The following is a 52,133-nucleotide window of genomic DNA, read 5'->3' as shown; positions in this document are numbered from 1 at the left end:
GCGGATCAAATCATTGTCCTTGAAGACGGGAAAATAACGGAACATGGTACGCATGAAGAATTGATGCTGATGAGAGGCTGGTATTATCATCAGTTCATGATCCAGCAGATGGAAGGAGGTCTGGAATAATGAAAAAAGTGTCGACAGAAAAGCGGTTATTTCAATATGCACTGAACTATAGAAAGACGATTATTATTGGGCTTGTTTGTTTAATGTTTGCGGTAGCTCTCGAATTGAGCGGGCCTTTTATTGCGAAAAGACTAATTGATCAGCATATCGTGGGTGTGGCTAATCATTATGTAGTAACAGATAACGGGTCAGGCATTGCGTTTGAAGGGGAAAATTATGTAAGAGTTGACCGTGCAGATGAAGCGGAAGGTCAGGTTGTTACCTTATTTCAAGATGGGCTCGACTTTTATTTGTTAAGGGATGAAGTATCATTACAAGCAACATTCACGGAATACAGTAATGGAGAAGTCATGCTTGAAAATGATGGAAGTCCAATTGCGGTAGAGGGTGAAAAGCTTTCCACAAGTGAAGTCTTTACCTTTTTCCAACAGGAAGTAAAGTCGATTATCTGGCTGCTTGTACTCTATATTAGTCTAATTCTTATTTCATCGGTGTTTGTTTATTACAAAACTTACTTGCTGCAATATGCTTCCAACCGCATCATTCAGAAAATGCGCCATGATGTGTTTCATCATATTCAGCGTATTCCGATCAAGTATTTTGTCGACCAGCCGGCAGGAAAAATACTGGCACGGGTAACGAACGATACGGAAGCAATCAGAGAGCTTTATGTTAAAGTCCTTGAAGTCTTTGCATCTGGAATTATTTATATGTTCGGTATCTTTATCGCCCTGTTTATTTTAGATGTAAAATTAGCATTGATTTCATTATTGCTTGTTCCAATTTTATTTATCTGGATGAATGTCTATAAAAAAATTGGCGGCAGATATAACCGGATCATCCGGGAAACGAACAGTAACATTAATGCGAATATTAATGAATCGATTCAGGGAATGACAGTGATACAGGCATATAATCAAACGGAAAGAATGGCTGGGGAATTCGAAGTTTTAAATGAGAAGCAGCGCCATTTCCAGACAAAAATGAACACATTTAACGCATTTTCCTCTTTTAATCTTGTTGATCTTTTGCGTAATGTGGCTTTCGTTGTAGTTATTCTCTATTTTGGCGGAGGAGCACTTGATGGTACTACGCTTGCCTCTGCAGGTTTGCTTTATGCCTTGGTTGACTTATTAACCCGTTTGTTTGAGCCAGTTAATCAAATCGTCAGCCAACTTGAACAATTGGAATTAGCAAGAGCATCTGGTCAAAGGGTGTTTCATTTATTGGATGAAAAAGCAGAGGATATGAGTGATACACCAATTAACCGCTATAAGGGAAATGTCAGCTTTGATCACGTTTCTTTTGCCTATAATAAAGAAGACTATGTATTAAAAGACTTAAGCTTCGAGATTAAAGCAGGTCAGACAGCGGCATTTGTCGGTCATACTGGTTCCGGGAAAAGTACGATTATGAATTTGCTGTTCCGTTTTTATGATCCGACAAAAGGCAAGATTCTGATTGATGGAATCGATACAGGTGATTTTGCGAAGCAGCAGATCAGACAGCATATCGGTATTGTTTTGCAGGATCCGTTTATTTTTACTGGGACGATCCTGTCCAATATCACGATGAATGATCCATCTGTCAGCAGAGAAACGGCGATTCAGGCATTAAAGGCAGTTGGAGCCGATCGTTTTATTGAAAAACTGCCTAACCAGTATGATGAACCTGTGAAAGAAAAAGGGAATGAATTTTCCACAGGACAGCGTCAATTACTGTCTTTCGCGCGTGCATTGGCATTTGATCCGGCAATTCTGATTCTGGATGAAGCAACAGCTAATATTGATACAGAAACAGAAGGCATGATCCAAAAAGCTCTAAATGTACTAAAAAAGGGTCGTACAACACTTGTCATTGCCCACAGGTTATCCACAATCCAGCAGGCGGATCAGATTTTTGTTCTAAGTCATGGTGAAATAATTGAAGAAGGCAATCACGAAACACTGCTAGCCGACCATGGGGAATACTTCAAAATGTATGAGATGCAGCTAGGGAAGAAAGGTGTTCAGGCCTCTTAGCTATATATGTTATACTTAATGAAGTATCTTTAGAAAGTAGGTAACTTCATGCAGCGTGGCAGTTTTCAATGGATGAAATCATTAAATAAAGCAATCATTTTAAATAAAATTCGTACATCTGAGCCAATATCACGAGCTCAAATTGCAAAAGAAACGAAATTGACACCGCCGACAGTCGGATCGATCGTCAAGGAGCTCTTAGAACAGAGGTTGATACTGGAAAGTACATTAGGCGAATCACAAGGTGGAAGGAAGCCGACGATGTTGATTTTGAATACATCTGGCTTCCATGTGATTGGCAGTGATGTTGGTTTAAGTAAGATCCAATTCATTATTTCTGATTTATCTGGTAAGGTGATGGATGAATCGGAAGAACTTTTAGATGAAAATGTGACGGAGGAGTCATTTCTTTCCATTTTAACAAAAGGTGTTCAGCATTTGATGCAGCAGCACAGTGATCTTGAGTTCATTGGCATCGGAGTGGCAATGCACGGGATTGTTGATGCTGAATCAGGTGTTTCGATTTTTGCTCCGAACTTGCAATTGAGAGATATTCCGATAAAAAAAGATCTGGAAGAAAAATTTCAAATGGATGTAAAAGTCGAGAATGATGCCAAAGCTTTTGCGCTGGGAGAAGCCTGGTTCCAGGATCGGGTCAGTCACAAAAGTATGGTTGCAATTAATATCGGACTCGGTGTCGGTGCAGGGATTGTGATTGATGGGAAATTATATAATGGGGAGCATGGTATTGCCGGTGAAATCGGCCATATGATGATTGATATTAATGGGAAAAAATGTTCCTGCGGCAATTATGGCTGTCTGCAAACTTTAGTTTCAGGCCCGGCGATTGCGGAGCGGATCTTGGAGCAACTAAACTATGGAAACGAAAGTATATTAATCAATTGGATAGAAGAAGAGCAAGCAATAACAGCAGAACTCGTGTACAAAGCAGCAATGAATAATGATTCCTTAGCGATAGAAATACTTCATGATACGGGTGTATATATTGGTATTGCACTAACTAACCTTGTCCATGTATGGAATCCAAGCAAAATCATTATAGGTGGCGGGGTCTCTAAAGCGGGAGATTTTATTTTAACAGCGATAAAAGAAACGTTAATGGAAAGAGTGATTACGGAGAAAGCTCAAACCACAGCAATTTTGATATCAAAATTAGGTAGTTACGGATCCTCCTTAGGTTCGGTAGCATTGATATTAAGTGAATTGTTTGAACCAAATATTGGGTAAAATATATTCTTAAGAAGTTTGCTTTAAATGTGTACTTATTTCTCATATAATAGAATAATAGATACCCTTTATGAAAAGAGTTGTTGCCAATGAATGTGAAAAAAAGATTTACTTTTTCTAATTCTGAGAATCCTTTACCACTATATATTGAAAGTATCGGTTATAATCCACAAGAATTAGACTTTCACCGTCCTGAAGGCTATCCTTATTATCATTGGTTACAAACAATCAAGGGAGAAGGTTTGATCGAGTTACAAAATCAAACTTTCTCTCTTCCTGTAGGTAAAGGGATTTTATTGACTCCTTATACACCGCATGCCTACTATTCAGATCATCAGGCAGGGGGACTATGGCAAACCTATTATATAACATTTACAGGAGCAGCAATTGATCCAATATTGAACTCCCTGGATATGAATTATTCTGCTTTTTATGAAGAAACGAATCAGATAGCTTTTTCTGACCATGTAGAGAAAATGTTACTAAAATTGGAACAAAATGCAGCGCCGCATCATATTGCCCACGAAATTTCATCTGATTTATATCAATTTTTAGTCTATTTAAAAAAATATGGACAGATGAATGATAAGCTATCCATTTTACAATCATATGAGAAAATCCGTTCAATCGTTGAATGGCTCGAACAAGTTTATCATGAAGATATTGGGTTGTTGGAAATTTCTGATAAGGCGCAGGTGAGTGCCCAACATTTAAACACAATGTTCCATGATACTTTCGGTATAAGCCCATACTCATTCCTTGTGCAATTAAGAATTAGAGAAGCCAAACGAATTCTTATTACAAATCCAGACTTATCTTTAAAACAAATAGCGAAACAAGTTGGATTTAATGGTCTCAGTCATTTCGTTACAACATTCAAAAAGCGTGAGGGAATAACACCAACCACTTATCGAAACCTGCATCAGTAAAATGATGCAGGTTTCGTTATTTGAAAGTAAGTTAGAAGAATTTGATATATCCACCATTTTGTAAACGCTTTATAATAATGAGTGTAGAGATAATAAAATTAATTTATTAAGGAGGTCATGAATTTGTTTAAAAACAAAACTTTATGGGATTTATTATTAATTGTGTCACTTCTATTCGTGCTCGCGGCATGCGCGCCTGAACGTGAAGAAGTAGGACAAACATCACAAAACAGTGGAGAAGGAGATTCAGAAGAAAAAGAATCTGAAGAAGCAGAAAAGCCGGAGCAACTTAAAGTTTGGATGAACGATGAAGAAGAAGCAATTGCTGCAGCAGAGGAAATGTTTGCTGCCTATAAAGAGGAGACTGGAATTGAAGTTGTTTATGAAAAAGTGCCGATGCCTGATCAACTGCAAAAACTTAGCTTAGCAGGCCCAACGGGAGATGGGCCAGACCTATTCTTCCAACCTCAAGATCGTCTTGGTGATGTGGTGGCGCAAGGGCTTGCTGTTCCAATGGAATACACGGATGAGGACCTTAGTGGTTTTAGTGATGTAGCAATTGATGCCTTTACCTACGAAAGTGAAATCTATGGGGCACCGGTAACAATTGATACTTACTTTATTTATTATAACAAGAGTTTAGTTGATGCTCCTCCAGAGACTATTGAAGAAGTATATGACCTAGCAAAAGAATTGACAGATGCTAGCAAAGATCAATTTGGATTTTTAATTTCGCCTGAGTTTTATTACTTATATTCTTTTATGAATAGTTACGGTGGTTACGTTTTTGGTGAGGAAAATGGAGTATATGATCCATCAGATATTGGCTTAAATAATGATGGTTCTATCAAAGGGTTACAAGAATTCAAAAAGTTTATTGATGAAGGGCTTATACCTAAAAGTTTAACAGTAGACGTAATAGATGGATTATTTACTGAAGGTAAAGTAGGGATGGTTGTAAGTGGTCCATGGAACATTCCAATCTACCAAGAAGCACTTGGTGATGATTTAGCAACTGCACCGTTACCTAAGATTAATGGTAAAACAGCTCCATCATTTGTAGGTGTTAAATCTTGGTTGGTGTCTTCATATAGTGAACATCCTAAATGGGCAATGGACTTAGCAAAATTCATGACAAATAGTGAAAATTCTCAACTAAATTATGATTCTACTGGTGAAATGCCACCGAGACCAGAAATATTAAAACAAATTGATGACCCAATTTATGAGGGGTATACTAAACAAATTCCTAATGGCACACCAATGCCAAATATTCCTGAAATGTCAATTGTATGGGATATTGATGATGCTATTGAACTGATAGTAAATGGTGGGGACGTAGAAGAAGTGTTAAACGATGTAGTTAGTAATATAAAGCAGAAAATAGATATGTCAGCACAGTAATTTCCAGAGTGAAAAGGTCTCCTTTTCACTCTAGGTATATAAAGGATGATAACAATGCTTGAAAGAGAAAGGGTAATAGATAATCCTCTTAATGAAAAGGGAAATAATAATAAACCTAAATCTGTAAAACATAATGCTGTCCTTGCGACAATTTTATCCATAATCTTTGCTGGTTGTGGACAGATCTATAATAGAAGGTTTTTCAAAGGGATAGTTTTTATTATTCTTGAGATTGCTTTCATTATGACATGTGGTGATTTTATCAATTTAGGAATTTGGGGAATCAGAACATTAGGTACAATCCAGGGAGTAGATCATTCTATTTTCTTACTTGTCTATGGGTTAATTTCTATCATCATGTTAGTGTTTGTTGTTGCATTCTATATTTTAAATGTTAAGGATGCAAGAAAGCAAGCTAAATTAATTGCTCAAGGTTGGGAGCCTCCAGGATTAAGAGAATCTATAAGAATAGGGTATGATCGTTCTTTTGTATACTGGTTAACTGTTCCAGGATTCACTCTACTTATTTTTACAGTTTTATTACCATTGTTATTTGCTATTTCATTAGCGTTCACTAACTATGATTTATATAATTCCCCTCCAAGAAATTTGCTAGACTGGGTTGGTATTGAAAATTTTACTCAACTGATAAGTGTACCAATATGGAAGGATACGTTCTTCAGTGTGTTTTCATGGACAATTATTTGGACATTGGTTGCTACAAGTTTACAAATAATTTTAGGTTTATTTTTAGCATTGCTTGCTAATGACAGTCGAATTAAATTTAAAAAGTTAATTCGTACTATATTGATACTGCCATGGGCTGTTCCGGGGTTTGTATCTATTTTGATATTTGCTGCAATGTTTAATAATGATTTTGGGACGATAAATCGAGATATAATTATCCCTCTATTTGGTGGAGATGGAATACCTTGGTTATCAGATCCATTTTATACAAGAATAGTTCTAATTTTAATTCAGACATGGTTAGGCTATCCATTTATTTTTGCTTTATTTTCAGGTGTGTTGCAAAGCGTCTCAAAAGATTGGTATGAAGCAGCAGAAGTTGATGGTGCAACAAGATGGCAGAAATTCAGAAATATTACTTTACCTCATGTATTATTTGCAACTGCGCCTTTATTGATTATTCAATACACAACTAATTTTAATAATTTTAATGTTATTTATCTTTTTAATGAAGGTGGTCCAGCAGTCCAGGGGCAAAATGCAGGAGGAACAGACATATTAATTTCATGGGTCTATAAATTAACATTTGAGACAAATAATTATAGTATGGCTGCAGCAATTTCATTAATCATTGGATTATTAGTTTCCGTATTTGCTATATTCCAATTCCGTCGGACAAGTTCATTTAAACAGGAGGGGAAAATTTGATGAATTCAAAAATGAAATCAAATTTAGAAGTAGTAGGGATTTATCTAATTTTCACTTTTATGGCTGTTATTATCATCTATCCTATAGTTTGGGCAATAGGTATGTCATTAAATTCAAGTACAAGTTTTTACTCATCGACTATTATTCCTGAAAAATGGTCTTTAGTACACTATAAATGGCTTTTTACAGATCCAAATAGTGATTATTTACTTTGGTATAAAAATAGTATGATCGTTTCTGGTTGTTCGGCTGTATTCTCAGTGATTATGACTTCACTCGTAGCTTATGCATTTTCAAGATATAACTTTGTAGGGAAGAAAACTGGATTATATACATTTCTAATCCTACAAATGTTTCCGGCAATGATGGCGATGGTGGCGCTATATATATTGTTAAATCTTGTAGGACTATTAGATACGTTAACGGGCTTAATTTTGATTTATGTAGGTGGACAAATCCCCTTTAATGCATGGCTAGTAAAAGGATACTTGGATACAATTCCAAGAGAATTAGATGAATCAGCTAAAATTGATGGTGCTGGTCATATGACGATCTTTTTAAGAATTATCATACCTCTAGCAAAGCCAATATTAGCAGTAGTAGCATTATTCAATTTTATGACACCTTTATTTGACTTTTTATTACCATCAATTATTTTACAGAGTTCAGATAATTACACGCTAGCATTAGGATTATTTAATTTTATTAATGATCAATTTTCAAACAACTTTACTAGATTTGCCGCGGGAGCAATATTAATCGCAGCACCTGTGTCAATACTTTATTTGTTTTTACAAAGATATTTGATAACAGGGCTTACAGCTGGTGGGACAAAAGGATAAAAATAGAAATTCGCAAAATTTACTGAATTAAGAAGGGCATGATTTATTTTGACACAGCATTTTATAAAAGGTGTAGATATATCTATCTTAAATGAAATAGAAAGATTCGGAGGTGAATATTTCTTAGATGACAAAAAAGAAGATTTAATAGAGATATTGAGAACTAAGGGGATCAATCTAGTAAGATTACGATTATGGGTAGATCCATATGATGCTATGGGTAATCCTTACATGGGTGGAACGAATGATTTAGCTACAACAATAAGCTTAGCGAAAAGAATTAAAGAAAAGGGCATGAAATTCATGCTGGATCTTCATTATAGCGACTTTTGGACAGATCCAAAAAAGCAACAGAAACCAAAGAGTTGGGAAAATTTAAGTGGAAAGGAGTTAGAAGATAAAGTATATCAATATACAAAAGATGTACTCATAACTTGTAAGCAAAATCGGGTAACTCCCGAATATATACAAATAGGAAATGAGATTACAAATGGAATGTTATGGCCATATGGAAAAACACCAACATTTCTGTGGAAAGAAAAAGAATTTGAGGAATGGAGGGGAGAGGAGAGAAGGAAATCATATGATCAGTTAGCAAATTTATTAAATGCGGGTACTAAGGCAGTTAGAGAGATAAGTTCTGAATTAAAGATAATTCTTCACTTAGATTTTGGGGGGGCGAATAATTTATATAGAATTTGGTTTGATGAGATAAGTGACAGAAATGTAGATTATGATATTATCGGTCTCTCCTATTACCCTTATTGGCATGGAAGTCTAGAAGAATTAGAATTTAATTTATTAGATATCGGAAAACGCTATGAAAAGGATTTAATGGTTGTAGAGACTGCCTATGCCTTCACAGATAAAGTTCCAGAAGGGGAAGACAGTATTTTTAGTAAGGAATTAGCGGATATTGCCGGATATCCACCCACCGTTGATGGGCAAGTACAATTTCTAACAGACTTAATGGATATATTAAAAAAAATTGATAACCAAACCCATAAAGGTCTAGGGATTGTTTATTGGGAACCAGCATGGTTACCGGTGAAAAATACAAGTTGGGCAAGCCTAGAAGGGATGAAATATGGAAATGATATAGGAAATCCTGGTAATCATTGGGCAAATCAGAGTTTGTTTGATTTTAAGGGAAATGCACTAAAGTCATTAAATGTTTTTAAATTATTTTAAAAAAAGGAGAATTAATAATGATAAGGAAAATAGTAATTAGTTTTTTTATGTGTTTATTGTTTATAGCTTTTAATCTAAATGATAGTGAATTATTAGCGAATGAATTCATTATGGGAGGAGACATATCGATGTTAGAAGAAGTAGAGGATTTAGGTGGAAAATTTTATGAAGATGGCATAGAGCAAGATGCAATGGAGATATTAAGTTCTAATGGTATGAACTATGTGCGCTTAAGATTGTGGGTAGATCCATATGACAGTGAAGGGAATCCTTACGGTGGAGGTACCAATGACTTAGATACAACTATTTCATTAGCTAAGCGAGCTAAAGCCCTTGGAATGAATATTTTATTAGATATCCATTACAGTGATTTTTGGGCAGACCCAGGAACTCAAACTAAACCTAAAGCATGGCAAGAGCTGTCCTACCCTGAGTTAAAAACTCAAGTTTATCAATATTCTAAAAATGTTATTGAGCGCATGGAGCAGCAAAATATACTTCCAGATATGGTTCAAATCGGTAATGAAACGACTGCAGGGGTATTATGGGCTGATGGTAAAGTAGGTGAAGGTAATAATAACTTCACTCAGTTAGCGGAACTATTTTCAGCCGGAATATCAGGTATAAAGGATGCTCTAACCAGTGAAGAAGATATAGAAATAGTTTTACATCTTGATCATGGAGGGGATAATAGCTTATATCAATGGTGGTTTGATAATATAACTGCATTAGGAGTAGATTTCGATATAATTGGTTTGTCTTATTATCCATTCTGGCATGGTACGATGGGTGAGTTACATTACAATCTAAATAATATTAGTAAACGGTATAATAAAGATGTTATGATAGTAGAGACTGCATACGGATTTACTTTAGACGATGGGGATGGATTGGGTAATTCATTTTTTGAAACAGAAGAGAGTGTTGGGGGTTACCCAGCTACCCCAGAAGGGCAAATTCAATATATGAATGATTTAAAAGAAATTGTAAAAGACATTCCTAACAATCGAGGACGAGGTATTTTCTGGTGGGAACCAACATGGATACCAGTAGAGGGTGCTAATTGGGGAACTGAAGCAGGTAAGTTATATAATAATGACACTGGATTACTATCCAATCCATGGGATAATCAAACACTATTCGATTTCAATGGAAATGTATTAGAGAGTGTGTCAATATTTAGAAATAAAACCACTAAAAATAACTTCGTGAAAAATAATGACTTTGAAAATGACGGGTGGACGAATACACCTTCAGATTGGGGAGTATGGGCAGAAGATAGCGCAGATACAAATGCTGTATTTGTTGAAGACCCGGGTATTAATGGGGACTATAAGCTAACCCATTGGAGTAACAATGATTATACTGTCTCTACATATCAAACAATAACTGATCTTGAGGATGGCAATTATACATTTTCAGCGTGGGTATTAAATAGTGGTGGACAAGATGATGCATATATTTACGCAAAGAATTATGGTGGCCAAGAACTTCAGACGAAATTACCTGTAAGCCCGTCTAAGTGGGTTAAAATAGAGATAAAAGATATAAATGTGACTAACGGTCAATGTGATATAGGTATTATATCGTATGCACATGCTAACAATTGGATTAACGTGGATAATGTCAAGTTCTTTAAAAGTAACTAATGCAAAAGGAGAATAATATGAAATTCAAACCAGTGAGCGAAAAAATACCAAAAATGCTGCATGGAGCAGATTATAATCCGGAACAGTGGGAGAAATACCCTGAAGTACTGAAAGAAGATATTCGTTTGATGAAGCTAGCTAATTGCAATGTGATGTCTGTCGGGATTTTCTCATGGGCGAAGTTAGAGCCCGAAGAAGGAACGTTTAACTTTGAATGGATGGATAATATTTTAGATACCTTCTCAGAAAATGGGATATACGCTTTTTTAGCAACACCAACAGGGGCTAGACCTGCATGGATGTCGGAAAAATATCCGGAGGTCTTGAGAGTAGCAGCAAATCGTGTACGGAACCTGCATGGCAGAAGACATAATCATTGTTACACTTCACCCGTTTACCTTGAGAAGACAGAGATCATAAATACAAAAATAGCGGAGCGTTATTCCGATCATCCTGCTGTGATTGGCTGGCATATTTCGAATGAATATGGCGGAGATTGCCATTGTTCTTATTGTCAGGATGCTTTCCGAAACTGGCTCAAGGAAAAATATAAAACATTGGATGCTTTGAATGATGCGTGGTGGACAACTTTTTGGAGTCATACGTATACAAACTGGTCCCAAGTCGAATCACCTGCACCCCACGGGGAAACAATGGTGCATGGGCAGAATCTGGATTGGCGGCGCTTTGTTACAGATCAAACGTTAGACTTTTATCGTCATGAAGTAAAACCATTCAAGCAGGTGAATCCGGATATTCCTGTAACAGCGAATTTTATGGAAGCGTTCTCTGGACTCAATTATGCAAAGTTCGCTGATGATTTAGATGTTGTGTCATGGGATTCTTATCCGAAATGGCATGGGGAAGAAGATGCGACAGCATTAGCCGCATGGACGGCGATGAATCATGACTGGTTCCGTTCCATTAAAGACGGGAAACCATTCTTGTTAATGGAAAGCACACCAAGTATGACAAACTGGCAGCCGATCAGTAAGCTGAAAAAGCCGGGAATGCATAAGCTGTCATCCTTGCAGGCAGTGGCTCATGGTGCTGATTCGGTGCAGTATTTCCAATGGCGGAAAAGCAGGGGATCAAGTGAGAAGTTTCATGGTGCAGTAGTAGATCATGTCGGGCATGAAAATACACGCGTTTTCCAGGATGTGAAGGAACTTGGTGCAAATCTTGACAAATTAGATGAAATAGCAGGAACAACAGTAAATGCTGAAGTTGCGGTCATTTTTGATACCGAAAACCGCTGGGCTGTTAAAGATGCACAAGGTCCAAGAAACAGCGGGATTCACTATGAAAAAACGGTGAGAGAACATTACCAGGCATTCTGGGAACAGGGCATTAGTGTAGATGTCATTGACATGGAGAAGGATATTTCGAAATACAAACTGGTAATTGCTCCAATGTTGTATATGGTGAGACAAGGTGTTGGTGAGAAGATCGAGCAATTTGTTCAAAATGGGGGTACCTTTGTTGCAACATACTGGTCAGGGGTTGTAAATGAAACAGACTTAACTTTTCTAAATGGATTTCCAGGTCCTTTACGTAAAACACTGGGAATCTGGTCAGAAGAAATTGACAGTTTATATGAAGGTGAAATAAACATAATGGAAGCTGCATCCAATAATTCGTTCGGTTTAGAAGGAGAATATGAGGCAAGAGAGCTATGTGATCTTATCCATCTGGAAGGTGCTGAGGCATTAGCTTATTATAAAGACGATTTTTATGCAGGCAGACCGGCACTTACGGTGAATAACTTTGGTGAAGGAAAAGCATATTACATTGCTTCAAGAAATGATCATGCCTTTCATCAGGATTTTTACAGTGAGTTAGCGGATCAGTTGCAACTTGAAAAAGCAATAGATGGAGTATTGCCAAAAGAAGTGAGCGCACAGATAAGAACAGATGGAAAAAATGATTTTCTATTTTTAATGAATTTTTCTAATGAAACAAAAGAAGTCTTTCTTCCTGATCAGTCATATGTGGATATGTTAACTGGAAGTGAAGTGTCACAGCCGTTGTTGCTGGAAGGCTATGGAGTGGAAGTTCTGAAAAAATAAGAACACAAATACGTTTCATAGAAAGGTGTGGTGAGATGAAAATAACTAAAATAGAAACATATTTAGTTGAACCACGATGGTGTTTTGTAAAAATTGAAACAGATGAAGGAATAGTTGGCTGGGGAGAGCCTGTTGTCGAAGGTCGCGCTGCAACGGTTGAGGCAGCTGTACATGAGTTAGCGGATTACTTAAGAGGCAAAGATCCAATGCGAATTGAAGATCATTGGAACGTCATGTACCGTGCAGGCTTTTATCGTGGCGGACCAATTTTAATGAGTGCGATTGCAGGGATTGACCAGGCATTATGGGATATAAAAGGGAAGTACTTTGACGCACCTGTTTATCAATTACTTGGCGGTGCATGTCGGGAATCGATCCGCGTCTATTCCTGGATAGGCGGAGACCGGCCAAGTGATGTCGGAAAAGCAGCTAAAGCTGTTGTTGATGCAGGTTTTACAGCTGTGAAGATGAACGGGACAGAAGAATTACAGTACATTGATTCATATGAAAAAATTGATCAGACAATTGAACGAATTGCTGCAATAAGGGAGGCTGTAGGCGATTATATTGGGATAGGCGTCGACTTCCATGGCCGGGTGCATAAGCCAATGGCAAAAATTTTAGCGAAAGAATTGGAAGCATTTCGCCCAATGTTTATCGAAGAGCCGGTTTTATCCGAGAACAATGAAGCATTGCGGGAAATTGCCAATCATACAAGCATTCCGATAGCAACAGGGGAAAGAATGTATTCCAGGTGGGATTTTAAACATTTGTTAGCAGATGGCTATGTCGATATCATTCAACCTGATTTATCACACGCAGGTGGAATTACAGAAGTGAAGAAAATTGCTTCAATGGCTGAAGCGTATGATGTAGCTATTGCACCACACTGTCCTTTAGGCCCAATTGCACTGGCTGCCTGTTTGCAAGTGGATGCGACAACGCATAATGCATTTATTCAAGAACAAAGTCTGGGTATTCACTACAACCAGGGAAGTGATTTATTGGACTATATTTTAGATCGATCAGTTTTTGATTATAAGGATGGGCATGTCAAGATCCCGCAAGGTCCGGGACTGGGAATCGAAATAAATGAAGAAAAAGTGAAGGCAATGGCAGAGAAACGTCATAATTGGAGAAACCCGATTTGGCGTCATGAAGATGGAACGGTTGCTGAATGGTAGAAAGGAGGAGGGAATAATGGATGTCGTCACATTAGGGGAATCCATGATATTATTCACACCAGAATCGAATGGCCTGATGCGATATGCGCCAGTTTTTTCGAGGAAGATTGGTGGGGCTGAATCAAACGTTGCGATTGGACTGGCAAGACTGGGATATCGAACAGGCTGGATTAGCAAAGTTGGTGATGATGAGTTTGGACGTGCGATGATTTCCTTTATCAGAGGGGAAGGAGTGGATGTATCACAAGTAAAATCCGCCCCTAGTGCTCCAACAGGAATTTATTTCAAGGAATTGCGTAAGAGTTCTGATGTAAGGGTGCAATATTACCGTAAAGGATCAGCGGCCAGCACGATGGCGAAATCAGATGTTTCAGAGGAATACATCGCACAGGCAAGCTATTTACACATAACAGGGATTACTCCTGCACTGAGTGAAAGTTGTTATGAGACAATGTTGGAAGCAATTAGAATCGCGAAAAGGAATAATGTGAAAGTTATTTTTGACCCGAATTTAAGAGAAAAACTGTGGGTAAGCAAAGAAAAAGCACAACAAGTTTTGCTCGAGATTGCCTCTCAATCAGATATTATTTTGCCGGGAATGAGTGAAGCAGCCTATCTTTTCGGTGAGAAAGAGCCTGCTGACTATGCCGAAAGCTTTTTCAAACTTGGTGCAGAGTTTGTGATTTTAAAAGCTGGCAAGGAAGGAACCTATTATTATTCAGAAGCACAATCAGGATTTGCTGCAAGTTTTCCTGTTGAGCAGGTTGTAGATCCAGTCGGTGCAGGGGACGGTTTTGCTGCTGGTTTTATTTCTGGATTACTAGACGGCATGACGCTTGAGGAATCGGTACAACGCGGAAATGCGATTGGTGCAATGGTAACAATGGTGAATGGAGACGTCGAGGGGTTACCGGAAAAGGCGGAAATTGATCGTTTTATTAAACCAGCGAAAGACGATGTCAGTCGCTAAAAGAGGTGGACAAATGGACATTCTACAAACAATTTATCAAAATAGATTAGTAGGGATTATTCGCGGGATAAAGCCTGACGATATTTTACCTGTTGCGAAGGCTCTGCATGCTGGCGGGATCCACACATTGGAAGTAACAGTTGATACACCTCAGGTTTTACAAATAATTGAAAAGTTAAGAAGGGAATTACCAGAACAAGTGATTGTCGGAGCTGGTACAGTGCTGGATGCCGAAACAGCACGAGCAGCCATTATGGCAGGGTCACAGTTTATTTTTTCGCCTACAGTAAACATCGATACCATTCAAATGACGAAACGTTATGGTGTTGTAAGTATTCCGGGGGCGTTGACACCGACAGAAATACTTACAGCATATGAAGCTGGCGGAGATGTTATAAAAGTGTTTCCGGCAAGAGCAGCAGGTCCCGCATATATGAAAGATGTGAATGGTCCCCTGCCTCATATTCCATTAATGCCTACTGGCGGTGTAAGCCTTGATAATGTAAATGACTATTTTAAATCAGGAGCAGTAGCGGCAGGACTGGGCAGCTCACTTGTGAAAGCAAAGGATAGTTATCGTGAAGAGGATTTAACCGAATTGACGAACAGGGCAAAAATGTATGTGGAAAAATTAACAGGAATAAGCAGGGAAGAATAATCGTGAGTTGATGCACTTCGTTTGATGATAACTTCTGATCACAAGCACCGCTTCTCCTCTAATAAGGAGAAGTGGTGAGAATTCAGGACCTAACGAAATGGACCAAAAATAACATAACAAAAGAGATCCCAACCATACAAGCAACCCATAGCCATGCCATTTGCATATCACCGGAATCGATTGCGATATAAATGGCTGTCGGGGTTGTTTGTGTCTTTCCTGGAATGTTTCCGGCAAACATCAGAGTAGCACCAAATTCTCCTAATGCACGGGCAAAACTTAAAATCCCGCCAGAGATCAGTGATTTGCTTGCAAGCGGGATAGAGACGAACAAGAATAATTTCCATTCTCCAGCACCATCGACACGTGCGGCATTTTCAATATCTTGATCAACAGCTTCCAGTCCTGTCTTAAACGATTGATACATCAATGGAAAAGCAACGACAGTAGAGGCAATCACGGCAGCCCAATAGGTAAACATCACAGGCTGCTGAAAGAGTGTCTCAATCATCTGGCCAATCAGGCTGTTTCTTCCGAAAATGATAATTAATAAAAAACCGACAACAGTTGGCGGCAATACTAATGGCAATAGGAAAATTGTTTCCAGCAGCGATTTCCCTTTGAACTTCTTGTTTGCCATAAATCTTCCGATAATCAATGCTAATACAACTACAATCAGAATCGACAGGGAAGCTACTTCTAATGACAGTTTGACAGGTGACCAGAAATTGGCGGGCAGTGTATTATTTCAGTCCTTTAAATCCGTAATTTTCAAAAATCTCTAGAGCGTGCTCTGATTGAAGGTATTCGTAAAATTGTTCTGCTTCTTCAGGATAAGGTGTATTTTTTATGATACCAACAGGATAAACAATTGGTGTGTGTAAGTCTGCTTCAGCAGTTGCGACGACCTCTACCTCCTGGGAAACAAGTGCATCTGTTTGATAGACAATGCCTGCATCGACATTGCCTGTATCCACATATGCAAGGACTTGCCGAACATCTTTGGCATAAACCATTTTTTCTTCAACCGTATTCCATATTTTTAAGTTCTCTAATGTTTCTTTTGCATATTTCCCGGCAGGTACTGATGCTGGTGTTCCAATTGAAATTTTAGCAGCTTTACTAAGTTCTGCAAAACTGCTGATCTCAGAATCTTTTGGTGTGATTAACACTAACTGATTTTGCAGGAGAGCAGTGCTGTTCGCTTCATCAATCAGCTCTTCTTCCAATAGTAGAGCAAATTTATCTTCAGCTGCTGAAAAATATAAATCAACTGGGGCACCTTGTGTGATTTGCTGCTGCAGGGAACCCGAACCACCAAAATTGTAATTTACTTGAATGTCCGGGTATTCTTGTGAAAAATCAGCCCCAATTTCGGTTAAGGCATCTTGTAAACTTGCAGCAGCAGAAACGGTAAGTTCCACTTCTTCTGATGTAGCCTGATTCTTGGCACAGCCGGCTAAATTTATCATTAATATAATGCATATCATTAAGATGGATATATTTTTGATCATAGTTATGCTCCTGTTGTTGTATTAATTATCCTAATTATAATGAGATATAGCGAATGATACAATGAAAAAAGTCACGAGACGAAGAAGCAGAAAGCCTTGAATACAAAAAAAGAGCCCCCTCTCTTTAAAAAAAGGGGATTCCAAAACATCAACTAAACCGTTAAATACCGATACACTTCCTCATCTTCCACATTCGCTATCGGACTGCTGTAAACTATCGATCCATGATCAATAACATAAAGGTGGTCCGCCACATTTTTCACAAAATCCAGATTTTGTTCAACTAAAATCATCGATGTTTGGGAGGATTGTTTAATATCCATAATTACCGCTTGAATTTCTTCAACGATATTTGGCTGAATTCCTTCTGTTGGTTCATCCAGTAATAAAAACGAAGGATTAGAGACAAGTGCCCGGGCGATTGCCAGCTGTTGCTGCTGCCCGCCACTCAAATCACCGCCATTTCTTTTGGCAAAATCTTTCAGGATAGGGAAGTATTCATAGACTTGCTCATTAATTGTCTTTACATTACCAGCTTCTAAACCTAATTGGAGATTTTCAAGCACCGTTAATTTCGGGAAAATTTCTCTTCCTTGTGGTACATATCCACTGCCATTCCGGGCACGCTGTGAGGGCCGGTCTTTCGTAATATCTCCTGATTTGTATTGAATTTTGCCATTCTTCGGCTGGATCAGACCGATTATCGTTTTCAGCAGTGTTGTTTTTCCAACACCATTTCTGCCCATCACGCAAATAACCTGATTTTCTTCCACATTCATATTGATTGACCGAATGACCATACTGTCTTCATAACCAGCTTCAAGATCCTGTATTGACAACATCTGACTCAACCTTTCTTCCCAGATAAACTTCACGCACTTTACTGTTATTTTGAACTTGCTCCATACTTCCTTCAAATAATAATTGACCTTCATGCATTACGGTGACAACGTCCGCATATTCTTTGACAAAATCCATATCATGCTCAACGATCAATACTGCACGTTCTTTCGCAATCTGTGTTATCAGTTCCCCGGTTTTATCTCGTTCTTTCTTTGACATACCGGCAATTGGCTCGTCAAGCAGAATAATATCAGGCTCCTGGATGAGAACCATGGCAATTTCCAGCCATTGCTTTTGCCCATGTGCCAGTGAACCGGCTAATTCGTTTCGGACTTTTTCCAAACCGATCAGGTTCAGCATTTCCTCTATTTTATCCTTCTCCTGTTTGGTCCATTTCGCCCTTAGTATGGAGAACAAGCCTTTCTTTTGTTTCATCGCGATTTCCAGATTTTCGATTACTTTTAGCTGCGGGAAGATCGATGGTGCCTGAAACTTTCTCGCAATACCTTGATGAACAATCTGATTTTCACTCATTTTTGATAATTCGCGCTTTCCGTGTAATTGAATGTTCCCCTGCGTTGCCCTTGTTTTTCCGCAAATAACATCCAATAAGGTTGTTTTCCCTGCACCATTTGGACCGATAACAAAATGGACACGATTAGGTTGTACAGAGAAATCAAGCTGATTGATGGCCTTAAAACCACTAAAGTCTACTATAACTTTTGCTAACTTCAATACTGGCTGTGTCATTTTGTTTTTGTCTCCTTTCCTTCCATTTCGTGAAAAGTCCTGTTATGCCTTTTGGTAAAAAGACGACAACTAATACGAACATTAGGCCTAAGAAATATGTCCAGAATTCCGGATAGGATTCACTAAAGCCTGTTTTCGCTGCATTGACAAACACAGCTCCGATTACTGGTCCGATCAATGTCCCGCGTCCGCCTAATGCAACCCAAAGCACCATTTCAATCGAAGGGATAATGCCGATCATTGTTGGTGAGATAATCCCGACTTGTAAGACAAACAGCATTCCGGCAATTCCGGCAATAGCTGCAGACAGTGTGTAAACAAATGTTTTATAAGTTGATGGATTGTAGCCCAAGAACCGCATCCGGTTTTCTCCATCACGTATACCAACTAATACCTTGCCAAATCTACCTTTGACAAGAATGCGGCAACTAATGAAAATAATGGCAAGTACTCCAACTGTAATGAAGTAAAAGACCATTTGTGAAGCAGGGGAGTTAACAGAATATCCGAAAAGTGTCTTAAAATTGGTTAATCCGCTTGTACCGCCTGTTAAATTCTGTGCACCAACAAATAGTGTGACAAGCACAAGGACAAGTGCCTGTGACAAAATCGTAAAATAAACACCACTAATCCGATTGCGGAAGGTTAAGTAACCTAAGAAAAAGGCGATGGCCGCAGGAATCAATATACCGAGGGCGATAGCGACAATGGGATATTGAAAAGGAATCCAGATCAATGGCAATTCCGACATGCCGCTCCATGCCATAAAGTCAGGCAACTGTCCGCCTGTTGCTTCGAGTTTCAAGTACATTGCCATTGCATATGCACCAAGCCCGAAGAAGATTCCATGACCTAAACTCAACACACCCGTGTATCCCCACAGTAAATCCAGCCCGATCGCCAAGATAGCAAATGCCAGAAACTTTCCTAGTAGATTCAAACGAAAATCTGTTAAAAATAATGGGGCAAATAATAAAAGTATCAAAATGACACTGAATATAATTCTATTATTAAAGAGTTTTTGACTAATCATATTTTAACTCTCCTAATCTAATGATCTTGATCGATTGATAACAATTCCTGAAGGGCGCCATTGCAAGAAGGCAATAATCAGGATGAAAATCAATACTTTTCCTAAAGTTGCATTTGTTAAAAATTCAAATATCGTATTAAAAATTCCGATACCAAATGCTCCGGCAACTGCGCCAAACAGAGCACCGACACCTCCGACAACAACGACCATGAATGCATCAATAATATAACTTGTTCCGATGGTTGGACCAATTGCTCCTAATAATGTCAGGGCACATCCAGCAACTCCAGCTAATCCGGAACCAATCGCGAATGTAAGCATATCTACTTTCCGTGTTGAGACACCCAGACATTCAGCCATCTGGCGGTTTTGCATTACTGCACGGACACGTCTTCCGCTTGCTGTACGATAGAAATAATAGAAAATACAGGCTAAACAAATAAGGGATAATAGCAGGATAAATATTCTGGAGTAGGGGAAGGTGATCGAACCTAACTCCAAACCTCCGTTTAAAAAGCTCGGACTTTGTACCCCAACATTGGGCGCACCAAAGATCGTTCGAGCCAGCTGCTGCAAGATAAGTCCAACACCCCATGTTGCCAGCAAACTGTCCAATGGCCGTTTATACAAATGGCGGATTAAGGAAACTTCCAGTAACACACCAACCCCGGCAGCGACAATTAATGCTAGAGGGATAGACAAGATAAAATATAAATCGAAATACTTTTCAGGTGCATACTGCATAAAAATATTCTGGACCAGATAGGTAATATAGGCACCAACCATGATCAGTTCCCCGTGCGCCATGTTGATTACATTCATTAATCCGAATGTAATGGCAAGGCCTAATGCGATAAGCAGAAGGATGGAACCTAAGCTGATTCCGTTAAACAATGTTAATATCATCTCAGTCATAGAAAAGTTCCTCTCTGTTTCATTCGAATCGTTTTTTCTTTACTAATGAGAGAGAGAATGAAGATTAGTTTTTCTTCATTCTCTGTTCAATTGGTTATTCTAAAGATTCGCTTAACTCACTTGCCCATTCATATTCTTCTAGATATGGATCCGGCTTAATTGGTTCATCAGAGCTCCAGACTTCATTAATCAAACCATCACTCTGTACCTCTCCGATTCGGACAGTCTTGTAAACATGCTGATTATCTCCGTCAATCGTAACTGTACCATTTGGTGCATCGAATGTAATTCCTTTTGCCGCTTCTCTCACTGCATCAACATCTGTTGTGCCAGCCGCTTCTACCGCTTGTGCCCATAGATAGACTCCAAAGTAACCAGCTTCGATCGGGTCAGCTGTTACTGCATCTTCGCCATATTCTGCTTTATAATTTGCTACAAACTCTTCATTTTCAGGCGTATCTGTTGTCTGATAGTAATTCCAGCTTGTTAAATGTCCTGCAATGACATCTGCGCCGATACCTTTAATTTCTTCTTCTGCTACACTTACTGAAAGGACAGTGATGTCATCAGAGGAAATTCCTGCATCGTTTAATTGTTTGAAGAAAGCAACATTGCTGTCCCCATTTAATGTATTAAAAATCACATCTGGATTCTCGCTTTTAATTTTTGCAATGATCGTATTGTAATCGGTATGGCCTAATGGTGTGTATTCCTCACCAGTCAATTCGCCGCCTTCTGCTTCTAATTGTGCTTTAATTGCTGCATTGGCAGTTCTTGGGAAGACATAATCAGAACCTAATAAGAAAAATGATGATCCTTTGTTTTCCAATAACCAATTCACTGCTGGTACAATCTGCTGGTTTGGTGCTGCACCTGTATAGAAGATATTTGGTGATGCTTCCATTCCTTCATATTGAACAGGATAGAATAACAGCCCATTGTTTTCTTCGACAACTGGCAGCATTGCTTTTCGGCTGGCTGATGTCCAACCACCAAAAATAGTGGCAACCTGATCTTGCTGTAATAGTTTGTTAGCTTTCTCAGCAAATGTCGGCCAATCGGATGCACCATCTTCAATCACTGGCTCAATTTGTTTCCCAAGCACACCGCCATTTTCATTAATTTCTTTAATTGCCAGTAATTCAGCTTGATGTACGGAAGTTTCACTGATTGCCATTGTTCCGCTTAAAGAATGTAAGATTCCGACTTTAATTGTGTCACTTTCTTCTGTAGCAGTTTCTGTCTCGCTTCCTGTTTCTGTTGGTTTTGCTTCATTTGTTTCTTCCGCTTTATCGGCATTTGCTGCGTTGTCCGCTGCCGAACATGCTGCCATTACTAATGTGAACAATAACATTAGCATGAATAATGTAAGTTTCTTTTTCATCGTTCCTGCCCCCATATCGTTAAATTAATTTACAAATATAAGATTATCAATGAAGCGACTTTAACTCTATTGTTATGTTAGATTAGTTAACATGGAATATACAAATACCTTACATAGGATGCGAGAAGATTAACAAGTAGGGCATGATTATATACAGGCAATGTAGTTAATAATGGTGATAAGCGAATTGTTTTTCTAGCAGCTAACCCTCTCAAACAAGGAAAAGAAATGAGGACGCTAAGGATTTTGATACATCTCACTTTATGATATTATGGAGCTGTATGGTGAAATATAGGGGGATTAGAAAGAGATGGAAATAATTATTTTACTCATAGTGATAGCCATCATACTAGTAGTTGCATACTTCTGGATCGGCAATTATTTTTATAATTTTGCCCTTAATGCGAAAAAAGAAAAGGAATTCATCACAGATAATCCTCACTTGGCAAAAAGTGAAGCAATACTGGAAGAGGTGGCAGAAGCAGCAAAACATAGTGATAAAAGGTTTAGAGAGCAGGTGCCCATATCCAGTTTGTCGGTCATTTCGCATGATAAGCTGAAACTGAAGTTACATGCGAATCTCTATCATCAGGAAGAGCAAAATCAAAAATGGGCCATTGTTGTACATGGATATGGATCAAAAGCGGCCGATATGGTCAGATGGGTGCGCGGCTTTTATGAAAAGGGATATAATGTACTTGTCCCAGATCTTCGCGGGCATGGAAAAAGTGAAGGCAATTATATTGGAATGGGCTGGCATGATCGTCTGGATCTTTTATTATGGATTGATGAAGTGCTGGCTATCAATCCAGATGCGGATATTGCGTTATACGGGATTTCAATGGGGGGAGCTACTGTTATGATGACATCAGGGGAAGACTTGCCCCCGAATGTAAAGGTGATTGTGGAGGATTGCGGTTATTCTTCCGTTGATGAAATTTTTGCTTATCAGCTAAAAGACTTATTTAAATTGCCGAAGTTTCCTGTGATCAATGCTGCCAGTACAGTTGCCAAACGAAAGGCAGGATTTGATTTGTATAAAGCTTCAGCTATAGAGAAGGTAAGCCAATGTAAAGTTCCGATGCTTTTTATTCATGGGAAAGAAGACAGTTTTGTACCATTTGAAATGCTGGATAAAGTGTATAATGCTGCAAATGTGGAAAAAGAAAGATTAATCATTCCAAATGCGGGGCACGGGGAGAGTGTTCAAGTTGATCCAGAGTTATATTGGACAACGATTTGGAGGTTTGTTGATCGATATATTGATTAGATGATTGGAATTTAATAGAAAACGCTATTTTAGTCAATGGTTTTTATGCCATTGGCTTTTTTAAAATGAGAGTTATATGATTGTATCGGCTTTAAGAGGAATATTTTAGTTAAAATAAATTAAACTGGAAAAGTGAGGGAAGAAAATGAGAGATTTCCCTTTAATATGGAGATAAAGCGGAAATGAAGGTGAAGGAGAGCGGAGATTTCCAGTTAATATGGAGATAAAGCGGAAATGAAGGTGAAGGAGAGCGGAGATTTCCGGTTAATATGGAGATAAAGCGGAAATGAAGGTGAAGGAGAGTGGAGATTTCCGGTTAATAAGAGGATAAAGCGGAAATGAAGGTGAAGGAGAGCGGGGATTTCCCGTTAATATGGAGATAAAGCGGAAATGAAGGTGGAGGAGAGTGGAGATTTCCGGTTAATATGAAAATAAACTGGAAATGTAAGTTAGGAAGCCCCGTGATTCAACTTTTATAAAAAAGACCGCCTGACAGTTTTATGCCAAGCGGTTCATTCCATTAGTGCTTAATTATTCTATTACACCAAACACAAAAGTAGTTTTAGCAGAATACTTTTCATCTTTATCCAGCCATACAGAAGGGAATCCGTCATGGTGAATTGATGCTGGGGAGGCTTGCGTTTCTAAACATAAACCTAAATATCTTACTGATTCACGTTCACGCAGTTTTAATCCTTCAGGCAAGTTATTGGAAGTATACATTACAACACCTGGCTGATCTGTGATAACTTTCAGCTCACGGCCGCTTGCTGTATCACGTACTGTTGCACTCACATCTTGTGAATGATCAAATAGGAAGTAATGATCATACCCATGATTCGCGACAAGATTTTGCTTGAATTCAGAGCTAACTCCGTCTTTCATTGGACGGCCTTGACGAAAATCAAAGGCAGTATTATCAACATCTACTATCTTACCTGTTGGAATTAAGGCTTCATCTAATTCCACAAATTTGCTGCTGTCGAGCTTGATTTCATGATCCTGAATATCTGTTTTTAAATTTCCACTTAAGTTAAAATACGAATGGTTCGTTGCAGTCAGAACAGTTTTCTGGTCTGCTATTCCTTCATATGCAATGGATAATTCATTTTGATTGTTTAACGTGTAGTTCACTGTCATACGAAGGTTGCCAGGATAGCCATTTTCCCCATCCGCACTTCTTAAAGTCAACGTTAAGCCAACTTCCTCATCCTTTTCAAAAGGTTCTGCTGACCAGATTGATTTATGGAAGCCAGGCTCACCGCCGTGCAGGTGATTTTCGCCTTCATTCTTTGGTACAGTGTAGGATTTACCATCAATCTCAAATTGACCGTTTTCAATTCGACCTGCTACACGTCCGATTAGTGCACCAAAATATCCGGGATTATCTAAATAGTCCGCATAATTATCAAATCCGATTACGACATTTTCTAATTTACCGTCACGATCTGGTGCGAGAATTTTTGTAATGATCCCGCCGAAATCCAGGATAGACACAGCCATGCCGTTATTATTCACTAAAGTGAATTCTTTCCATTGTTGGTCATTAACCGTAATTGCTTCTGCTTTCATTTCCATATCGTCATTCCTCCTGCTTGAGTGTAGGTTAAGCTGCTAAAGATGGTTTAGGAAACGTTTAAATTTACTTCTGCCATCTGCTGTTGTTTTAAATACACCAGCATCTTCTAATACTCTAGCAAACTTAAGACCTAATTCTTGTTCTACTATTAGGTTAACATTTTCTGTTGTGAAATTTGAATGCCTTTTCTTAATCGATTGTACCCAATCCTGATGGTATTCTGCAATGTTTACACTTGGATTAAGTAAATGTTTTTTAATTTCAACTAATTCATCTTTCAAACGTGGAGGAAGAACAGCAAGACCCATTACCTCAATCAGGCCGATATTTTCTTTTTTAATATGATGAACATCTTCGTGCGGATGAAATAATCCCATCGGATGTTCTTCTGTTTGTCTGTTGTTGCGCAGAACTAAGTCGATTTCAAACTGATTATCCCTCATCCTGACAATAGGGGTAATCGTATTATGTGGTGTTTCATTTGTAAAAGCATGAATCTCTGCAGCTTCATCACTGTATGTTCGCCATTTCTGCAAAATATAGTCAGCAGTATCAATAAGAAGGTGGCGGTCATTGTGACGCAAACGGATTACAGACATTGGCCATTGAATAACAGAGGCCTCTATATCTGGAAATTTTTCGATTTGAAAAGAAAATTCATCTTCTGCTTTTGTCATTGCGAATGTGTAATGACCGCCTTGATAGTGATCATGTGATAAGATGCTCCCGCCGACAATCGGCAAGTCCGCATTCGATCCAATAAAATAGTGGGGAAATTTCTCCACAAATTCGGTTAGTCTTGTAAATGAATCACGATTGATTTTCATTGGGCGATGCTCTTCTGCTAACACAATACAATGCTCATTATAATAGACATAGGGAGAATATTGCAGGAACCACTTTTCACCTTCTAATGGCACTTCAATAATACGGTGATTGGATCTTGCAGGGTGTCCGATTCTCCCGACATATCCTTCGTTCTCCACACTTAGGAGATTTTTCGGATAAGCAAGATCCTGTTTCATTTCCCGTTCGCGCCGGATCTGTTCAGGATCTTTTTCAGGCTTTGACAGATTTATCGTAATATCCAGCTCCCCATAATCAGATTCTGTTTTAAAGTGAATGTTTTTGGCAATCCTTTTTGTTTGAATGTAGTTGCTGTCTTTACTTAACTGATAAAAGTAATTGGTTGCCTGCTCTGGTGATTCCTTATATTTCTCGTAGAATAGGTGATTTATTTCAGAAGGCTTTGATAAAAAGACATTCATCACAAGTGCCTGCAGTTTTTCTTTTTCATCAAGCAGGTTTTCGATAATTCCCCTGTTCACAGCATCATCTGTAAGGAGTTCTAATAAATCAGGAATCGATTGATCAGAATCAGGACTACCTTTTTCCTCATAGTTATCTATTTTCACTATGCCCAATAGTTGGTTTCGGGCATAGATGGCATCACAAGGCTGAATGAGTTGTTTATCGATTGCTTTTTTTACAAGTGATTCAACGATTTGGGAAATGTCCGCCATATTTATGCCTCCTCATTGTAACCATTTGGCCTGCTCTGGTGCCAATTCCATGCATCTTTAATAATTCGTTTAATGTCTGTTCTTGTGGGATTCCAGCCAAGGAAGTCTTTCGCTTTATCTGAAGATGCAATCAGGGTACTGGGATCACCGGCACGTCTTGGCGCCACTTTTGCCGGGATTTCGTGGCCTGTAACTTCGCGTGCTGCATCAATAATTTCTTTGACAGTGAACCCTTGGCTGCTTCCAAGGTTGAAGATATTGCTTTCCCCGCCATTTTTTAAATAGTTGAGTGCAAGAATATGGGCATCAATTAAGTCTTCCACATGGATATAGTCACGGATACATGTACCATCAGGCGTGTTATAATCATCCCCAAAAATCGAAATATGTTCTCTCTGATCAAGTGCCACTTGCAGGACGATTGGAATAAGATGTGTCTCAGGGGTATGATCTTCCCCGATTTCACCTGTGCTTCTTGCTCCGGCAACATTAAAATAACGTAAGGAAACAAAACGGATATCATGAGCTTTTTCACACCAGTGCATCATTTTTTCCATTGTCAGCTTTGTTTCACCATAAGTGCTTGCAGGTACTGTTGGCATTGTTTCTGTTATAGGGATTTGTTCAGGCTCTCCATATGTTGCTGCAGTGGAGGAGAAGACAATATGCTTAATATTAAATTCGGTCATTGCCTGTAATAAAACTTGGGTGCCGTAAACATTATTGTCAAAGTATTTCAAAGGATTTTCCATCGATTCGCCAACTAATGAATTTGCCGAAAAGTGAAGGACACCATCGATTTGTTCATGAGAAAATACCTTACGCAAAAATTCAATATCACGTATATCGCCTTGATAGAAGCTGACATCTGGATGAACCGCTCCCTTATTGCCTGTTTCCAGATTATCAATTACAATCACTTCATGTCCTTGATCGTGCAGCTGGTAAACTGCGTGCGACCCAATGTAGCCAGCACCGCCCAGTACTAAAATTCTCATGTAAAATCCTCCTCAATATTTAATTCCTTCGCTCCATCACCGATTGCCGCAACATAGAATGTTGGTTCATAACCTATTTTCGTTTTATAGTCTTCCAGAATGTTATGTTTGAAAGTCTCTGTTTCTGATTTTTCCACAATAGCGATCGCGCATCCGCCAAATCCGGCACCTGTCATTCGTGAACCAAGCACCCCTTTTTGCTGCCAAGCAGTTTCGGCAATTGTATCCAATTCCACTCCGGTTACTTCATAATCATCACGTAAAGAGATGTGTGACTGGTTAACTAATTCGCCGAATGCTTCCAGTTCCCCTGCTTTTAATTTCTGTAAGGCTTCCAATGTCCGGGCATTTTCATAGACGGCATGTTTTGCTCTTCTCTGGTGAATTGGATCATTGATCAGTGTTTTATGCTGTTCAAACTGGTCTGGTGTAAGCTCACCAAGACTTCTAATTGACAATTCATTTTGTAAGTCTGCTAAAGCCTGCTCACATTCGCTTCTGCGTTCATTATATTTTGATGCGGCAAGTTCCCTGCGCTTATTGGTATTGATAATGATAATATCATGATTTTCCAGAATAATTGGGGCATACTCGAATTGTAAAGTATCACAATCCAGCAACATCGCATGATCTGTTTTCCCCATCCCGATGGCAAACTGATCCATAATACCGCTGTTCACGCCAATATAATGATTTTCTACCATTTGACCAATCTGGATCATTCTTACTCTGTCCAGATTAATAGAATACAAACCTTCTAATAAAACACCTGTCGCAAGCTCAATCGAAGCAGAAGAGGAGAGACCGGCACCGTTAGGGATATTGCCAGAGAAAAGCACATCAAAACCATGCTCAATCGCAAAGCCCTCTTTCAAAAAATAGTAAACCATTCCCTTTGGATAATTGGTCCAGTCATCTTCCTTTTTATAATCTAATTCGTCTAAAGAAACTTCTATTATTCCTTTGTCGGGGAAATTATCTGAGTAAAAGCGCAATTTCTTATCATGTCTCGGCAGGGCAAGTGCATATGTGCCAAAAGAGATGGCAGCAGGGAAGACATGCCCGCCGTTATAATCTGTATGTTCTCCAATCAGATTAATTCGGCCTGGTGCAAAAAAGACCCGTGGAGTGGCGCTTGTATGAAAAATATCATGAAATTTATTAACTAGTGTGGTAAGTTCCATTGTCCAAATCCTCCTTTATATAGTATAGGTTGTGACTTAATTAATTTAATTAACTAACTATATTGTAGCTGATATTGGAGTAAATGACAATAATATTTTGAGCGGGAAATGTGAAGGGAAACTTACAGATTGTTTACATTAAATTAATAAATTTACAATTATTAACTGATAAGATAGAAATGTGTCAATAATATAAAAAATAAGGAGGATTTTGATGAAAAAGAAGCTGAATTCTGTTAGTTTCCTGCTCGTTGCAATTGTCTTATTCTTTACACAGGTCTCAAGTGCTTTTATCCCTTTCGTCAGTGTTAAAGCAGCGAGTCCTGCTCAAGAGTTGATTATCTCAGAATATATTGAGGGCAGCAGCTATAACAAAGCCATTGAAATTTATAATGGGACAGGCTCTGAGGTGGATTTATCAGAGTACAGCATCGCATTATATTCCAATGGGAGTGCGGAGATTTCTCAATCAGCAGATCTGAGTGGCAGTCTGTCAGATGGTGAATTGTTCGTTATAGCGCATAATAGTGCAGATCAAGCTATATTAAATGTTGCAGATGAAACAAATAATTCAGTAATTAACTTTAATGGTGATGATGCATTTGCACTGTTTCATGGTGATACACTCATTGATGTTTTAGGTGAAATCGGTGTCCGAGCGAAATTTGGAACTGATAAAACACTGATTAGAAACAGTGATATTACTAATCCCAGCTCGACATATGACGCAGCAGAATGGAATGATCTCGGCAGAAATGTGTTTGATAATTTGGGCGAGCATTTGACAGAAGAAAACGATGATCCTCCTGAAGAAAGCTATCCATCCATTAGTGAGGTTAGAGCAATGGATGGTGAGACCATAACAGTCGAAGGTGTTGTTACAACAACGCCAGGAAGCTGGGGTGGCAATGGATTCTATATGCAGGATGAAACTGCAGGGATTTATGTCTTTGGGGATGATGAAGTTAAACCTGGAGATCTTATTAGAATCACCGCTAGTGTCGGAGAACATAATGGGGAAGTTCAATTAAGCTCGGTTAATTCATTGGATGTTATTGTGCAATCCGAACTTCCTGAAGTACGAGAAATAACACCAAGTCAAGTGAATGACAGCAGCCAGGGTCAGTTAGTGGCAATTCAAGATGCGACAATCTCAAATTTAGACGAAGTAAACAGTTATGGAACATTTGAATTTACTGCATCTAAAGACGGTGAATCTGTGCTTATAAGAGTAGATAACCGCACAGGTTTAGCATATGATGACTTTACTTATCAGTCAGGAGACATAGTAGATATCACAGGGATTTCCAGTGTTTTTAACGGTACTTATCAATTAAAGCCGACAAAAGCAGAGGATATCAAATCAGCTGACAGCAATCCTGGAGAACCAGATCCAGAACCAAACCCTGATGAGGTGACTGCAATTGCGGATGCCCGTCAACTGGCACAAGGAAGCCAAGTGACAATCGAAGGGGTTATTACGACGAATAATCTGGCGAATACAGCGAGCAATCAATTATCTGTATATATTCAGGACGAATCGGCAGGAATGAACATCTTTTCATTTGACAGAACAGGTTATCCTGAACTGCAGCAAGGCGATCGTGTGAAGCTGACTGGTGAGATCGATGTATATAATGGATTGACAGAAATTATTCCAAACAGTGCAAGTGATATGGAAATTTTAGCAAATAACGAATCAATTCCAGAACCAGCAACGTTAACACTGGCAGATTTAAATAATGAAGAAATAGCAGAACCGTTAGAAGGCCAATTGGTCACTGTAAATGGTTATGTCCAGAATATCCCGTCCAGTCCTGCTGGCGGCGGCTACAATGTCTCATTAATGGATTCTGACTTCAATGGGACAACATTAAGAATAATGGAAGGTACAATGGATATAAGCAGCTTGGAAGCAGGCAAATGGTATGATATTACAGCAGTACTAAGCCAATATAACAGCTATCAATTGTTACCAAGAAATGCTGAGGATATTACACTGGCAGCTGAGCAGCCTGAAGCGCCAGATGCTAGCGGAGAATACACCTCTACAGTGGAGTATGTAACAGATGGGGATACCATTCGCATCACTTCACCTGTTTTAGGTGCAGATCGTGTCCGTTTTGTTAATATGGATACCCCTGAAACAAATGTTGCAGGCAGAAATGGTGTAGATGAAGCCAATCAGAAAGAACACGGTGAATATGCTACAGCAAGGTTGAAGGAACTATTACCTGATGGATCTCAAGTTACCTTAAAGCTTGGTCAAGAACCTACTGATGATTATGGCAGGTTACTGGCAGAGGTAATTAATGAAGATGGAATCAATACAAACCTGCAAATGGTTAAAGAAGGCTACGCAAGTTCATATTTTATTTGGCCTATTGGGGATGAAGAAAATTACCAGACATATCAAAATGCTGTAAAAGAAGCGATTGATGCAGAGAGAGGTATTTGGAATCCGGAGAACCCATTAAAAGAACTGCCTTTTGAGTATCGTGCAATAAGTGAAGGCGGCGATTTCCATCGTTACGTCGGTAATTCTGATACGAAAGAATATGTTATGCCGACAGAATATGATGAGGTACCAGTGGAAAAACGAATTTTCTTTGCAAGTGCACAAGAAGCAGAAAACCAAGGTTACACACCAGCAACTGATGAGCCAATTGAAGGTTTACTAGATTTACAGTTGCTTAGCATGAATGATCTTCATGGAAAAATTGATCAGCAATATGAGTTAGATATTAATGGCGACGGTGAAAATGATGGTGTTTACGGCAGAATGGATTATGCTGCCAGTTATTTAAAGGATCGTGATCAGGCGCATCCAAATTCTCTTATTGTTCATGCTGGTGATATGATTGGCGGAAGTTCACCTGTGTCTGGACTGTTTCAGGATGAACCAACTGTAGAAATTATGGAAGCAATTGGCTTTGACTTTGGTACAGTAGGAAATCATGAATTTGATGAAGGAACTGCCGAGTTATTAAGAATGGTAAATGGCGGGGAGCATCCGGAAGGTTTAGGAACAGAAAATTATGACGGGATGAACTTTGCAAATCTTTGTGCAAACTGTGTATACAAAGACTCTGGAGAACCGATTCTGCCACCACATACTGTAACTGAAATTGAGGGAGTTAAGGTTGGATTCATTGGAATTAATACACAGGCTTCTGCAGGGATGGTTATGCCGGCAGGAATCCAGGATATTGAATTTACTGATGAAGCAGCAGCAGTAAACGAATCAGTAGAAGCATTGCAGTCAGAAGGCGTAGAAGCTATTGTTGTTTTAGCACACTTGCCTGCAGAACAGAATGGTGATAGTGTGACTGGTGACACGGCTGATCTTGCTAGAAGTGTAAATGATGCAGTAGATATAATTTTTGCCGGACATAATCATCAGGTTGTGAATGGTGTTGTCGATAATAAACTAATTGTTCAAGCTAGTGAATATGGCAAAGCCTTTGCTGATGTAAATATTCAAATTGACCGTGAAACTGGTGACATTGTAACGAAAGAAGCAGAAATAGTCTGGGTTGATCAAAGCCAAGTGGAACCAGATGCTGAAGTGAGCGCAATCCTTGAGAAATACCAGACAATGATTGAACCTAATGCACAAGACTTAACAGGTGATTATACAAATGACGGAGATCATGGTTTAGGAAACCTGATTGCTGACGGAATGCTTTGGGCAATGGATACAGACTTTGCTATGATGAATGGTGGGGGAATCCGTGATGCCTTATTAGCAGGTGAAGTAACTTGGGGAGATTTATATAACATCATGCCATTTGGTAACACTTTGATGAAATTTGATGTAAAAGGTGAAGACTTATACACCATTTTAAATGCTCAGCTTTCACCAGTCTATGGTCCTGACTATAGTGTTGCAGGCTTGCATTATACATGGGATGAAGCAACAACGAAAGTAGTGGAGATTACATTGCCTGATGGAACACCAATTGATCCTGAAGAGACATATACATTAGTCGTCAACAATTATATGGGTACTTCTTCAGGTGACAAATATCGTCCAATTGGTGAACTTGGTACAAATGAGGAAATGGGTCCTGTCGATTTAGATGCTTTTGTAGAGTATGTGAAACATTTAAATACAACGGAAGTAAATCCGATTGTCATTGGCTCAGAAGGCCGGATTGAAACAGTGGAAGCAGAACCTGGTACGGATTTAGGAGAAGTAACGATTTCAGAAGCAAGAAATGCTGAAATTGGAGCACAGGTAACGGTTGAAGGTATTGTGACATCAACTCCAGGAATCTTTGGCGGGAATGGGTTCTATATACAAGATAAAAAAGCAGGAATCTATGTATTTGGGGATGATAATGTATCTCCAGGTGATAAAGTTAAGATTACTGCAAAAGTGGGAGAGTATAATGGAGAGTTGCAGTTAAGCAGCATTTCAAACCTTGAAGTAGTTGGACAAGATAATCTCCCTAAACCGAAAAACGTTAATCCTGGAACACTGGGAGACAAGCATCAGGGACGATTAGTTCAAATGAAGAATGTTACTATTTCAGAATTAACAGAAGTGAACGATTATGGAACATTTGAATTTACTGCAACAAAAGGCAGTCAATCATTGCTAGTACGTGTTGATAATCGAATTGGAGTGGCATTTGCTGATTTTGAATTTGAAAATGGTGACAAGGTTGATATCACTGGGGTTGCAAGTGAATACGAAGGCACGTACCAACTGAAGCCAATTGATCCATCTGGTATTGTTGCAGCAAAGAAGGACAATGGACCAGGTAATGGTAACCCAGGTAGTGGTGATGATTCGAACGATGATGAAGATTCCGGCAAAGATAAGGATTCGGACAAAGACAAAGACAAAGATTCGAATAAAGATAAAGATCCAAAAAAGGATAAAATCGACAAAATCGTGACAGGTATGACGAATTACATCTTTGATTTGTTCCGTTGGTCCAATATTTTTTGGTTCAGTATCTATAGTAAATAGTAAAGAAAGCACATTTCCTGACGAAATGTGCTTCTTTCATTTATCAAGGCTTATCTTATCCAATCACTTTCGCTGTCACTTCTTCACGCACTTGCTTAGCCGCTTCAATCATATTACGCAATGCTGCGACGGTTTCTTCTTTTCCTCTTGTTTTCAATCCACAGTCAGGATTAATCCAGAATTGTTTCACATCAATGGTGCGTAGCGCTCTGTCAATATTGGCTTTAATCTCTTCAACACTTGGCACTCTTGGACTGTGAATATCATATACACCAAGACCGATCTCTTTGTCATAGTCATTTACTTCAAATGTGTCAATTAATTCACCATGACTTCTTGATGTCTCAATGGAGATGACATCAGCATCCAATGCATCAATGACTTCAAAAATTTCACTGAATTCGGAATAGCACATATGTGTATGAATCTGAGTCGAAGGTTTGACTGATGCAGTCGAAATTCTAAAAGATCTTGTTGCTGCATCGAAATATGCCGGCCATTTCAGACGATCAAGTGGCAGTCCTTCGCGTAACGCCGGCTCATCAACCTGAATAATGTTTACCCCTGCAGTTTCAAGTGCTAATACTTCTTTTTCTAAAGCTAAACCAATCTGATCCTGAATCGTGAATCGCGGCAATTCCTCATGTACAAATGACCAGTTCAGGATGGTAACAGGACCTGTAAGCATCCCTTTGACATGTTTATCTGTAAGGGATTGGGCATAAACGATTTCTTTCACAGTCATTGGGCCTGCCCAGGAAACATCTCCGACAATTAAAGGTGGCTTCACACAACGAGATCCGTAAGATTGAACCCAGCCGAATTCTGTTACAGCAAATCCATCTAGTTTCTCACCGAAAAATTCGACCATATCTGTCCGTTCAAATTCGCCATGAACCAGTACATCGATTTCCAGTTCTTCCTGAATTTCAATCCATTTTTTTGTTTCTGATTCAATGAAATTTTGATATTCCTGGTCATTTATTTCCCCTTTACGCCATTTAGTCCGCGTTCCTTTTACTTCACTAGTTTGCGGAAGACTTCCGATTGTCGTCGTAGGCAATAGTGGTAATTTCAATTCTTCTTGCTGTATTTTGATTCGATCAGCAAATGCCAGTGCACGTTTTACCTCATCATGGCCAATTTGAGCCAGTTCTTCTGCTACTTGGCGATTTTGGCGGTAAGGGGATGCTGCAAGCGTTTCTCTGGCGTTTTTACTTTCATTCAGCTCATTCTCAATCACTGATTTCCCTTTGTTGGCACCTTGAACTAATGTATCAATCTCGACAAGTTTCTCGTCAGCAAAACTTAACCCATCTAATATGACACGGTCAATCTGGCTTTCTGTTTTTTTCGTAACAGGTACATGTAATAAAGAACAGGATGGCTGGATAATGATCGTTTCTGCCTCAATAATAGACTGAATTTCATTTATTAGCGCCAATTTGCTGTCTAAATCTGACCGCCAGACATTTCGGCCATTGATAATACCGGCAGCAAGGATCTTATCTTTCGGGAAGCCCCACTTTTGAATTGCTTCTAAATGATTGCCATGAACAAAATCTAAACCTATAGCTGCAACAGGCAACTGGATGACTCTGTCGTATTGCTGTACTGTTTCGAAATATGTTTGTAAGATAATCTTGGCATTTGGTACTTCTGCAGCCAATTTTTGATAGACATACTGAAGCAGGGCAATTTCACTTTCGGACAGGTTTGTGCCAAGGACAGGTTCGTCGATTTGAATCCAGTCAGCTCCAGCATCTGCAAGCTCTTGTAATACTTGCACATACAGTGGTAAGAATGATTCCACAATTGATTCGAACTGACTCTGTTCATAACCTTTTGATAATTTCACAAAAGTTACCGGACCGACAAGCACAGGCTTGCCGTTAATACCTAGCTCTTCTTTTGCTTCCTTGTAGTAAGACAGGGCACGATTCTCTACTAATCTGGGTTTGATGTCATTTAGTTCCGGTACAATATAATGATAATTTGTATTAAACCATTTGGTCATTTCTGCAGCAACGGCTTCTTTATTTCCTCGTGCGACTGCGAAGTACGTATCAATCGATTGATCATCTAAATGCTGAAATCTATTTGGTATCACACCGAATGAAAATGCTGTGTCAAGCACATGATCATAAAAAGAAAAGTCACCTACAGGGATTAAATCAATATTAAGCTCTTGCTGCTTTTTCAAATTCGCCAAACGCAGGCGCTTTGTTTCTGTTTTTAATTCCTCTTCTGTAATCTCATTTCTCCAATAAGATTCTAATGCCTTTTTCCATTCTCTGTCTTCACCTATCCGTGGATATCCCAAGCTTGAACTAATATATGTTGTCATTATTGTCACTCTCCTGTATAAAATTTATCAATGTAATATTTTCTTCTTATTACTCACTTTTATAATATATTTGGTTAATTCTGTCGTAATTTGATAGCGCATAAATGGCGTAATTAAATAAATTCCGTTAAAATAGTTAATAGCTGTGTCGATCAATTCTTTAGCAATCTGAATTCCTTCTTGTACTGCGTCATGCCGGTTAGTCTGTGCCTGCATTCTTGCGCGAACCTCATCAGAAAGTTTCATGCCGGGAACTTCATGATGGAGGAATTCGGCATTTTTATGTGACACTAATGGCATAATGCCAAGGAAAATTGGTGTACTTAAATGTTTTGTTTCACGGTGTAAAGCGATAATTTGTTCATGGTTGAATACTGGTTGGGTTAAAAAGTAATCAGCACCATGGTCAATCTTCTTTTCCATTCGTTTGACAGCTTTTTCAAGGTTGGCAACATTCGGGTTAAATGCTGCTGCAACTTTGAAATTTGTCTTTTTCCGTAATGGAGCACCTGAGAAAGATAATCCTTGGTTACACTGTTTGATCAGGCGGATTAACTCAAATGAGGTGACATCAAAAACGGAAGATGCACCGGGAAAACCGCCTATTCTCGTTGGGTCACCTGTTATCGCTAAGATTTCATGGAAACCTATGGTATGTAATCCCATGAGATGTGCTTGTAATCCAATCAAATTACGATCACGACAGGTTAAGTGAATAAGTGGTTGGGCATTTAAGTTTAATTCTTTCATTTTCATTGCCATTGCAAAATTACTAATTCGGGGTGTTGCAAGTGAATTGTCTGCTAAAGTAATTGCATCGGCACCAGCATCATTTAATTGCTTTACCCCTTCCATAAATTCATCAATTTCCAGATGTTTGGGTGCATCCAATTCAACAATAACGGTATGTCTTTCGTTTACTTTCTCAAGTATTCCAGGCTGTTGGGTTTCTTGTTGAGGCTCTGATTGTGTAACAATTAGCGGATTTTCTTTTACAGTTTTTTCGGTAATAGGTTCAAGCCCGTTGATTCCTTCCTTCAATGCCTGAATGTGTTCGGGCGTTGTGCCACAGCATCCTCCCATAAGACGGACACCCTGATCGCGAAACTTTATAGCACATTGTTTGAAGTATTCCGTTTTGTCACTGTAAACAAGTTTGCCATTTTCATATGCTGGTAAGCTGGCATTCGGAAAAGCGGATAAATAAGCGTATTTAAGCAATGGTACTGCTTCTAATGCTTTTATCATGTGATGTGGTCCCAGACGGCAATTTACTCCGACAACATCTGCTCCTGAATCCTCCAATTGATAAAACGCATCTGTCAGCAATGTTCCGTTTTCCAAAATGCCTGGTTCATGCATGGATACATTTGTGATAACAGGCAGATCTGTTTCTTTTCTGACAATCTCTAAGACTGTTTGCAATTCTTCAAGATCATAATACGTTTCTAATAAGATTCCATCGACGCCTTCTAACAGCAATGGAAATAACTGTTCTTTAAAACTGCGGATAATCTCTTTCTTTGATGTGATTAACTTCTGGATACCCCTGATGCCGCCAATTGTTCCAAGTACAAAAGTGTCGGGATTTGCTGCCTTTTTTGCAATCTTAACTGCTTCTGCATTAATCTCGTGCACTTGATCTTCCAGGCCGTATCGAGCTAGTTTAATATAGTTGGCGCCATATGTGTTTGTCTGGATAATATCTGCACCTGCCTCGATATAGGAACGATGAACCTGAAGGACTTCCTCTTGTTTCGAAAGGTTAAATGCTTCGAAGCATTGTTCTAATCCATGCGCATAAAGCAATGTGCCGATTGCTCCATCAGCTATTAGAATTTTTTCTTGTAATTCTTTCCTCAGTGTTGACATTCTACTCACCTCATTTCTATAAAAATAATCGTACTATCAGCGAATGATAGTATAAAAAAGGGCCTTCATCTTGATTGATGAAGGCCCTTAATGGGAATAAATCGTTTCCTCATCGTTCAAGCATGGTCGCTTGCTGGAATTAGCACCTTGTCTATTGTAAGACGGTTGCTGAGGTATCACAGGGCCAGTCCCTCCACCTCTCTTGATAAGAGTTTGCTATAAAGTTTTCGCTGTCAACATCTTACATGAAATGTAAATGATAAGCAAGGTATTTTTTTGAAAATTTGAATAATTTATCTTAAAAGGAACTTCAAAAAGAATTTACCTTGTTTTTGGTAATAATTTGTGTTACCATTGAAAATGATTCTCAATTAAGTTCGAAAGGTGGATGAACATTGGACTTAAAACAATTAATAAAAGATCGCCGCTCCATTGCTGCGTATAAAGAGGATGCTGTATCAGCAGATTTAATGAAAGAATTATTAGATGTTGCGGTATGGGTCCCAAATCATAAAATGACCGAACCGTGGCGATTTGTTTTTGTTACAGATGAGACAAAAAAGAAACTCGCTGAAATCAATCGCGACATTGCAAAAGAAAAGGCGAAAAATGCATCTGAAGAAGAGCTGGAACAGATTGGGGAAATAGGATACCAGAAAATAATGAGTGTTCCTTTTATCATCTTTGTTATTAATCAGGTAAATCCAATCGAAAAATTAATTGAAGAAGACTATGCGTCTGCCAGCTGTTTAATTCAGAACTTCAGTCTATTAGCATGGGAAAAAGGATTGAGTGTGTTCTGGAAAACTGGTAAATTGGCATTCTGTGAGGAAACGGCAGATTTAATCCGTTTACAAGATAATGAACGTGTCATAGGACTGCTGCAAGTTGGTTATCCGGCAAAAGACCAGAGTCCTGTTATGAGAATACCTGCAACAGATCGAATAACAGAATTATCATAATAGAGACCACATCTTGATGAAGGTGTGGTTTTTTATATGTGGGAGGAATGGATGGATATTTCGAGTCTCATTTTTTAAATATATTGTGATAGAAAGCAGGGGAGTAAAAAATACATAAAAATATGCCGATGAGACGTGTCATCGGCAAACAAGAAAAAGGGGCTATCATTTTGTGAGAAAGCAATCTTTGCAGCATTGCTCAATTTGGAACACTCTTAATATAACAAATCATTGAAAACTCAGTGTTAAAACTAAGTAAAGATAGTGTAAACTTTTTCCTCTTGTCTATTTTTTTTCGTTATAATGAGATGAAATGATCAGAAAAGGAGAGATTCTATGCAACTATCTATTTGTATAACAAGTGATATTCATGGATATATAGCCCCAACTAATTATCGAGACAGTCAGGAAGAAAATATGGGGTTAGCTAAAATTGCAGCAATTATAAATAACATCAGAGAAAAAAACAATGTCATCTTAATGGATAACGGGGATTATATACAGGGAAGCCCTTTTACATATTATTTTGCAAAATATCATAAGGACAGAATCAGTCCACTTGTTCAAATTGGCAACATGTTACACTATGACTTCGCCGTGTTGGGAAATCATGAATTTAATTATGGATTACCATACCTGCAGGATGCTGTAAATAATGCAAACTATCCCATTTTATCTGCCAATATATTAGACAAAAGCACACAAGAACCATATTTCAGAAAAGCTTATACTATCAAAGAAACAGAAGGAAAGAGAATTGCCTTTATTGGTATAACAACACATTATATCCCAAACTGGGAAGATCCGAATAATATCGAAGGCCTTTTATTTGAAGATGCCTGTGTGTCAGCAAAAAAATGGGTCAAAAAAGTAAAGGAAGCAGAGAATCCAGATCTTATCGTTGTATGTTATCATGGCGGGTTGGAACGAGATCCGGAGACTGGGGAACCAACAGAACCTCTTACTGGAGAAAATCAGGGCTATCAAATCTGTCAGGAAGTAGAAGGGATAGATATTCTTATAACTGGTCACCAGCACCGCTTTCTCACAACAGAAATCAATGGTGTTAAGGTAATCCAGACTGGCAGCAATGGACATGCACTGGGGGAAGTTTCGATTACATGGGATGGAGACACAATCCGCTCAATAAACCCGCAATTGCATTATGTAGGGGATGAACCGGCAGATCCAATAATCTCCCAAGCAATCCTGGAAGATGAAAAAAATGTGCAAAAGTGGCTTGATCAGCCAATTACTGAAGTTGTTGGAGAGATGACAATACAGGATGCATTCCATGCAAGACTGGAAGAACACCCCTTTATTGAATATGTGAATTTTCTGCAGATGAATGTGTCGAAAACAGATATTTCATGTACCGCACTTTTTCATGACAAATCACCAGGTTTTCCGGAAAAAGTGACGATGAGAGATATTGTATCAAATTATATTTATCCTAATACATTAAAGGTATTGCGATTAACGGGACAAGACATCAAAGACGCACTAGAACAGTCTGCGAGTTATTTTGCAGTTAATGCTAATGGCGAAGTCTCCATCAATCCGAGTTTTATTGAACCAAAACCGCAGCATTACAATTATGATATGTGGGAAGGGATTGAATATGAGTTGAACATTTCCCGCCCTGAAGGTGAGCGTGTAACAAAGCTTTTCCATCAGGGGAAACCTCTCGAATTAGAGGAAGAGTTTGATGTAGTAATGAACAATTACCGTGCAAGCGGTGGCGGAAACTATTTTATGTTTCAGGGAAAACAGATCGTCAAGGATATTCCAATCGATATGACAGAACTGATTGCGGATGATCTATTAAGTAAAGAACAACTAGTTGCTACATGCAATCATAATTATAAGATTTTGACAGATTGATAGGGAATTATGGATAAAAAATAGAAAATATTACATGTGGATGTATAAAACTACGAATTGTTGCCCCATAATGACAAATGTGACAAGCATTCTATTATAACGTAATTATTGTTACAGACTCTTAATTTCCCTGTAACCACAAGGGGGATCCTTCTATGTTATATTTGTGCTTGTCAACATGAAAGGAGGCAACTCGGATGAAAAAGTTTTTATTATCCACAGCGTTTATCGCTACTAGTTTTCTAGCAGTAGCACCATTACAAGCAGCCGAATACGAAGTAGAGCAAGGTGATAGTTTATGGAAGATTGCAGAGGATCATAATACATCTGTTGCTAAATTAAGAGAAATGAACAGCTTAGAATCAAATATCATAATTCCTAAGCAAATTTTAAATATAGAGAGAGAAATTACTTACATTGTGAAAAAAGGTGATTCTTTAAGTGAAATTGCTAAAGAACATGATGTATTGATAAATGATATAAAAGAATGGAATAACCTTGAAACAAACTTAATCCTGATTGGAGAAGAGTTAACGATTAAAGAATCTGCGGAAAATAACGAAGATTCAGACCAAGATTCAGATCAGGAAAAGGCAGAGCAAGAGGCGAAAGTAACAGTTGCTTCAACGCCAGAAGCTACAGATCCTGCTGAAGTAAAAACAACAGAAGTGAAAAAACAGGAAAAGACTAGTAATCAAGAGAAGTCAGGTAAAACGATAAATGTAACAGCAACTGCCTATACTGCAAAATGTGCTGGTTGTTCAGGTATAACAGCAACAGGTATCAATTTATTGGAAAACCCTAATATGAAAGTAATTGCTGTTGATCCAAACGTTATTCCACTTGGTTCAAGAGTATATGTGGAAGGTTATGGTGAAGCAATTGCAGGGGACACTGGCGGCGCAATTAATGGAAATAAAGTGGACCTTCATGTTCCTACAAAGCAAGAAGCTTTAAATTGGGGAAGAAGACAAGTTCAAGTAACAATATTAAACTAGGCATGCAGCCCTCTCGAACAGGAGAGGGTTTTTATTTTTTCTATCTAGTAATCTCTACCCGATTCCCAAGCATCTAATCATCTTTGTAATTATAGGATTGTTGCAGGCAAACAAAAAAAATCAAAAAAAGACAAACAAAATCAAAGATTAGCAGTTGCTATTTTCCGAGAATTGATTTATAATCATAACAACGTTGTTATTTTCATATTAATTTTGCAAACGATTACAAAAAAGGTAGGGGTGTTTTCTTTGAAGAAAAAGTATGTATTAGTTGGTACTGGCGGTCGAGCAGAGTTTTTCTACGGAGCATTGGTACGTGACTTTCAGGAGACAAGTTCATTAGTGGCATTTTGTGATTCTAACCAGACAAGATTAAATTATGCGAATAAACTGTTGGAAGACAAGTATAATACAGCAAAAATAAACACATATACAGCAGATCGTTTTGATGAAATGATTGAAACAGAAAAACCGGATATTGTTATTGTCACATCAATGGACCGTACCCACCATAAATATATCATCCGTGCAATGGAACTAGGTTGTGACGTAATAACAGAAAAACCGATGACAGTCGATGCGGAAAAAACACAGGCGATTATTGATGCAATCGAACGAACAGGGCAGCAGGTTCGCGTAACATTTAATTATCGCTATGCACCACATAATACGAAAATCCGTGAGTTAATTCGTGATGGTGTGATTGGCCAGGTTAATTCTGTTCACTTCGAATGGGCATTAGATACACAGCATGGTGCTGATTATTTCAGACGCTGGCACAGAGATAAGCGTAACAGTGGCGGCCTTCTTGTACACAAATCTACTCACCACTTTGATTTGGTCAACTTCTGGCTGAACTCAGAGCCGGAAACAGTTTATGCAACTGGCGGTCTGCGTTTTTATGGAAAAGAAAATGCAGAAGAGCGTGGGGAAACGAACTTTTATCAGCGAGCACATGGCAGTGAGCATGCGAAGAGTGATTCATTCGCTATCGATTTAGAAGCAAATGATCATTTGCGTCAAATGTACTTAGAAGCAGAGAAAGAAGATGGATACCAGCGTGACCAGAGTGTTTTCGGTGACGGGATTAATATTGAAGATACGTTAGGTGTTTTAGTAACATATAAAAACAAAGCAATCTTAACCTATTCTTTAAACGCTTACTTGCCTTGGGAAGGATTTCAGATCGCCTTTAACGGTACAAAAGGGCGAATTGAAGTACAAGTACGTGAACAATCATACATCAATTCAGGTGGCGAAAAAGGTGATGAAGGCAAGCTGAAGGAAAAAGTACTGCGAGTGCTGCCGATGTTCGGCGAGTCGTATGAGGTAGAAGTTGAACAAAAAGAGGGCGGCCATGGCGGTGGTGATCCAGCATTATTAAATGATTTATTCGGTGAGCCGGAAGAAGATGAATTCAAACGTGCAGCTTCCCATATTGATGGTGCGATATCAATTCTTACAGGAATTGCCGGCAACAAATCACTACAAACAGGTCAAGCGGTAAAAGTAGAAGAATTAGTAGATTTGAAAAGATAGAATGCAGTTCAATGAAAAAGGAGATTCGATTGTTCCAGAAATCGAATCTCCTTTAGTGTTTTTTATTATTCAATTTCTTCTATTCTTCAATCTCGAAGTTTTCAACGGATTGACTTGCATTGCTGTAGCCAAATATACTAAAGCTTGCTATTAATAGAAGAAATAACATCACTAATAACTTACGCAATGATACCCCTCCCATTTGTCAAATCACTGTATATTGTATATGATTGTCCAATAAATAGCTATGATAAAAATGTGGAAAAATTGTATAAATTGAATGGAGGAATAGAGTGGATTCCAGATTACAAGAGGCAGAAGTTGTGGCAATGGAGTCAATTGGTGAAGGGACACGCGTATGTTTAGATTTTGTTGACAAATTACAGCCGACGGAAGGAATTCTTGTCGGTAATACAGGGCATGGTTACTTATTGGTGCTTGCCGAGAACAGAACAACAGATACTTATCCTGCCAGGCCATTTCGTGTGAATGCTGGCGCCATTCATCAATATGCACTGACTGACGAAGGGAAAACTTCTTATTTAGCAGAATTGAAGCCAGGCGATCAGATTGCTGTAATGTCAGCTGAAGGAAAGAAGAGAAACATTGCGATTGGAAGAGTCAAAATGGAGAAAAGACCCTTTCTCCGCATTGTGTTGAAATCGGAGGGAGCGGTAATCTCTGCAACCTTACAAGATGCGGACAGTGTGCATGTATTAGGGCATGATGGTTCAGAAAAACAAGTGCTGGATTTGCAGCAGGGTGATCGTATTATGATAGTTAAAGATCAGCCAGGCAGACATCTTGGGGAGAAAATAGAAGAAGAAATAATCGAATTGTGAAAAGTCTGAAAATTTAAATAAAGGCATTGACAAAACCTATCATTCATAATATGATGATAACAACAATTTATAAAACGTTGGCAAAGACGAAGAGAAGTAGCTTAAATATCGCACTTTAGAGAGCTGGTGGTTGGTGCAAACCAGTGTGTGGAAATAAGTGAATGGACTTCCGAGCCCCAAACCGAACACATCTGTAAGTAGGCTTTGGCGAGAAACCCACTCGTTTCAATAGGGTAGCGTTATAAGCGATCAAGCTTGACGTGATTAGTGAACTGCTGTTGCAGTTAATAAAGGTGGTACCACGGGTTTCCTCGTCCTTTTAAGGAGAGGAAGCCCTTTTTGTATATGTTTGGAAAGTATAAAATTTCCAGCAAAGAATTATCCTGATGCAATAAAAATTTTGAAGCGCAAAGTATAGAAAAAATCGTTGACAAGGAAGAGTAAGCTTAACGACGTGTATTGTAGAGAGCTGGGAATGGTGGAAACCAGTATACAGTCTAAGCCGAATGGACCTTGGAGAGTGCTCTGGAAAATAAGTATAGAGCAACGCCTCATCCCCGTTACCGGATGCAAGAGAGGAAGCCGGTCTTATCACAAGCCAGCTTCAAATAGTGGTGGCACCGCGGTCAGAATAACCGTCCCTATATATATCATGCTGGTATATATAGGGATTTTTTTATAGGAAATGAAAATAAACAGATATGTTTGGTGTGTGACAATGACTAATTCTAATACTGCTAGATTATCGTTCCGTAAATTAACTTCGCTTTCCGCGGGCGTCTGCCGAGCCTCCTCGGTCGCAAACACCGCTCCCTGCGGGGTCTCGTCTAGGCCTCTGATCCCGCAGGAGTCTTCGTTAATTTACTCCACTTGGAATCGAGCTCTATATCTTGCTAATGCTGATATTACAGGTGGAAAATTTACGTGCTTGAACTTATTGATCACTAATGCTGTAAATAAAAATAAAAATTCGTTCCTCTTATTGGTTTAGGACGCATCAACTAGCTGGGGGAAAATGCGAGACTCCAGTGGGAACAGCGCGAGCTGAAGATCCACTTGGTGAAGTGGTTTCCTTTACCAAGTTAGCTGAAGCCGTGCCCACGGAAAGCGAGTGTTTTTCCCCAGCGGCTTCATTGCACACTTGAAATTAGTACATTAGTAAGCAAGTATAATCATACTTACAAAGCGGATTTTTGTTCAATAAAATTATCAAAAAGGAGTCAATTATTATGGTGAATTATAAAAGCATGACACTTAATGGGGATACACTTACACCGATTTCTGTCTTTAATCGCATGAATGGCAAGAAGAAATTCCTGCTGGAAAGCTCCGGCAGTCATAATGAAAAAGGCCGTTTTTCGTTCATTGGTCTAAACCCTTATAAAGAAATCATCGGTTCAGCAAAACAAACAACCATTATAAATCATATAAAAGAGACAACAGAAAATGTCGAGCAATTACCTTTAGAAGCAGTGAAAGCACATATTCCAAATGTTGCACTGGATCTACCATATGCTTTTTATGGCGGGGCAATTGGATACATCGGATATGATGCGATCAGGCAATATGAGAATATTGGTACATTGCTTGAGGACGAAATGGAGATGCCTGATGTTCATATGCTGTTTTACCAGGATGTGATCGTTTTTGACCACATGAAACAGAAGGTAACCGTCTTAACAATAAATTTAGACGGAACCAGAAATGAAGATATCCTAACAGAGCAGTTACAAACATTAACAGATCAAATAGCAACACCGGAAAAAATCAGCCAGGAAGAAGATTTGAACATTTCCTTCGAAACATCGATTAAAAAAGAGAGATTCCTTGAAATGGTAGAAACAGCAAAACAGCATATTGTTGATGGCGATATTTTTCAAGTGGTGCTGTCACAGCGAATGAAAGCAACATTTGATGCAGATCCATTTACATTTTACCGGAAATTAAGAGTTGCCAACCCGTCACCATATATGTATTTCATTGATTTTGATGACTACTTTGTTTTAGGAGCATCACCAGAAAGCCTTATTAAAACGACTGGCAATCATGTTGTCACAAATCCAATTGCGGGTACAAGACCGCGCGGCAAGACGGTAGAAGAAGATCAGCAGTTAGCGTCAGAGTTACTGGCAGATGAGAAAGAACTGGCAGAACATAAAATGCTTGTGGACCTGAGCAGAAATGATCTTGGCCGTGTTTGTGAAATTGGCTCGATTACGATTCCGAAATATATGACAATTGAAAGGTACCAGCATGTGATGCACATTGTTTCAGAGGTTCATGGGCAACTGACAAGTGACTACACAGGATTAGATGCATTAGTTTCGACATTGCCGGCAGGTACCGTTTCAGGTGCACCGAAGATCCGCGCAATGCAGATTATCAACGATCTGGAAGATAAGAAACGCGGCGTTTACGCAGGGGCAGTCGGCTATATTAATATGAACGGGGATTTAGACTTAGCTTTAGCGATCAGAACAATGGTAATCAAAGATAATACAGCTTACGTGCAGGCAGGTGCAGGAATTGTGTTTGACTCGAACCCTGAATCAGAATATCAGGAAACGTTAAATAAAGCCAAATCGTTATTGGAGGTAAGCAAAAAATGATTTTATTAATCGATAATTATGATTCATTCACCTATAACTTGTATCAGTATATCTCAGAACTTGGTAAGGAAGTAGAAGTCATCAGAAATGATAAAACTTCCCTTAAAGAAATTGAACTGATGAATCCTGAAGCGGTTATTTTATCACCAGGTCCAGGGACACCGGCAGAAGCAGGGATTTGTATTGAAGTAGTGCAGCAGCTTGCAACAAAATTCCCAATCCTCGGCATTTGTTTGGGCCATCAGGCAATCGGAGAAGCGTTTGGAGCAAGAGTTATCCATGCAGGACAGATAAAACATGGCAAAACATCGATGATCAGACATAGCAATGACGAAATATTCAGCTATTTAGAGCAGCCCCTGGAAGTGATGAGATATCACTCATTAGTTATAGAACGGGAAACAATTCCAGAAGAACTGATAATTACAGCAACAGCAATGGACGATGGCGAGATCATGGCAGTGAAACATACCTATTTACCAGTATACGGATTACAATTCCACCCAGAGTCGATCGGAACAGGAAGAGGAAAAAAACTATTAAACAATTTCTTCGAAGCGATAAGAAAGGAGCGAAAAGCATGAAGACCTATTTGAAAAAAGTGATGGAAAAAGAGAATCTGACGTTAACAGAAATGGAAGATGCAGCAAGAATGATTTTTTCTGAGGAAACAAATGACACGGCGATTGGTGCCTTCTTGGCAGCTTTAAAAACAAAAGGGGAAACAGTTGATGAAATTACAGGGCTTGTCAATATCATGCTTGAAATATCGCCGCTTTCCTTACCAGATGACCTGACAGACGCGATGGATAACTGCGGGACAGGTGGTGACGGCTCGCAAAGCTTTAATGTGAGCACAACATCCGCATTTGTAATCGCAGGTGCAGGTATTACAGTAGCAAAGCATGGGAATCGCAGTATTTCCAGTAAAACAGGCAGTGCAGATGTGCTCGAACATCTCGGTGTTCCATTAGAATTTACCCGTCCGCAAACATATGACATTTTAAAAGAAAACGGAATTGCTTTCTTGTTTGCGCCAAATGTTCACCCTGCGATGAAGCGGGCAATGAAAGTGAGAAGAGAACTAGGTGTCCCGACAATTTTTAATGTAATTGGACCATTAACAAATCCAGTGAAATTAACCTCGCAATTAATGGGCACATATCGCCGTGATTCACTGGAAACAATGGCAAGTGTTCTGCACAAGCTGGGGCGCAAACGCTCGTTGATAATTAATGGTGCAGGATATATGGACGAAGCCTCTTTAGCTGGGGAGAATCATTTGGTATTATTAGATCGTGGAGAAATAATGCGATTTACATTAAAACCAGAAGAAGTCGGTTTGCCTGTTGTTGAAAATGATCAAATCAGAGGCGGCGACTCCAAAGAAAATGCGGAAATTTTACTTAATGTACTTGAAGGCAAAAAAGGCCCGCATCGTGACACCGTTCTTTTGAATGCTGGATTAGGAATTTTTGCCAATGGAAAAGCCGTTACGGTACAAGAAGGAGTAGCGATGGCCCGTGAGTCGATTGATTCAGGTGCAGCATTGGCCAAATTAGAGAACCTTATTACAATCAGCAATAAGATTAAGCAAGAGGTGTAATATGACTATTTTAGATAAAATTATCGCAGAAAAAGAAAAGGAAGTAGCTCAGTTAAAGCAGAGTTATGTGCCAGGCTCCATTCAGGGGAAAAGAGTGAATGTCTCTTTATATGAAACTTTTATGAAAGCAGAGAAAATGAGTATTATTGCTGAGATGAAGCGTGCTTCGCCATCTAAAGGGCTAATCAATTATGGGGTAGAACCTGCCGATCAAGGGAAATTATATGAATCATGTGGTGCTGGCGCGATTTCTGTTTTAACAGATCAGCCTTTCTTTAAAGGAACAATCGAAGACATGCAGGCTGTTCGTGAAGTAGTGGAGATTCCTGTATTGAATAAAGATTTTATTATTGATGAGATACAAATTGACAGAGCATATGATGCTGGGGCCAATCTAATTTTACTCATTGCGGCAGCTCTTCCTGAAGCAAGATTAGCGCAATTATATCAATATGCAGAACAAAAAGGCCTGGAAATATTGTTTGAAGTTCATAATGAAGAAGAAATGCTAGTGGCCAAAAGAATTGGTGCGAAAATTGTTGGGATCAATAACCGTGATTTAAAAACATTCGAGGTAGATCTTGCTGTTACCGAAAGATTAGCAGAAATGGTTGATACGAATACGACCTTACTGATTAGTGAGAGCGGGATGAAAATAAGAGCAGATGTGGAAAGAGTCGCAAAGGCAGGTGCGAGAGGCATATTAGTTGGGGAAACAATGATGCGCTCTGATGATCTGAAGACAACATTTGATCAATTGCGTATACCGTTAGGAGAATAAACATGGTACAAGTAAAAATTTGCGGACTGATGAACCGTGAAGCGATTTTAACAGCAGTTGATGCAGGAACCGATTTTATTGGCTTTGTTTTTGCGAGAAGCAAGCGGCGGATTACAAAGGAAGAAGCAGCAGAGCTGGCTAAATATATCCCGCCGAATGTAGGAAAAGTAGGGGTATTCGTCAATGAAGAGCTTGAGGAAATTCAGGAGATTGCGAGAGTTGTTGGATTAGATTATGTTCAGCTGCATGGAGATGAATCACCAGAATTTTGTGAAAAGGTTGGTGTGCCTGTCATTAAAGCATTTCATGTAACATCAGCTGAAGATTTGGAAAAGATCGCTGCTTATGATTGTGATTATTATTTATTAGACAGCCCTGCAGGAAAATATCGCGGCGGGAATGGCGAGAAGTTTGACTGGTCGCTTGCCAAAGAGCAGGATTTTTTAAATAAGCGAATTCTGCTTGCAGGGGGATTGCATGCTGAAAATGTGGAAGAAGCAATCCGCGAAGTGAATCCAGCAGGTGTAGACGTATCAAGCGGTGTAGAGACAGACGATGTGAAGGATTTAGATAAAATAAGAGCATTTATACTAGCTGCAAAGAAAGGTGAGGCAAATGGGATCATATAATGTACCAAACGAAACAGGACATTTTGGCGATTTTGGCGGACGTTTTGTACCAGAAACATTAATGCCGGCTGTGTTGGAACTCGAGAAAGCTTACAAAGATGCAATAAGTGATGAGGCATTCTTGGATGAATTCAATTATTATCTAGAAGAATATGTTGGCCGTGAGACACCGTTATATTATGCGGAACGTTTTTCAAAAAAATTAGGCGGACCGAAGATTTATCTAAAGCGTGAGGATTTAAATCATACGGGGGCACACAAGATCAATAACGCATTAGGACAAGCACTTCTAACTGTTCGAATGGGCAAGAAAAAAGTCGTGGCAGAAACTGGCGCAGGTCAGCATGGTGTAGCAACGGCAACGGTTTGTGCGTTACTAGGCCTGGAATGTGTGATTTTTATGGGGAAAGAAGATGTGCGCCGCCAGAAATTAAATGTTTTCCGCATGGAGTTGTTGGGCGCACGTGTCGAGAGTGTCGATCAGGGCAGCGGGACTTTAAAAGATGCTGTAAATGAAGAATTGCGCTACTGGGTGAGTAATGTCGAGGATACGCACTATATTATTGGCTCTGTTGTTGGGCCGCACCCATTCCCGCAAATTGTCCGAGATTTCCAGAGCATGATCGGAACAGAGACGAAAAAACAGATTCGGGACAAGGAAGGACGCTTGCCTGATGCAGTTGTGGCATGTATTGGCGGTGGGAGCAACTCGATGGGAATGTTCTATCCGTTTGTTGAGGATGAAGCTGTCCGCCTTTACGGTGTCGAAGCTGGCGGTGAAGGTGTCGATACAGACAAACATGCTGTCACATTAACTTATGGAAAAAAAGGAATTCTTCACGGGACCATGTCTTATTTGCTGCAGGATGATAATGGTCAGATTCAAGAAGCCCATTCGATTTCAGCGGGTCTTGATTATCCTGGAGTAGGTCCTGAACATAGTTATCTTCGCGATATTGGCAGGGTCAACTATGTCCATATTACTGATAAGGAAGCGTTAGATGGATTACAGGAGTTATCAAGAACAGAAGGAATTATTCCAGCATTGGAAAGCTCCCATGCAATTGCTTATGCGATGAAGTTAGCCAAGGAAATGAAAGAAGAAGAAGTAATGGTAATCTGTTTATCTGGCCGCGGGGATAAAGATGTCGAAACAGTACGTGAGGCGCTTGGAGGTGAAGCAAATGGGTAAAGAAAAGTTAGCAGCTGCGTTTCAAGCAGTAAAAGAACGTGGGGATAAAGCATTTGTTCCATATATAATGGCAGGCGATGGCGGACTTGATCAATTAGATGAACAGCTTGCTTTTTTAGAAGATGCTGGCGCGACTGTAGTAGAATTAGGAATTGCCTTTTCTGATCCAGTTGCCGATGGGCCGACAATTCAGGAAGCAGGTATTCGGGCGTTAGCTGGGGGAGTGTCACTGCGGGCTGTTTTAGAAAAATTAAAAGAAAAGAAAAACGAGCGCAACATCCCGATTGTGTTAATGACATATATTAATCCGATTCATGCCTATGGGGTGAAAGAATTTGCTGCCACTTGTGTTGAAGCTGGTGTAGATGGACTGATCATTCCAGATTTGCCGCTGGAAGAAGAAGGCTTAGTTACTGATTTATTGACGGAAAATGAAGTTGCTTTGATCCGTCTTGCAGCATTGACAAGTACTGCAGATCGCCTGGAGGAGATTGCCAAGCGAACAGAAGGATTTTTATACGCTGTTACAGTGACAGGTACAACAGGAGAACGTTCTTCCTTCAAGGAAAACTTAGGCGAGCATTTAGAAAAACTGCGTGAAACATGCGAAGTGCCTGTACTGGCAGGATTCGGTGTGTCTACACCAGAGCATGTTGCTTCATTAACAGAGCAGTGTGATGGAGTGGTAGTCGGCAGCCGAGTTGTAGACTTATTGCATAAAGGTGATAGAGATACGATTCGGGAATTGATTGATTCAGCTCGGATTTCGAAAGTTAAATAGAAGAAAGATATTGCCCCGCTCGATTGGAGAGCGGGGCACTTTTTTTGGGAGGATGCAAGAAGAGAGCGGGAAGTCGCAAGAAGAGAGTGGAAGTCGCAAGAAGAGAGCGGGAAGTCGCAAGAAGAGCAGGAGGTCGCAAGAAGAGAGCAGGAAGTCGCAAGAAGAGAGCAGGAAGTCGCAAGAAAAGAGCGGGAAGTCGCAAGAAGAGCAGGAAGTCGCAAGAAGAGAGCGTGAAGTCGCAAAAAGAGAGCGTGAAGTCGCAAGAAGAGAGCGTGAAGTCGCATGAAGAGAGCAGGAAGTCGCAAGAAGAGAGCGGGAAGTCGCAAGAAGAGAGCGGTAAGTCGCAAGAAGAGGGTTAAGCCAGTATAATTGTGTAAAAAGAAAAGCCATTATAGCTTTCCTCATGATACAATGTTTTCAACCACGAT

Annotated in this window: 40 protein-coding genes, 1 riboswitch and 2 other annotated features; of the genes, 27 read left to right on the top strand and 13 right to left on the bottom strand. The window is 39.2% G+C overall.

Annotation, left to right across the window (positions count from 1 at the left end):
• Positions 1-128: 128 nt before the first annotated feature.
• The 12 genes from F9U64_RS08415 (at position 129) to F9U64_RS08360 (ending at position 15,689) form a co-directional block, all read left to right on the top strand.
• Positions 129-2,150 (top strand): ABC transporter ATP-binding protein, encoded by a 2,022-nt coding sequence (locus F9U64_RS08415; RefSeq protein ID WP_153402571.1) that lies wholly within the window; start codon positions 129-131, stop codon positions 2,148-2,150.
• A 48-nt stretch (positions 2,151-2,198) separates the two neighbouring features.
• A complete protein-coding gene (locus F9U64_RS08410; RefSeq protein ID WP_153402570.1) occupies positions 2,199-3,398 on the top strand; it encodes an ROK family transcriptional regulator in 1,200 nt (399 codons plus the stop codon).
• An 89-nt stretch (positions 3,399-3,487) separates the two neighbouring features.
• Positions 3,488-4,327, top strand: a complete 840-nt coding sequence (locus F9U64_RS08405) for an AraC family transcriptional regulator (protein WP_153402569.1) — start codon at positions 3,488-3,490, stop codon at positions 4,325-4,327.
• A 123-nt stretch (positions 4,328-4,450) separates the two neighbouring features.
• Positions 4,451-5,731 (top strand): sugar ABC transporter substrate-binding protein, encoded by a 1,281-nt coding sequence (locus F9U64_RS08400; protein WP_228275632.1) that lies wholly within the window; start codon positions 4,451-4,453, stop codon positions 5,729-5,731.
• 54 nt (positions 5,732-5,785) lie between these two features.
• The gene (locus tag F9U64_RS08395; RefSeq protein WP_153402567.1) at positions 5,786-7,126 is read left to right on the top strand and encodes a carbohydrate ABC transporter permease; all 1,341 of its coding nucleotides are present in this window, start codon (positions 5,786-5,788) and stop codon (positions 7,124-7,126) included.
• Entirely contained in the window at positions 7,126-7,968 is an 843-nt protein-coding gene (locus tag F9U64_RS08390) for a sugar ABC transporter permease (protein ID WP_153402738.1), read from the top strand. Before F9U64_RS08395 ends, F9U64_RS08390 begins: the two co-directional genes overlap by 1 nt.
• Before the next feature lie 48 nt (positions 7,969-8,016).
• On the top strand, positions 8,017-9,159 hold the full coding sequence (locus F9U64_RS08385) for a glycoside hydrolase family 53 protein (RefSeq protein WP_153402566.1): 1,143 nt from the start codon (positions 8,017-8,019) through the stop codon (positions 9,157-9,159).
• 17 nt (positions 9,160-9,176) lie between these two features.
• Positions 9,177-10,808: a glycosyl hydrolase 53 family protein gene (locus F9U64_RS08380; RefSeq protein ID WP_153402565.1), complete on the top strand. Its 1,632-nt coding sequence runs from the start codon at positions 9,177-9,179 to the stop codon at positions 10,806-10,808.
• 17 nt (positions 10,809-10,825) lie between these two features.
• Complete coding sequence (locus F9U64_RS08375) at positions 10,826-12,877, top strand: beta-galactosidase (protein WP_153402564.1); 2,052 nt, start codon at positions 10,826-10,828, stop codon at positions 12,875-12,877.
• Positions 12,878-12,912: 35 nt separating this feature from the next.
• Entirely contained in the window at positions 12,913-14,061 is a 1,149-nt protein-coding gene (dgoD, locus tag F9U64_RS08370) for a galactonate dehydratase (RefSeq protein ID WP_153402563.1), read from the top strand.
• Between the two features lie 16 nt (positions 14,062-14,077).
• Complete coding sequence (locus tag F9U64_RS08365; protein WP_153402562.1) at positions 14,078-15,031, top strand: sugar kinase; 954 nt, start codon at positions 14,078-14,080, stop codon at positions 15,029-15,031.
• A gap of 13 nt (positions 15,032-15,044) precedes the next feature.
• Entirely contained in the window at positions 15,045-15,689 is a 645-nt protein-coding gene (locus F9U64_RS08360) for a bifunctional 4-hydroxy-2-oxoglutarate aldolase/2-dehydro-3-deoxy-phosphogluconate aldolase (RefSeq protein ID WP_153402561.1), read from the top strand.
• An 82-nt stretch (positions 15,690-15,771) separates the two neighbouring features.
• Here F9U64_RS08360 and modB read toward each other — a convergent pair whose 3' ends face one another.
• The 7 genes from modB to urtA form a co-directional block, all read right to left on the bottom strand.
• A complete protein-coding gene (gene modB / locus F9U64_RS08355; RefSeq protein ID WP_153402560.1) occupies positions 15,772-16,428 on the bottom strand; it encodes a molybdate ABC transporter permease subunit in 657 nt (218 codons plus the stop codon).
• A gap of 4 nt (positions 16,429-16,432) precedes the next feature.
• The gene (gene modA / locus F9U64_RS08350; protein ID WP_153402559.1) at positions 16,433-17,203 is read right to left on the bottom strand and encodes a molybdate ABC transporter substrate-binding protein; all 771 of its coding nucleotides are present in this window, start codon (positions 17,201-17,203) and stop codon (positions 16,433-16,435) included.
• Between the two features lie 152 nt (positions 17,204-17,355).
• Positions 17,356-18,045: an urea ABC transporter ATP-binding subunit UrtE gene (gene urtE, locus F9U64_RS08345; RefSeq protein ID WP_153402558.1), complete on the bottom strand. Its 690-nt coding sequence runs from the start codon at positions 18,043-18,045 to the stop codon at positions 17,356-17,358.
• Entirely contained in the window at positions 18,023-18,796 is a 774-nt protein-coding gene (gene urtD, locus F9U64_RS08340; RefSeq protein ID WP_153402557.1) for an urea ABC transporter ATP-binding protein UrtD, read from the bottom strand. The genes urtE and urtD overlap by 23 nt, the downstream gene beginning before the upstream one ends.
• Positions 18,750-19,829: an urea ABC transporter permease subunit UrtC gene (gene urtC / locus F9U64_RS08335; protein WP_153402556.1), complete on the bottom strand. Its 1,080-nt coding sequence runs from the start codon at positions 19,827-19,829 to the stop codon at positions 18,750-18,752. Before urtC ends, urtD begins: the two co-directional genes overlap by 47 nt.
• A 12-nt stretch (positions 19,830-19,841) precedes the next feature.
• Entirely contained in the window at positions 19,842-20,744 is a 903-nt protein-coding gene (gene urtB, locus F9U64_RS08330) for an urea ABC transporter permease subunit UrtB (RefSeq protein ID WP_153402555.1), read from the bottom strand.
• A gap of 94 nt (positions 20,745-20,838) precedes the next feature.
• Positions 20,839-22,128 (bottom strand): urea ABC transporter substrate-binding protein, encoded by a 1,290-nt coding sequence (urtA, locus tag F9U64_RS08325; protein ID WP_194287315.1) that lies wholly within the window; start codon positions 22,126-22,128, stop codon positions 20,839-20,841.
• 310 nt (positions 22,129-22,438) lie between these two features.
• Here urtA and F9U64_RS08320 point away from each other — a divergent pair, with 310 nt between their 5' ends.
• Positions 22,439-23,398 carry an alpha/beta hydrolase gene (locus tag F9U64_RS08320; protein WP_153402554.1) on the top strand — a complete coding sequence of 320 codons (960 nt, stop codon included), beginning with the start codon at positions 22,439-22,441 and terminating at the stop codon, positions 23,396-23,398.
• Positions 23,399-23,929: 531 nt separating this feature from the next.
• Here F9U64_RS08320 and F9U64_RS08315 read toward each other — a convergent pair.
• From F9U64_RS08315 to F9U64_RS08300, 4 genes are read right to left on the bottom strand one after another with little or no spacing between them, the layout of a single operon-like run.
• Positions 23,930-24,976, bottom strand: coding sequence for an aldose epimerase family protein (locus tag F9U64_RS08315; RefSeq protein ID WP_153402553.1), 1,047 nt, complete (start codon positions 24,974-24,976; stop codon positions 23,930-23,932).
• 36 nt (positions 24,977-25,012) lie between these two features.
• Positions 25,013-26,500 (bottom strand): UDP-glucose--hexose-1-phosphate uridylyltransferase, encoded by a 1,488-nt coding sequence (galT, locus tag F9U64_RS08310; protein WP_153402552.1) that lies wholly within the window; start codon positions 26,498-26,500, stop codon positions 25,013-25,015.
• A 2-nt stretch (positions 26,501-26,502) separates the two neighbouring features.
• Positions 26,503-27,498, bottom strand: coding sequence for a UDP-glucose 4-epimerase GalE (gene galE, locus F9U64_RS08305; protein ID WP_153402551.1), 996 nt, complete (start codon positions 27,496-27,498; stop codon positions 26,503-26,505).
• A complete protein-coding gene (locus F9U64_RS08300) occupies positions 27,495-28,682 on the bottom strand; it encodes a galactokinase (protein ID WP_153402550.1) in 1,188 nt (395 codons plus the stop codon). Before F9U64_RS08300 ends, galE begins: the two co-directional genes overlap by 4 nt.
• Before the next feature lie 214 nt (positions 28,683-28,896).
• Here F9U64_RS08300 and F9U64_RS08295 point away from each other — a divergent pair, with 214 nt between their 5' ends.
• Positions 28,897-33,663 carry a 5'-nucleotidase C-terminal domain-containing protein gene (locus F9U64_RS08295; protein WP_153402549.1) on the top strand — a complete coding sequence of 1,589 codons (4,767 nt, stop codon included), beginning with the start codon at positions 28,897-28,899 and terminating at the stop codon, positions 33,661-33,663.
• Between the two features lie 55 nt (positions 33,664-33,718).
• On the opposite strand, the gene metE is transcribed toward F9U64_RS08295, so the two are convergent.
• Both metE and F9U64_RS08285 read right to left on the bottom strand, forming a co-directional pair.
• A complete protein-coding gene (metE, locus tag F9U64_RS08290) occupies positions 33,719-36,010 on the bottom strand; it encodes a 5-methyltetrahydropteroyltriglutamate--homocysteine S-methyltransferase (RefSeq protein ID WP_153402548.1) in 2,292 nt (763 codons plus the stop codon).
• Positions 36,011-36,037: 27 nt separating this feature from the next.
• On the bottom strand, positions 36,038-37,882 hold the full coding sequence (locus F9U64_RS08285) for a bifunctional homocysteine S-methyltransferase/methylenetetrahydrofolate reductase (protein ID WP_153402547.1): 1,845 nt from the start codon (positions 37,880-37,882) through the stop codon (positions 36,038-36,040).
• A gap of 106 nt (positions 37,883-37,988) precedes the next feature.
• Positions 37,989-38,094, bottom strand: a riboswitch (SAM riboswitch).
• A 183-nt stretch (positions 38,095-38,277) separates the two neighbouring features.
• Here F9U64_RS08285 and F9U64_RS08280 point away from each other — a divergent pair.
• The 13 genes from F9U64_RS08280 to F9U64_RS08220 all read left to right on the top strand — a co-directional run bounded on the left by F9U64_RS08280 (position 38,278) and on the right by F9U64_RS08220 (position 52,064).
• Positions 38,278-38,844: a nitroreductase family protein gene (locus F9U64_RS08280; RefSeq protein ID WP_153402546.1), complete on the top strand. Its 567-nt coding sequence runs from the start codon at positions 38,278-38,280 to the stop codon at positions 38,842-38,844.
• 336 nt (positions 38,845-39,180) lie between these two features.
• Positions 39,181-40,728, top strand: a complete 1,548-nt coding sequence (locus F9U64_RS08275; RefSeq protein ID WP_153402545.1) for a bifunctional metallophosphatase/5'-nucleotidase — start codon at positions 39,181-39,183, stop codon at positions 40,726-40,728.
• A 197-nt stretch (positions 40,729-40,925) separates the two neighbouring features.
• Positions 40,926-41,726 (top strand): LysM peptidoglycan-binding domain-containing protein, encoded by an 801-nt coding sequence (locus F9U64_RS08270; protein WP_153402544.1) that lies wholly within the window; start codon positions 40,926-40,928, stop codon positions 41,724-41,726.
• A gap of 249 nt (positions 41,727-41,975) precedes the next feature.
• Positions 41,976-43,265: a Gfo/Idh/MocA family protein gene (locus tag F9U64_RS08265; RefSeq protein ID WP_153402543.1), complete on the top strand. Its 1,290-nt coding sequence runs from the start codon at positions 41,976-41,978 to the stop codon at positions 43,263-43,265.
• Between the two features lie 293 nt (positions 43,266-43,558).
• On the top strand, positions 43,559-44,107 hold the full coding sequence (locus tag F9U64_RS08260; protein WP_153402542.1) for a 3-dehydroquinate synthase II domain-containing protein: 549 nt from the start codon (positions 43,559-43,561) through the stop codon (positions 44,105-44,107).
• 74 nt (positions 44,108-44,181) lie between these two features.
• Positions 44,182-44,429 (top strand) — a binding site (T-box leader).
• 96 nt (positions 44,430-44,525) lie between these two features.
• Positions 44,526-44,753, top strand: a binding site (T-box leader).
• A 583-nt stretch (positions 44,754-45,336) separates the two neighbouring features.
• Positions 45,337-46,716 (top strand): anthranilate synthase component I, encoded by a 1,380-nt coding sequence (gene trpE / locus F9U64_RS08255; protein WP_194287314.1) that lies wholly within the window; start codon positions 45,337-45,339, stop codon positions 46,714-46,716.
• Complete coding sequence (locus F9U64_RS08250; protein WP_153402541.1) at positions 46,713-47,300, top strand: anthranilate synthase component II; 588 nt, start codon at positions 46,713-46,715, stop codon at positions 47,298-47,300. Before trpE ends, F9U64_RS08250 begins: the two co-directional genes overlap by 4 nt.
• On the top strand, positions 47,297-48,322 hold the full coding sequence (trpD, locus tag F9U64_RS08245) for an anthranilate phosphoribosyltransferase (protein ID WP_153402540.1): 1,026 nt from the start codon (positions 47,297-47,299) through the stop codon (positions 48,320-48,322). Before F9U64_RS08250 ends, trpD begins: the two co-directional genes overlap by 4 nt.
• Position 48,323: 1 nt before the next feature.
• Positions 48,324-49,103, top strand: a complete 780-nt coding sequence (trpC, locus tag F9U64_RS08240) for an indole-3-glycerol phosphate synthase TrpC (RefSeq protein ID WP_153402539.1) — start codon at positions 48,324-48,326, stop codon at positions 49,101-49,103.
• 2 nt (positions 49,104-49,105) lie between these two features.
• Entirely contained in the window at positions 49,106-49,732 is a 627-nt protein-coding gene (locus tag F9U64_RS08235) for a phosphoribosylanthranilate isomerase (RefSeq protein ID WP_153402538.1), read from the top strand.
• On the top strand, positions 49,719-50,924 hold the full coding sequence (gene trpB / locus F9U64_RS08230) for a tryptophan synthase subunit beta (protein ID WP_153402537.1): 1,206 nt from the start codon (positions 49,719-49,721) through the stop codon (positions 50,922-50,924). The genes F9U64_RS08235 and trpB overlap by 14 nt, the downstream gene beginning before the upstream one ends.
• The gene (gene trpA / locus F9U64_RS08225; protein WP_153402536.1) at positions 50,917-51,705 is read left to right on the top strand and encodes a tryptophan synthase subunit alpha; all 789 of its coding nucleotides are present in this window, start codon (positions 50,917-50,919) and stop codon (positions 51,703-51,705) included. The genes trpB and trpA overlap by 8 nt, the downstream gene beginning before the upstream one ends.
• Positions 51,706-51,749: 44 nt before the next feature.
• On the top strand, positions 51,750-52,064 hold the full coding sequence (locus F9U64_RS08220) for a hypothetical protein (protein ID WP_153402535.1): 315 nt from the start codon (positions 51,750-51,752) through the stop codon (positions 52,062-52,064).
• Positions 52,065-52,133 lie beyond the last annotated feature (69 nt).

Origin of the sequence: Gracilibacillus oryzae, assembly GCF_009498735.1 — a bacterium.
GTDB classification, from domain to species: domain Bacteria; phylum Bacillota; class Bacilli; order Bacillales; family Amphibacillaceae; genus Gracilibacillus; species Gracilibacillus oryzae.
The sequence above is the reverse complement of the archived record's forward strand: the minus strand, read 5'-3'. Positions and strand labels throughout refer to the sequence as shown.

What these genes read in the sequence shown, in the direction of transcription:
- dgoD (WP_153402563.1), top strand. Translation starts at nt 12,913, where the DNA reads ATGAAAATAACTAAAATAGAAACATATTTAGTTGAACCACGATGGTGT.
- F9U64_RS08360 (WP_153402561.1), top strand. Translation starts at nt 15,045, where the DNA reads ATGGACATTCTACAAACAATTTATCAAAATAGATTAGTAGGGATTATT.
- urtB (WP_153402555.1), bottom strand. Translation starts at nt 20,744, where the DNA reads ATGACTGAGATGATATTAACATTGTTTAACGGAATCAGCTTAGGTTCC.
- galT (WP_153402552.1), bottom strand. Translation starts at nt 26,500, where the DNA reads ATGGCGGACATTTCCCAAATCGTTGAATCACTTGTAAAAAAAGCAATC.
- F9U64_RS08235 (WP_153402538.1), top strand. Translation starts at nt 49,106, where the DNA reads ATGGTACAAGTAAAAATTTGCGGACTGATGAACCGTGAAGCGATTTTA.
- F9U64_RS08250 (WP_153402541.1), top strand. Translation starts at nt 46,713, where the DNA reads ATGATTTTATTAATCGATAATTATGATTCATTCACCTATAACTTGTAT.
- F9U64_RS08365 (WP_153402562.1), top strand. Translation starts at nt 14,078, where the DNA reads ATGGATGTCGTCACATTAGGGGAATCCATGATATTATTCACACCAGAA.
- modA (WP_153402559.1), bottom strand. Translation starts at nt 17,203, where the DNA reads ATGATCAAAAATATATCCATCTTAATGATATGCATTATATTAATGATA.
- urtE (WP_153402558.1), bottom strand. Translation starts at nt 18,045, where the DNA reads ATGTTGTCAATACAGGATCTTGAAGCTGGTTATGAAGACAGTATGGTC.
- urtA (WP_194287315.1), bottom strand. Translation starts at nt 22,128, where the DNA reads ATGAAAAAGAAACTTACATTATTCATGCTAATGTTATTGTTCACATTA.
- F9U64_RS08295 (WP_153402549.1), top strand. Translation starts at nt 28,897, where the DNA reads ATGAAAAAGAAGCTGAATTCTGTTAGTTTCCTGCTCGTTGCAATTGTC.
- F9U64_RS08270 (WP_153402544.1), top strand. Translation starts at nt 40,926, where the DNA reads ATGAAAAAGTTTTTATTATCCACAGCGTTTATCGCTACTAGTTTTCTA.
- metE (WP_153402548.1), bottom strand. Translation starts at nt 36,010, where the DNA reads ATGACAACATATATTAGTTCAAGCTTGGGATATCCACGGATAGGTGAA.
- F9U64_RS08300 (WP_153402550.1), bottom strand. Translation starts at nt 28,682, where the DNA reads ATGGAACTTACCACACTAGTTAATAAATTTCATGATATTTTTCATACA.
- trpB (WP_153402537.1), top strand. Translation starts at nt 49,719, where the DNA reads ATGGGATCATATAATGTACCAAACGAAACAGGACATTTTGGCGATTTT.
- F9U64_RS08415 (WP_153402571.1), top strand. Translation starts at nt 129, where the DNA reads ATGAAAAAAGTGTCGACAGAAAAGCGGTTATTTCAATATGCACTGAAC.
- F9U64_RS08375 (WP_153402564.1), top strand. Translation starts at nt 10,826, where the DNA reads ATGAAATTCAAACCAGTGAGCGAAAAAATACCAAAAATGCTGCATGGA.
- trpA (WP_153402536.1), top strand. Translation starts at nt 50,917, where the DNA reads ATGGGTAAAGAAAAGTTAGCAGCTGCGTTTCAAGCAGTAAAAGAACGT.
- urtC (WP_153402556.1), bottom strand. Translation starts at nt 19,829, where the DNA reads ATGATTAGTCAAAAACTCTTTAATAATAGAATTATATTCAGTGTCATT.
- galE (WP_153402551.1), bottom strand. Translation starts at nt 27,498, where the DNA reads ATGAGAATTTTAGTACTGGGCGGTGCTGGCTACATTGGGTCGCACGCA.
- F9U64_RS08405 (WP_153402569.1), top strand. Translation starts at nt 3,488, where the DNA reads ATGAATGTGAAAAAAAGATTTACTTTTTCTAATTCTGAGAATCCTTTA.
- F9U64_RS08410 (WP_153402570.1), top strand. Translation starts at nt 2,199, where the DNA reads ATGCAGCGTGGCAGTTTTCAATGGATGAAATCATTAAATAAAGCAATC.
- trpD (WP_153402540.1), top strand. Translation starts at nt 47,297, where the DNA reads ATGAAGACCTATTTGAAAAAAGTGATGGAAAAAGAGAATCTGACGTTA.
- trpC (WP_153402539.1), top strand. Translation starts at nt 48,324, where the DNA reads ATGACTATTTTAGATAAAATTATCGCAGAAAAAGAAAAGGAAGTAGCT.
- F9U64_RS08320 (WP_153402554.1), top strand. Translation starts at nt 22,439, where the DNA reads ATGGAAATAATTATTTTACTCATAGTGATAGCCATCATACTAGTAGTT.
- F9U64_RS08315 (WP_153402553.1), bottom strand. Translation starts at nt 24,976, where the DNA reads ATGGAAATGAAAGCAGAAGCAATTACGGTTAATGACCAACAATGGAAA.
- F9U64_RS08390 (WP_153402738.1), top strand. Translation starts at nt 7,126, where the DNA reads ATGAATTCAAAAATGAAATCAAATTTAGAAGTAGTAGGGATTTATCTA.
- trpE (WP_194287314.1), top strand. Translation starts at nt 45,337, where the DNA reads ATGGTGAATTATAAAAGCATGACACTTAATGGGGATACACTTACACCG.
- urtD (WP_153402557.1), bottom strand. Translation starts at nt 18,796, where the DNA reads ATGACACAGCCAGTATTGAAGTTAGCAAAAGTTATAGTAGACTTTAGT.
- F9U64_RS08395 (WP_153402567.1), top strand. Translation starts at nt 5,786, where the DNA reads ATGCTTGAAAGAGAAAGGGTAATAGATAATCCTCTTAATGAAAAGGGA.
- F9U64_RS08380 (WP_153402565.1), top strand. Translation starts at nt 9,177, where the DNA reads ATGATAAGGAAAATAGTAATTAGTTTTTTTATGTGTTTATTGTTTATA.
- F9U64_RS08275 (WP_153402545.1), top strand. Translation starts at nt 39,181, where the DNA reads ATGCAACTATCTATTTGTATAACAAGTGATATTCATGGATATATAGCC.
- F9U64_RS08285 (WP_153402547.1), bottom strand. Translation starts at nt 37,882, where the DNA reads ATGTCAACACTGAGGAAAGAATTACAAGAAAAAATTCTAATAGCTGAT.